At 67.4% G+C, this 41,097-nt stretch carries 39 protein-coding genes and 1 riboswitch; of the genes, 18 read left to right on the forward strand and 21 right to left on the reverse strand.

From position 1 onward, the window contains the following. Positions 1-119 precede the first annotated feature (119 nt). From ABD974_RS09490 to ABD974_RS09500, 3 genes are read left to right on the forward strand one after another with little or no spacing between them, the layout of a single operon-like run. Positions 120-812 (forward strand): YceI family protein, encoded by a 693-nt coding sequence (locus tag ABD974_RS09490; RefSeq protein ID WP_345303074.1) that lies wholly within the window; start codon positions 120-122, stop codon positions 810-812. Then, the gene (locus ABD974_RS09495) at positions 809-1,420 is read left to right on the forward strand and encodes a cytochrome b (protein WP_345303075.1); all 612 of its coding nucleotides are present in this window, start codon (positions 809-811) and stop codon (positions 1,418-1,420) included. Before ABD974_RS09490 ends, ABD974_RS09495 begins: the two co-directional genes overlap by 4 nt. 20 nt (positions 1,421-1,440) lie before the next feature. Next, positions 1,441-2,001, forward strand: coding sequence for a YceI family protein (locus ABD974_RS09500; protein ID WP_345303076.1), 561 nt, complete (start codon positions 1,441-1,443; stop codon positions 1,999-2,001). 11 nt (positions 2,002-2,012) lie between these two features. Here ABD974_RS09500 and ABD974_RS09505 read toward each other — a convergent pair whose 3' ends face one another. After that, positions 2,013-2,582: a hypothetical protein gene (locus ABD974_RS09505; protein WP_345303077.1), complete on the reverse strand. Its 570-nt coding sequence runs from the start codon at positions 2,580-2,582 to the stop codon at positions 2,013-2,015. Then, positions 2,579-2,845 (reverse strand): glutaredoxin family protein, encoded by a 267-nt coding sequence (locus tag ABD974_RS09510; RefSeq protein WP_345303078.1) that lies wholly within the window; start codon positions 2,843-2,845, stop codon positions 2,579-2,581. Before ABD974_RS09510 ends, ABD974_RS09505 begins: the two co-directional genes overlap by 4 nt. Before the next feature lie 105 nt (positions 2,846-2,950). Here ABD974_RS09510 and ABD974_RS09515 point away from each other — a divergent pair, with 105 nt between their 5' ends. Both ABD974_RS09515 and ABD974_RS09520 read left to right on the forward strand, forming a co-directional pair. After that, entirely contained in the window at positions 2,951-4,333 is a 1,383-nt protein-coding gene (locus ABD974_RS09515) for an L-serine ammonia-lyase (RefSeq protein WP_345303079.1), read from the forward strand. Positions 4,334-4,658: 325 nt separating this feature from the next. Continuing rightward, entirely contained in the window at positions 4,659-6,875 is a 2,217-nt protein-coding gene (locus ABD974_RS09520; protein ID WP_345303080.1) for a bifunctional diguanylate cyclase/phosphodiesterase, read from the forward strand. On the opposite strand, the gene ABD974_RS09525 is transcribed toward ABD974_RS09520, so the two are convergent. Genes ABD974_RS09525 through metX form a run of 3 tightly spaced genes read right to left on the reverse strand, consistent with a single transcriptional unit; the run spans position 6,861 to position 10,290 of the window. After that, positions 6,861-7,970 carry a homoserine dehydrogenase family protein gene (locus tag ABD974_RS09525; protein ID WP_345303116.1) on the reverse strand — a complete coding sequence of 370 codons (1,110 nt, stop codon included), beginning with the start codon at positions 7,968-7,970 and terminating at the stop codon, positions 6,861-6,863. The genes ABD974_RS09520 and ABD974_RS09525 overlap by 15 nt on opposite strands. An 11-nt stretch (positions 7,971-7,981) precedes the next feature. Further along, the gene (locus tag ABD974_RS09530) at positions 7,982-9,241 is read right to left on the reverse strand and encodes an O-succinylhomoserine (thiol)-lyase (protein ID WP_345303081.1); all 1,260 of its coding nucleotides are present in this window, start codon (positions 9,239-9,241) and stop codon (positions 7,982-7,984) included. Then, positions 9,238-10,290 (reverse strand): homoserine O-succinyltransferase MetX, encoded by a 1,053-nt coding sequence (metX, locus tag ABD974_RS09535; protein WP_345303082.1) that lies wholly within the window; start codon positions 10,288-10,290, stop codon positions 9,238-9,240. Before metX ends, ABD974_RS09530 begins: the two co-directional genes overlap by 4 nt. 93 nt (positions 10,291-10,383) lie before the next feature. Further along, positions 10,384-10,512, reverse strand: a riboswitch (SAM riboswitch). A 231-nt stretch (positions 10,513-10,743) separates the two neighbouring features. Here metX and ABD974_RS09540 point away from each other — a divergent pair. Further along, on the forward strand, positions 10,744-11,703 hold the full coding sequence (locus tag ABD974_RS09540) for a phytase (protein WP_345303083.1): 960 nt from the start codon (positions 10,744-10,746) through the stop codon (positions 11,701-11,703). 5 nt (positions 11,704-11,708) lie between these two features. Next, on the forward strand, positions 11,709-12,596 hold the full coding sequence (locus ABD974_RS09545; protein WP_345303084.1) for a M23 family metallopeptidase: 888 nt from the start codon (positions 11,709-11,711) through the stop codon (positions 12,594-12,596). Between the two features lie 54 nt (positions 12,597-12,650). Here ABD974_RS09545 and ABD974_RS09550 read toward each other — a convergent pair whose 3' ends face one another. Next, entirely contained in the window at positions 12,651-13,208 is a 558-nt protein-coding gene (locus tag ABD974_RS09550) for a DNA-3-methyladenine glycosylase I (protein WP_345303085.1), read from the reverse strand. 187 nt (positions 13,209-13,395) lie between these two features. Between ABD974_RS09550 and ABD974_RS09555 the strand changes: the two genes are divergently transcribed. Together ABD974_RS09555 and ABD974_RS09560 are read left to right on the forward strand one after the other, a co-directional pair. Beyond that, on the forward strand, positions 13,396-15,000 hold the full coding sequence (locus tag ABD974_RS09555; RefSeq protein ID WP_345303086.1) for a peptide chain release factor 3: 1,605 nt from the start codon (positions 13,396-13,398) through the stop codon (positions 14,998-15,000). 16 nt (positions 15,001-15,016) lie between these two features. Further along, complete coding sequence (locus tag ABD974_RS09560) at positions 15,017-15,508, forward strand: hypothetical protein (RefSeq protein ID WP_345303087.1); 492 nt, start codon at positions 15,017-15,019, stop codon at positions 15,506-15,508. 24 nt (positions 15,509-15,532) lie between these two features. On the opposite strand, the gene ABD974_RS09565 is transcribed toward ABD974_RS09560, so the two are convergent. Together ABD974_RS09565 and ABD974_RS09570 are read right to left on the reverse strand one after the other, a co-directional pair. Then, positions 15,533-16,144: an aspartyl/asparaginyl beta-hydroxylase domain-containing protein gene (locus ABD974_RS09565; protein WP_345303088.1), complete on the reverse strand. Its 612-nt coding sequence runs from the start codon at positions 16,142-16,144 to the stop codon at positions 15,533-15,535. A gap of 23 nt (positions 16,145-16,167) precedes the next feature. Then, the gene (locus tag ABD974_RS09570; RefSeq protein ID WP_345303089.1) at positions 16,168-16,791 is read right to left on the reverse strand and encodes a sulfotransferase family 2 domain-containing protein; all 624 of its coding nucleotides are present in this window, start codon (positions 16,789-16,791) and stop codon (positions 16,168-16,170) included. A 109-nt stretch (positions 16,792-16,900) separates the two neighbouring features. Between ABD974_RS09570 and trhA the strand changes: the two genes are divergently transcribed. After that, positions 16,901-17,545, forward strand: coding sequence for a PAQR family membrane homeostasis protein TrhA (gene trhA, locus ABD974_RS09575; protein ID WP_345303090.1), 645 nt, complete (start codon positions 16,901-16,903; stop codon positions 17,543-17,545). A gap of 54 nt (positions 17,546-17,599) precedes the next feature. Here trhA and ABD974_RS09580 read toward each other — a convergent pair whose 3' ends face one another. The 6 genes from ABD974_RS09580 to mtgA form a co-directional block, all read right to left on the reverse strand. Continuing rightward, positions 17,600-17,986 carry a VOC family protein gene (locus ABD974_RS09580; protein WP_345303091.1) on the reverse strand — a complete coding sequence of 129 codons (387 nt, stop codon included), beginning with the start codon at positions 17,984-17,986 and terminating at the stop codon, positions 17,600-17,602. A 55-nt stretch (positions 17,987-18,041) separates the two neighbouring features. Further along, the gene (locus tag ABD974_RS09585) at positions 18,042-18,506 is read right to left on the reverse strand and encodes a BLUF domain-containing protein (RefSeq protein WP_345303092.1); all 465 of its coding nucleotides are present in this window, start codon (positions 18,504-18,506) and stop codon (positions 18,042-18,044) included. 203 nt (positions 18,507-18,709) lie between these two features. Next, complete coding sequence (locus ABD974_RS09590; protein WP_345303093.1) at positions 18,710-19,441, reverse strand: Crp/Fnr family transcriptional regulator; 732 nt, start codon at positions 19,439-19,441, stop codon at positions 18,710-18,712. A 2-nt stretch (positions 19,442-19,443) separates the two neighbouring features. Then, positions 19,444-19,872, reverse strand: a complete 429-nt coding sequence (locus tag ABD974_RS09595) for a CBS domain-containing protein (protein WP_345303094.1) — start codon at positions 19,870-19,872, stop codon at positions 19,444-19,446. Beyond that, positions 19,811-20,857 (reverse strand): glycosyltransferase family 2 protein, encoded by a 1,047-nt coding sequence (locus tag ABD974_RS09600; RefSeq protein ID WP_345303095.1) that lies wholly within the window; start codon positions 20,855-20,857, stop codon positions 19,811-19,813. The genes ABD974_RS09595 and ABD974_RS09600 overlap by 62 nt, the downstream gene beginning before the upstream one ends. A 43-nt stretch (positions 20,858-20,900) precedes the next feature. Further along, on the reverse strand, positions 20,901-21,665 hold the full coding sequence (gene mtgA / locus ABD974_RS09605; protein WP_345303096.1) for a monofunctional biosynthetic peptidoglycan transglycosylase: 765 nt from the start codon (positions 21,663-21,665) through the stop codon (positions 20,901-20,903). A gap of 119 nt (positions 21,666-21,784) precedes the next feature. Between mtgA and hslO the strand changes: the two genes are divergently transcribed. The 3 genes from hslO to ABD974_RS09620 all read left to right on the forward strand — a co-directional run bounded on the left by hslO (position 21,785) and on the right by ABD974_RS09620 (position 26,801). Then, on the forward strand, positions 21,785-22,690 hold the full coding sequence (gene hslO / locus ABD974_RS09610) for an Hsp33 family molecular chaperone HslO (protein ID WP_345303097.1): 906 nt from the start codon (positions 21,785-21,787) through the stop codon (positions 22,688-22,690). Positions 22,691-22,823: 133 nt separating this feature from the next. Further along, a complete protein-coding gene (locus ABD974_RS09615) occupies positions 22,824-23,663 on the forward strand; it encodes an XOO1806 family protein (RefSeq protein ID WP_345303098.1) in 840 nt (279 codons plus the stop codon). A 168-nt stretch (positions 23,664-23,831) separates the two neighbouring features. Next, entirely contained in the window at positions 23,832-26,801 is a 2,970-nt protein-coding gene (locus tag ABD974_RS09620) for a TonB-dependent receptor plug domain-containing protein (RefSeq protein WP_345303099.1), read from the forward strand. 109 nt (positions 26,802-26,910) lie between these two features. On the opposite strand, the gene ABD974_RS09625 is transcribed toward ABD974_RS09620, so the two are convergent. The 4 genes from ABD974_RS09625 to ABD974_RS09640 form a co-directional block, all read right to left on the reverse strand. Beyond that, positions 26,911-27,567 carry a putative 2OG-Fe(II) oxygenase gene (locus ABD974_RS09625; RefSeq protein ID WP_345303100.1) on the reverse strand — a complete coding sequence of 219 codons (657 nt, stop codon included), beginning with the start codon at positions 27,565-27,567 and terminating at the stop codon, positions 26,911-26,913. 124 nt (positions 27,568-27,691) lie between these two features. Further along, a complete protein-coding gene (locus tag ABD974_RS09630; protein WP_345303101.1) occupies positions 27,692-29,257 on the reverse strand; it encodes a tetratricopeptide repeat-containing sulfotransferase family protein in 1,566 nt (521 codons plus the stop codon). Positions 29,258-29,334: 77 nt separating this feature from the next. Further along, positions 29,335-31,137 carry a phosphoenolpyruvate carboxykinase (GTP) gene (locus tag ABD974_RS09635; protein WP_345303102.1) on the reverse strand — a complete coding sequence of 601 codons (1,803 nt, stop codon included), beginning with the start codon at positions 31,135-31,137 and terminating at the stop codon, positions 29,335-29,337. An 8-nt stretch (positions 31,138-31,145) separates the two neighbouring features. After that, positions 31,146-31,742, reverse strand: a complete 597-nt coding sequence (locus tag ABD974_RS09640) for a TetR/AcrR family transcriptional regulator (RefSeq protein WP_345303103.1) — start codon at positions 31,740-31,742, stop codon at positions 31,146-31,148. A gap of 218 nt (positions 31,743-31,960) precedes the next feature. On the opposite strand from ABD974_RS09640, the gene ABD974_RS09645 reads away from it, so the two are divergent. Both ABD974_RS09645 and ABD974_RS09650 read left to right on the forward strand, forming a co-directional pair. Then, complete coding sequence (locus tag ABD974_RS09645; protein WP_345303104.1) at positions 31,961-34,435, forward strand: acyl-CoA dehydrogenase; 2,475 nt, start codon at positions 31,961-31,963, stop codon at positions 34,433-34,435. Positions 34,436-34,510: 75 nt separating this feature from the next. Continuing rightward, the gene (locus tag ABD974_RS09650) at positions 34,511-34,978 is read left to right on the forward strand and encodes a hotdog fold domain-containing protein (RefSeq protein ID WP_345303105.1); all 468 of its coding nucleotides are present in this window, start codon (positions 34,511-34,513) and stop codon (positions 34,976-34,978) included. Between the two features lie 17 nt (positions 34,979-34,995). On the opposite strand, the gene ABD974_RS09655 is transcribed toward ABD974_RS09650, so the two are convergent. Together ABD974_RS09655 and ABD974_RS09660 are read right to left on the reverse strand one after the other, a co-directional pair. Further along, positions 34,996-35,349, reverse strand: coding sequence for a DUF1304 domain-containing protein (locus ABD974_RS09655; RefSeq protein ID WP_345303106.1), 354 nt, complete (start codon positions 35,347-35,349; stop codon positions 34,996-34,998). Positions 35,350-35,408: 59 nt separating this feature from the next. Continuing rightward, positions 35,409-36,773, reverse strand: a complete 1,365-nt coding sequence (locus ABD974_RS09660; RefSeq protein WP_345303107.1) for an NTP/NDP exchange transporter — start codon at positions 36,771-36,773, stop codon at positions 35,409-35,411. Positions 36,774-36,949: 176 nt separating this feature from the next. Between ABD974_RS09660 and ABD974_RS09665 the strand changes: the two genes are divergently transcribed. The 3 genes from ABD974_RS09665 (at position 36,950) to ABD974_RS09675 (ending at position 40,351) form a co-directional block, all read left to right on the forward strand. After that, entirely contained in the window at positions 36,950-38,536 is a 1,587-nt protein-coding gene (locus tag ABD974_RS09665) for a GMC family oxidoreductase (RefSeq protein WP_345303108.1), read from the forward strand. Between the two features lie 127 nt (positions 38,537-38,663). After that, positions 38,664-39,410 (forward strand): electron transfer flavoprotein subunit beta/FixA family protein, encoded by a 747-nt coding sequence (locus ABD974_RS09670; protein WP_345303109.1) that lies wholly within the window; start codon positions 38,664-38,666, stop codon positions 39,408-39,410. Next, positions 39,410-40,351, forward strand: a complete 942-nt coding sequence (locus ABD974_RS09675; RefSeq protein WP_345303110.1) for an electron transfer flavoprotein subunit alpha/FixB family protein — start codon at positions 39,410-39,412, stop codon at positions 40,349-40,351. Before ABD974_RS09670 ends, ABD974_RS09675 begins: the two co-directional genes overlap by 1 nt. Before the next feature lie 123 nt (positions 40,352-40,474). Here ABD974_RS09675 and ABD974_RS09680 read toward each other — a convergent pair. Continuing rightward, positions 40,475-41,097, reverse strand: a 623-nt coding sequence (locus ABD974_RS09680) for an FG-GAP repeat domain-containing protein (RefSeq protein WP_345303111.1), incomplete at its 5' end; no start/stop codon positions are given.

Consider the following 41,097-nt stretch of genomic DNA (forward strand, 5'->3'; position numbering starts at 1 on the left):
TCCTGAACATCGTCCCTGCGTCGCCCCCGGCCCGTGCCGCAATGCTTCGTTGCATTCCGGTGCGGACGTATCCTGCGGCATCGCCCTAGAATCGGGCAAACCTCCCGCAAGGCCGCCCCATGTCCTTCGCCCGCCACGCCACCCTCGTTCTGCTGGCCTACCTGCCGTTGGCCGCCACGGCCGCGGACGGGCCCGAGCACTACCGACTCGACCCGGTCCACACCCGGGTGATGTTCGCGATCGACCACGCCGGTTTTTCGAAGGCCATCGGCACGGTTTCCGGCAGCACCGGCACGCTCACGTTCGACCCCGACGACTGGCACAGCGCGCAGTTGAAGGCGAGCGTGCCGATGGACCGGATCGACCTGGGCGACGCCGCCTGGAACAAGGCCACCCTCGCCGGCAATCTGCTGGACGCGGAAGACCATCCGACCGCGGAGTTCGTCTCAACCCAGGTCGAACCGCTCGCCCCGGACCGCGCCACCGTCCACGGCACCCTGACCCTGCGCGGCGTGTCGCGCGAGGTCGCGCTCGACGTGACGCTCAACGCCGCCAAGCGCCACCCGCTGCCGCCGTTCCGGCGCACGGTCGGGTTCTCGGCGACGGCCACCCTCAGCCGCAAGGCCTTCGGCATCGACGCCTGGCCGACGGTGATCGGCGACCGCGTTGAATTGCGGATCGAGGCCGAAGCGGTGCGGAGCCGGTCCGACGGCGACGACAAGGACGCAACCGATCCGCCCGATCCCGCCTCTTCCCCTGCGGACAGCCCGCCCGAAACGGCCCCCGACACCACTACGGAACCCGCGCCATGAGCCTCAAGAACACCGCCGACCGCTGGGGCGGCATCAGTCAGCTGCTGCACTGGACTATCGCCATCCTGATCCTGGTCATGGCCTATCTCGGGCTGACGATGGGCGATCTGCCCAACGGCCCGGACAAGATCAAGACCTATGCGCTGCACAAATCGATCGGCATCACCATCCTCGCCCTCGTCGCGTTGCGCCTGCTGTGGCGTCTGTATGCGGGCACGCCCAGGCCGGTGCCGGGTTCGCCGCGCTGGCAGGAACGCATCGCATCGCTGACCCACGCCGCGATCTACCTGCTGCTGTTCGCCATTCCGCTCAGCGGCTGGGTGCTGAATTCGGCCGCGGGCTTTCCGCTGCGGTGGTTCGGCCTGGTGAATCTGCCGCACATCGTCGGCGAAAGCCACGACCTGCACGAGCTGGCCGAGGAAGCGCACGAACTGATGTTCTGGATGCTGGCGCTGCTGGTCGTGGCCCATGCCGGCGCCGCGTTCTATCACCACATCTTCCAGCGCGACGCGACCCTTGCCCGCATGCTGCCGCGCGGCTGGCTGCGCACGGACGACGCAACCGATCCGGCGCCAACGCCCTCTTCTTCCGGCACCCCCGCAGAATGACTTTCCGAGGAACACCACCGATGCCGCACAAGACTCTGCATGCCCTGACCCTGGGGGCCGCGCTCGCGCTGGCCGCCGCACCCGCGTTCGCCGCGAACTACGTCCAGGCCAAGGGCTCCACCCTCACGTTCACCGGCCAGTACCAGGGCGAGGCCTTCAACGGCCGTTTTCCGGGCTTCGCCACCGTGTTCTCGTTCGACCCGGCGAAACCCGCGGGCTCTCGACTGACGGTGGTCATCCCGCTGGCCAGCGCCACCGCCGGCAATCCCGACTACGACGGCGAACTGCGCGGGTCGGCATTCTTCGACAGCAAGAAATTCCCGCAGGCGCGCTACACCGCGACGACGTTCCGCAGCCTGGGCGGCAACAAATACGCCGCCGACGGCACCCTCAGCCTGCGCGGCGTGAGCAAACCCGTGACCCTGACCTTCACGTGGACCGCGGGCGCGCAGCCGGTGCTGGCCGGCACCGCGGTCGTGAAGCGGCTCGATTTCGGCGTGGGCGGCGGCGAGTGGGCCGACACCGGGGTGATCCCGAACGAAATCCGGATCGCGACGAAGGTCGTGTTCCAGCCGAAATAAGCCGGCGGCGCTCACTTCGCCGCGGGCGTCTCCGGCGGCAGCGGACGCAGGGTATAGACCAGCGCGCCGAGCATGTCGCCGGCGCGCTGTTTTTTGTGGCAACCGAGGCATTCGTCCGCGGCGCGGATCGGCCCGGTGACGCGCAGGCCATCCTCTTCCTTGCGCACCACCAGCCGCTCGCCCGCGGACAGCGCGCGCAGCGCCGCCTGTTCTTCCGGACGCAGCGGCCGGCCTTTCGGGCCCGACATCGCAGGCATGCCTGCCTCGACGTGCTGGAAGCCCTGGAACGCCGAGGAGAACACCTGGGGCGGATCGTGTTTCGCGATCCCGATCAACGACACATCGACGACCCACAGCCCGGTTTCGCCGTGCGTCCTGTAGCGCTGCATCGCGCGCATCATCGGCGTGATCCGGGTGCGGCCGAAACCGGCGCTGTCGACGAAGGCCAGCACGAAGTCGTCGTGCATCCGCAGCAGATCGCGCGGCGGCCCCTCGCGCGACATCGCCAGCGACCAGCCCATGGTCGCCACGCCCGCCAGCAGCGCGGCCAGACCGCAACGCATCGCCCATGCACGCATCATCGATCCGCTCCCCGTGTGGACTCCGCGGATCGTACCGCGAACCCCGCTGCGCTCCGCGCGTCGAACGGCCAATCGAGTTCCTGCCCATCGGCGCCGCGCAGCACCGGCACGCGATGGCCGTAAGCCGCTTCCAGCGCCGCGTCGTCGTCGATGAACACGCTCTCGAACGCAGGCAGCCGCGCCTCGGCCAGCACCGCCAGCGCGAGATCGCACAGATGGCAATCGTCGCGTTGATACAGCACGAACGCGGGAGTTCTGGACACCATACGCCACCGTCGCTGCGGCAAGGACAATGGCGCATAGAATACGCACCTCCCGCGCCCGGAGCACCGTCGGCGCGGCAGACACAACGACACCGGAATCCGCGCATGGCCGTCAGCACCTTCGACCTGTTCAAGATCGGCATCGGTCCGAGTTCGTCGCACACCGTCGGCCCGATGCGCGCCGCCTGCCGCTTCGCCCATCGCTGGCTGGCGGAGAGCGGCGATCTCGCCCGCACCGCCCGCGTGCGTGCGGAGGTCTTCGGATCGCTCGCGCTGACCGGCCGCGGACACGGCACCGACAAGGCGGTGCTGATGGGGCTTGAAGGCCACTGGCCGAACGCGATCGATCCGGACGTCATTCCCGAGGCGCTCGCCCGCATCCGCGGCGAAAAAAGGATTCGTCTGCTCGGCAGCCACGAGATCGGCTTCGACGAGAAGCACGACCTGATCATGAACAAACGGCAGAAACTGCCGTTCCACACCAACGGCATGCGCTTCACCGCGTTCGACGCCGACGGCGCGACGATCGCCACCCGCGATTACTATTCGGTCGGCGGCGGTTTCGTCGTCAACCAGGACGAAGCCGCGGAAGACCGCATCGTCGCCGACACCACCGAGCTGCCCTATCCATTTTCCAGCGGCGGCACGCTGCTGGAACAGTGCGAGCGCAACGGCCTGAACATCGCCGACCTGATGTTCGCCAACGAACATGCCTGGCGCTCCGGCACCGAGATCCGCCAGGGTCTGCGCGAGATCTGGGAGGCGATGCAGGCCTGCGTGCTGCGCGGCATCCGCGAGACCGGCACCCTGCCGGGCGGCCTGCACGTGATCCGGCGCGCGCCCAGCCTGCAGGCGGAACTGTCGGCGAAACCCGAAGCGGCGATGCGCGACCCGCTGACCGTGCTCGACTGGGTGAATCTGTACGCGCTCGCGGTCAACGAAGAGAACGCCGCCGGCGGTCGCGTCGTCACCGCGCCCACCAACGGCGCCGCCGGCATCATCCCGGCCGTGCTGCATTACTACGACCGCTTCTGCGCCGGCGCGAACGAACAGGGCGTCTTCGACTTCCTGCTCACCGCCGCGGCCATCGGCATCCTCTACAAGGAAAACGCGTCGATCTCCGGCGCCGAAGTCGGCTGCCAGGGCGAAGTCGGCGTGGCCTGTTCGATGGCCGCCGCCGGCCTCACCGCCGCCCTCGGCGGCACCCCGGGACAGGTGGAGAACGCCGCGGAAATCGGCATGGAACACAACCTCGGCCTCACCTGCGACCCGATCGGCGGCCTGGTGCAGATCCCGTGCATCGAACGCAACGCGATGGGCGCGGTGAAGGCGATCAACGCCTCGCGCATGGCCCTGCGCGGCGACGGCAAACACAAGGTCAGCCTCGACAAGGTGATCAAGACCATGCGCGACACCGGCCGCGACATGCAGGACAAGTACAAGGAAACCAGCCGCGGCGGGCTGGCGGTGAACGTCATCGAGTGCTGAGCGGCAGGTTTCGCCCGTCGTCTCACCGGGCACGGTGACGGCGCGGCCATCGCCATGACGGGCAAGCCGTCGGGGGCGGAATCGGGAATGGCCCTGGCGATGAGGTCGGCATGGCCGCCGGACGGCGGGCCCATCCGCGTCACGCCCGAGCCCCCCTCGCCTCGGGCGACCCGGACATGCGCCCCGCCCGACGTCCGCCCCCATCATCCGCGAAGAAATCGATTTCCATCGCGCGATTTCGACCAATGGCCATGCCCCGACCGCTTGCAGGGCCATTGCCCGGGCGTACACTCGGCAGGTGACCGGGCTGGTAAGGGGCCACCCGATGCGCCGTTTCCTGATCTTCTCCGCAGCCTACTTCGTCGGCGCGTGGTACGCGGCCGCGTTCGTCGGTGTGGGTGCGGACGTCACCCTGCTGTGGCCGCCCGCCGGCATCGCGTTCGCCGTGACCCTGCGCTACGGCCCCCGCTGGTCGCTGATCGCGGTGTTGCCGGTGCTGCTGATGCATTGGCTGCTGGCGCCGGTCCCGCCGATCTTTCTCCCGTTTTCGCTGCTGAGCAATGTGCTGGGCGCGCTCGCCGGCCATTACGCCTGCGCGCGGTGGAAGGACCTCGACAATCCGTTGAGCATGCGCAGCGGCTTCAGCATCCTGCTCGGCGGGATGGTGATGTCGCTGGTGTCGGGACTCATCGGGAGCAGCGGACTGGTCGCGGCACAGATGCTGGATGCCCACGATTTCTGGCCGGCCTGGGCCAAGTGGGGACTGGGCGACCTGCTCGGCATCATGACCCTGGGGCCGGTGGTGCTGTTCTTCACCGACCCGGCGCCGAAGCACCGCGCGCGACACCGACCGATCGCGACCTATGCGTCCAGACGGGAAAAGACCATCTGGCTGGGCTGCCTGCCGGCGTCCTATCTGGCGATCTATCTCGTGGGCATCCAGAGCAGCCCTTATGCCTACGGGTTGGTCGCGCTGCCGCTGGGCGTACTGCTGTGGAGCGCCATCCGCTTCGAGCCGATCTGGTCGATCCTGGGCAACTCGGCGACGGTCTTCGTGCTGATCTCGCTTGCCGGGCTGGGTCTGGCCGGATTTCCGCCGCCGCACGACACGTTGGAAGCCGCGATGCTGCTCGGCTCGATGTGCGTGTTCGCGAATGTCCCGATCACGCTGATGGCGGCGATGGCGCAGCAGCGCGCCGCGAACCTGCGCGCGTTGCGACGCGCGACCACCGACGAGGCCACCGGGTTGCCGAACCGGGCCGCGTTCGAGTCGGCGATGAAGCTCGCCATGATCCGCACGGGTCGGCAGCAGGGGCTGGCCTATCTCGACCTGGATCATCTCAGCGTCATCAACGACACCACCGGCCACGCGGCCGGCGACGCCATGCTGCACGGCATCGGCTCGTTGCTGCGCGCGGAAATCGGCATGGACGGCGAGGTGTTCCGCATCGGCGGCGACGAATTCGCCCTGCTCCTGATCGGCGATGCCATGCAGGTGCGCGAACAGGTCGACCATGTCCGCCAGGCGATCGAGCAATACCGTGTCGGCTGGCATGGCCGGGTGCTCAACGTCACGGCCAGCATCGGCGTGGTGCCGTTTCGCGCGGGCGAAACCGGACGCCGCGACCTGCTGTCCCTGGCCGACACCGCCTGTTTCACCGCCAAGGAGCTGGGCGGCAACCGGGTCTGCAACGTCGACGACGCACACGGCGGCCCGCTGGACCGCACCGAGGCCATGCGCTGGGCGGTGCGCATCCGCGAAGCGCTCGATCGCGGGCTGTTCGAGTTGCACTGCCAGTCGATCTCGCCCTTCGCCGGCGCCGGCACGCACGAACCGCGACACATCGAAATCCTGCTGCGCATGCGCGATCCGGCGAGCGGCCAACTGCTGCCGCCCGGACAGTTCATTCCCGCCGCGGAACGTTTCCAGTTGGGCGTGGCGCTGGATCGCCACGTGATCGAACTCGCGCTGCGCTGGTTCGAATCGCGTCCCGAGGCCGCGGCGCGGATCGGGCTGTGCGCGATCAATCTCACCGCCGCGTCGATGGTCGACGAATCGTTCCGCGAATTCCTCATCGCCCGCGTCCGTCGCAGCACGCTGCCCGCGCGAAAACTCTGCTTCGAGATCACCGAGACCAGCGCGGCCCGGGATTTGTCGCGCGCGCAGGAACTGATCATGGAGCTGCGCGCGCTGGGCTGCGCGTTCGCGCTGGACGACTTCGGCACCGGCTTCTGCTCGTTCGACTACCTGCGTTCGCTCGATGTCGACTATCTGAAGATCGACGGCAGCTTCATCCGCAATCTCGCCGACTCCGAACTGTCCGCGGCGGTCGCGCGCTCGATCGCCGACATCGCGCACGTGCTCGACAAGAAGACCATCGCCGAACAGGTCGAAAACGAAGCCGTGCTGCAGACCCTGCGCACGCTCGGCATCGATTATGCGCAGGGATATTTCCTGCATCGTCCGCAGCCGCTGGACGACTATTTCCGCGAAACGGGCGACGCCTTCGCGCCTGCGACCGCGATCTCAGCGACCGGCTGAAGCGGAGGCGGAAGCGGAGGCAATCTCGAGCGCATCGTCGAGCAGCGCCGCGGCGGTCACCTCCGCGCCCGCGCCCGGCCCCTGGATCACCAGCGGCTGCTCGCGATAGCGATCGGACCAGATCGCGACGCGGTTGTCGGTACCGGCGCCGCCGGCCAACGGATGCGTCGCCGGCAGCGATTCCAGCCCGACCCGGGCGCGACCGCGCTCGAATCGCGCGACGAAGCGCAGCCTTTCGCCGCGCTTGTAGGCGTCGGCGTAACGCGCGCGCAGCGACGCGTCGAGCTGCGGCAGCGCGGCATCCACCTCGGAGGCGCGCAACGCCGCGAGCGCAGGCGAGATCAGCGAGTCGACCTCGACATCGGCGCTGTCGAGCGCGAAGCCCGCGGCGCGGGCAAGGATCAGCAGCTTGCGACGCACGTCTTCGCCGCTGAGATCGTCGCGCGGATCCGGTTCGGTGTAGCCGGCCTCGCGGGCCTGGCGCACGAAGCCGGAAAACGGGCGCAGACCGTCGTACTGGTTGAACAGCCATGCCAGCGAACCCGACAGCACCCCGGCGATGCCGTGGATGCGATCGCCGCCGACCTGCAGCGCACGCAACGAGGTGAGCAACGGCAGACCGGCGCCGACGGTGGCGCGATCGCCATAGCATGCGGCGCCCGCGGCGCAGGCCTCGCGGATGGCGCGCCAGCGCGCGAGCGACGTGCCCTGACCGAGCTTGCAGGCGGTGACGACGTGGATGCCGTCGGCGAGCCATCCGGTTTGCCGCTCGGCGACGGCATCGCTCGCGGTGGCGTCGATCACGATGCGCGTCCCGCGGGCACCGAGCACGCGCGCGACATCGCCCAGCGATGCGGCTTCGGCCGTCGCTTCACGCCAATCGCATCCGTCGGGCGAGGATCGGAACACATGACGCGAATTGGCGACATGCGCCAGTTGCAGGCGTTCGCCGAGCGGCGCGCCCCGCCAGGCCGCGAGCCGCGCCAGCACCGCCGTGCCGACCGTGCCGGTACCCAGCAGCGCGACCCGCGCCGGCGCGCCGCCGGCAGCGGGCCTCGGTGTCCGCCGCGACGCGACGGGCGTGCGGGTCGCGATCGCGGCGGCGGTCATACCGCGACCTGTTTCGACGGCTGTTTTCCCGCTTCGATCACCGCGTACGCGCGATCGAGCGCGGCGGCGATGTCGGCGACCAGATCGTCCGCATGCTCGATGCCCACCGACAGCCGCAGCAGACCGTCGCCGATGCCGGCGGCGGCGCGCGCCTCGGCGGTCATCGCCGCGTGCGTCATCGTCGCCGGATGCGCGATCAGACTTTCGACGCCGCCCAGCGATTCGGCCAGGGTGAAATATTCGAGACCTTCGATGAAGGCGCGCACGGCCTCCGCGTCGCCGTCGAGTTCGAGGCTGAGCATCGCACCGAAGCCCTTCTGCTGACGCGCCGCCACCGCATGACCGGGATGCGAGGCCAGGCCCGGATAGTGCAGCGCGCGCACCGCCGGGTGCGCCTGCAGCAGCGTCACCAGCGCAGCGGTATTTTCCTGGTGCGCGCGCAGGCGCACGTCCAGCGTGCGCAATCCGCGCAGCGTCAGGAAGCTGTCGAACGGCGCGCCGGTGATGCCCAGCGCGTTCGCCCACCACACCAGTTGCGCATGCTGATCGGCGTCTTTCGCCACCGCCGCGCCGCCGACCACATCGCTGTGGCCGTTGATGTACTTGGTGGTCGAATGCACCACGAAATCGGCGCCGAACGCGATCGGCGTCTGCAGCGCGGGCGACAGGAAGGTGTTGTCGACCACGGCCAGCGCGCCCGCGGCATGCGCCGTCTCGATCACGAAGCGCAGATCGGTGATGCGCAGCAGCGGATTCGACGGCGTCTCGATCCACACCACCTTCGGCTTCTGCGCGAGCGCGTCGGCCAGCGCGCGCGGGTCGGTGAAGTCGATCGTCGACAATTCGAAGGCGCCCTTCTTCGCCAGGGCATTGAACAACCGCCAGCTGCCGCCGTAGGCATCGTGCGGCACGACCAGACGGTCGCCCGGCTGCAGCAGCGCGTGCAGCAACAGCGTGATCGCGGACATGCCGGTGGACGTGACCACCGCGCCGGCACCGCCTTCCAGTTCGGCCAGCGCCTCGGCCAGCAGGTCGCGGGTCGGGTTGCCGCTGCGGGTGTAGTCGTACTGCCGCTTCTCGCCGAAGCCGGCGAAGCTGAAATTCGAGGACAGCACCAGCGGCGGCGTGACCGCGCCGAAGGCGGTATCGCGGTCGATGCCCGCACGCACGGCGCGGGTGGCGGCGCGGGCGCCGGACGTGTCGAGCCCGACCGTGTCGAGGCCGGCCGTGTCGAGGCCGATCGCTTCGAGGCTCATGCCGCACCTCCGCACGCGCCCTGCAGCGCGGCATCGAGCGCACCGACGATCACATCGCCGATCGCGCGGGTCTCGATGAGGAAGGCGTCATGGCCGAATTTCGAGCGCAGCACGTGGATCTCGCCACGCGGCAGCGCTTCGCTCAGCGCGAACAGATCCTCCAGCGGCACCAGCCGGTCCTCGGCGATGGCGACCACGGTGGTCGGCACGCCGACTTCGCGCGGTTCGACCCGATGCAGATCGATCGATTCGGACAGCCGCAGGAACGCGGTCGGCGACGTGCGCGCGACCCAGGTCGCAGCGCAGTGTTCGAGATAATCCTCGGCGGCCACGCGCACGCGGTCGTGGGCGACGGTCGGCGCCGCGTCGAAGCGCTCGGCGAATTCGGCCGGCGTGCGGTAACTCAGCATCGCCAACTGCCGCGCCAGCGCCAGCCCCTGCGATTCGTCGCACTGCAGTTGACCCAGGGCCACCGCCTGGCGCTGCAGCGCGCGCCACGCGCTGGCATAGGGATGGGAACGATGCGCACCGCTGATCGCGACCAGCCGGCCGACGCGCCGCGGATGGCGCGCGGCGAACTGCAGGCCGACCATCGCACCGTAGGAACTGCCCACGAACGCGGCGACCGCGGCGATGCCCAGGGCGTCGAGCACGGCGGCGATGGCGTCGGCCTGGTCGGCGCTGTCGATCACCGCATCCAGGCGGCCGTCCGCGCCCAGCCAGTCGATGGCGAGCACCCGCAGGCGCGCGGTATCGAGGCCGACGCCGCTCTGGCTCTGCCACCAGCCGGCTTCGGGAAAGGCATCGCTGGCGATCACATGCCGATGCGCCGAGATCCCGCCGGCCGCCAGCACCACCGGCGCATCGGCCGGCCCGACCAGTTCGTACGCGATCTGCAGATCGTGCTCGCCGCCATGGCGCAGGCGCAGACGCGCGGGCACGCGGCCACGGACCGCCTGCGGCGGTGCGGGGATATCGGAAGAGAAAGGGCGACACTCGAAAGCCCGCACATCGGCGGCGTGCGATTCGGTGTAGGCGGCGAAGGTCATGGCGGTCTCCGGGGCGATGAGGGCCATCGAAGCCGCGGGGAGACCGGAGACATGCTGCTGCGTACGGAAAAAAAGACACGAGCCCGCGACGCGCAACCATCTTTACGGCGGACACAGGGTCCCCGCAGGAGTTGGCACCTTGTGGAAGCCACGCGTGAGCGTCGCCTCCATCAGGTTGCCCCGGCGTCTTCGGGCCTGTCCCTCAGCCGGTCTTGATGGATGGCCGCAGCTTGCCCGAGCTTTTCGTCGATGTCAATCGCTTCATGCGGATAGAGCGATGCCAATCGCAGCGTCTGTCCCGTCTTCGGGGATTCGGCGATACTTGGCACGATGCGTATCGCCTCTTTCGGCCCGCTGGCGGCCCTTCTCATCGCCCTTCCCCTGTCTTCCTGCGCGGCGCCCCGCCATGGCCCCGCGCCACCGATCACGCCGACCGTCATCGCCGAAACCTATGTGTCCGCGCAAAACCCGGGGGAAGAGCTCGATTCGCTCGCCACGTGGCGCCACCCCGACGGCACCATCTGGCTGATCGCGACCGCGAAATCGTCCCATCGTCTGGTGGTCTTCGACGCCGCCAGCGGCACGCGACTGCGCGATGTCGGCGCCAAGGGCAGCGAGCCGGGCCAGTTCCGGCGGCCGAACGGCATCGCCGTGCACGGCGACCTGCTGTTCGTGGCCGAACGCGACAATCACCGCATCCAGGTCCTGTCGCTGCCGACCTTCCGGCCGCTCGGGTCGTTCGGACAGCCCGCGCTGCGCTCGCCCTACGGGCTGTGGCTGAATCCGCTGGCCGACGGCGCCATCGAGGTCTACGTCACCGACAATTTCATGGACGGCGAACGTTTCGATGTGGTGCCGCCGCTGACGCAACTGGACCAGCGCGTGCGCCGGTATCGGGTGCGGATCGCCGAGGACGGCGCCCCGCGCGCGGAGGAGACGGGCCATTTCGGCGATACCGGCGAGAACAACGCGCTGCGGATCGTGGAATCCATCGCCGGCGACGCCGCGCACGACCGCCTGCTGATCGCCGACGAGTACCAGCCGCAATCGACCCTGCGCGAGTACACCCTGACCGGGCGCGCCACCGGCCGGCGACTGCCCGACGACACCTTCGCCTTCGAGGCCGAAGGCGTCGCTTTGTGGGCCTGCCGCAACGACCGTGGCTATTGGGTGTCGGTCGACCAGTTGTCGCCCCTCACCGTCTTCCATTTCTTCGACCGCAGGACGCTCACGCGGGTCGGCAGCTTCACCGGCCGCACCGTCGCCGCCACCGACGGCATCGCCCTGCACGCCGCACCGAGCGCCGCGTTTCCCAAGGGTGCGCTGTTCGCGGTGCACGACGATACTTCCGTGGCCGCGTTCGACCTGGGCCAGGTCGCGGCGGCGCTGAAGCTCGACCGCAATTGTCTCTAGCGTCGATGCGCGCATCGAGCGCCGCCGTTCTGCTGCTGGTCGGCGTCGCGGTCGGCGTCGCCCTGGCCGGCGACCTCTTCCGCTGGCGCGACGGCGGCTTCGTGCGCGAAGCGCCGCGACCGGTCGCCGCGCCCCTGCCCACGGCCACGCGATCGGTGCCGGTCGAGCGTCCACCCATCGCCGGGCTGCGATTCGAGAACCGCGACGACACCATCGAAGCCTGGGTCGACAACCATCTCGCGGGCCCGATCGAAGTCGTGCTCAGCCCCGTGAGCGGCCAGATCCGCGGCGCCGATCCGGCATTGCCGGCGCGCGCGGTGGTCCCGCCGCTCGGACAGCGGGTCGTGGCCCGGCTGCCCATCACCACGACCGCGCGGTTCCATCTCGATGTGACCCAGGGCGACCCGGATGCGCTCGCCGATGACGCGGAATACGCCTATCCGCTGGACTCTCCCGCGTTGCGGATCGAACAGGGCTGGGGCGGGACCTACAGCCATCGCGACGCGGAGAACCGTTACGGCATCGATTTCGCGGCCGATATCGGCACGCCGGTGCTGGCTGCCCGCGCCGGCACGGTGATGGATCTCGAAGTCGGCTACGCACGCGGCGGCGCGAACGATCCGGACGCGCTCGGACAGGCCAACTACATCCGCATCCTCCACGACGACGGCACGATGGGCCTGTACGCGCATCTGGACACCGGCGGCGCCACGGTGCGGGTCGGCCAGCGCGTGCGTCGGGGCGAGGTCATCGGCCTCTCGGGCGACACCGGCTATACCAGCGGCCCGCACCTGCATTTCGCGGTGCAGGTCAATCGCGGCATGGCGCTCGAATCGATCCCGTTCCGGATGTTCGGACCGGACGGCATCCTCCGCTTCGACGACGCCCGGTAGAGCGGCCTTCAGGCCGCTGCGCTCACGACATGAAGCAGCGGCCTGAAGGCCGCTCTACCGGGGCGTGCGCATCCACACCGGCTTTCGCTTCGCGATGCGCGCATGCACCGGGCAACCCTCGCGGTGCGCGCCGGGCAGATAGCCCAGACTCATCAGGAACTCGCCGACGATCTCGCCGCCGGTGAAACGGAACCGCTGCTTGAACAGCTTCACCCACGCGGCCTTGTCGCGCAGCGCGCCATCAAGCCGCGCGTGCGCATCCAGCCACGCGGCGAATCCGCCGTGCGAATCGCGCAAGGCGCGAATGACCTGGGCGTTGTGGATCGCGGCTTCGACCTTCAACCGGTTGCGGATGATGCCGGGATCGGCGAGCAGGCGGGCGCGATCGGCTTCGCCGTAGGCGGCCACCGTATCCACGTCGAATCCGTCGTAGGCGCGGCGAAAGCCCTCGCGCTTCTTCAGGATCGTCTCCCAGCTCAGGCCGGCCTGGTTGATCTCCAGGATCAGCCTTTCGAACAGCTCGCGCTCCTCGCGCTGCGGGAACCCGTATTCGTGATCGTGGTAGGGCCCGTGGACCGGGTGGCCGGGGGCGAAATCGCAATAGGTCGACATGGCGGCAGGATACCGCCCGCTGCTGACGGATGCTGTCGGTAGAGCGGGCTTCAGCCCGCTGGAAGATCGCGGCGGCCCGAAGGCCGCTCTACCGGCCGAGCCGCCGCCGCAGCGGGCCGGCGGCGACCCGCCCCCGTATAATTCGCCCCTCCCTGCCGCTTTCCGGCGCCCTGGCGCCGATGTCCCCATGTCCGATGTCTCCATCGAAGCCGCCCGCCGGCGCACCTTCGCGATCATTTCGCACCCCGACGCCGGCAAGACGACGCTGACCGAAAAGCTGCTGCTGTTCGGCGGCGCGATCCAGATGGCCGGCTCGGTCAAGGGCCGCAAGGCCGCGCGCCACGCGACGTCCGACTGGATGGCGCTGGAAAAGGAACGCGGCATCTCGGTGACCAGTTCGGTGATGCAGTTCCCCTACGAGGGCCGCATCGTCAATCTGCTCGACACTCCCGGCCACGCCGACTTCGGCGAAGACACCTACCGCGTGCTCACCGCGGTGGACTCGGCGCTGATGGTGATCGACGTGGCCAAGGGCGTGGAAGAACGCACGATCAAGCTGATGGAAGTCTGTCGGCTGCGCGACACGCCGATCATGACCTTCATCAACAAGCTCGACCGCGAAGGCAAGCCGCCGATCGACCTGCTCGATGAAGTGGAATCGGTGCTGGGCATCCAGTGCGCGCCGATCACCTGGCCGATCGGCATGGGTCAGCGGCTCAAGGGCGTGGTCCATCTGCTCACCGGCGAAGTGCACGTGTACGAAGCCGGGCGCAATTTCACCCGCCAGGATTCGACCATCTTCGCGTCGATCGACGATCCCGCGCTGGAAGCGAAGATCGGCAGCGCGATGCTGGCCGAACTGCGCGACGAACTGGAACTGGTCGAAGGCGCCTCGCACCCGTTCGACAAGGACGCCTATCTCTCCGGCCAACAGACGCCCGTGTTCTTCGGCTCGGCCGTGAACAATTTCGGCGTGCAGCTGTTGCTGGATTTCTTCGTCGAGCATGCGCCCTCGCCGAAGGCGCGCGCCACGACCGGCCGCGAAGTGCAGCCGAACGAAGAGAAACTCACCGGATTCGTGTTCAAGATCCAGGCGAACATGGATCCGCAGCATCGCGACCGGGTCGCGTTCATGCGCATCTGCTCGGGCCGGTTCAGCGCCGGCATGAAGACCTTCCAGCCGCGCACCGGGAAGGAAGTCAAACTCGCGAACGCCCTGACCTTCATGGCCAGCGATCGCGAGATCGCCGAAACCGCCTATCCGGGCGACGTGATCGGCATCCACAACCACGGCACCATCTCGATCGGCGACAGTTTCACCGAGGGCGAAAACCTGTCGTTCACCGGCATTCCGAACTTCGCGCCCGAACTGTTCCGGCGCGCGCGCCTGCGCGATCCGCTGAAGCTCAAGCAGTTGCAGAAGGGCCTGGCGCAGCTGTCGGAGGAAGGCGCGACCCAGTTCTTCCGTCCGCTGATGAGCAACGACCTGATCCTCGGCGCGGTGGGCATGCTGCAGTTCGATGTGGTCGCCTACCGGCTGAAGGACGAATACGGCGTCGACGCGTCGTTCGAGCAGGTGCAGGTCGCGACCGCGCGCTGGATCCGCTGCGACGACGCGAAGAAGCTGGAGGAATTCCGCGACAAGAACGCGATGAATCTCGCGCTCGACGCCGCCGGCCAGCTGGTCTATCTCGCCCCGACCCGCGTGAACCTGCAGCTCGCGCAGGAACGCGCGCCGGCGGTGACCTTCATGGCGACGCGCGAACACGCACACGCGGTCTCGATCGACTGAAGCCACGGCCGGAACGATGCGCGCAACCCTGTCCCGATGGTGGCACTACCTGCTCGGCAAGCGCAGCGAAGTGGCGCAGATGGACTACAAGGATGCGTACATGGCCAAGGTCGTGCTCGACATCCACCGCAAGCGTCGCGACAAGCGCACGACCCGGGTCCCGCTGGCGCGGCTCGAACCGATCCACCGCATCGATCGCGAGAACGCGCTGCGGGCCACGCGCGAACGCGTCGACGCGCTGCGCCCGCACCGGGAGGCACTGCTGGCGACGAAGCTGCTCGACGGCGAAACGCTGCAGGCGATCCTGCCGTCGGTGTCCGCGATCAAGGTCGTGCAGGACGACGGGCGCTGGCTCGCCTTCGAGGGCAACGGCCGCCTGTACGCCATGCGCGAGGTCTTCAGCGCGGACGACGACATGCAGGTGGAGGTCGAGGAATACGTGTTCGACGATGCGCGCAGCATCCGTCGCCGACTGAACCGCGTGCGCGCCCTCAACCGGTTGGCCTAAGCCGGGCGCACCAAGCCTCGCGAATCAGCCGCCCGCGATCACCCGCGGCAACCAGTCCGGCGTCGGCTGATCGGGGTCGAAGTATTCGAAGATCAGATGGATACGGTCGGTGTCGCCGTCGTTCTTCACCGCATGCACGCCCATGTTGTTGACTTCGGCGGCCTCGCCTTCGGGCAGGTGATATCCCGTGCCGTCGATGAAGAACGTGACCTTGTCGTTGGTCAGCAGCGGCACGTGGATCTTGTGCGGCCATTTCGCCGCGGCGTTGGCGTCGCGGTGCGGCTTGATCTCGCCGCCCGGCGCCATCCGCGCGAACATCACCCGCGGAAACGCGCCGTTCGCATAGCCGTACGGCATCACCGCCGCCTGCAGCACCGGCTCCAGCAGGTCGCGCCACTCCGCCCATGCCGGACGGTCGTGCGAACTGCGCCAGTCGCGCACGCTGTCGACGAAACGGAAGACGATGTGCCGGGTCTTGTCCAGCGCCTCGAAACGATTGGGCTTGCCGGCGTTCTCCGCGTCCCACACCGCTTCGGGAAGCGCCAGCACCGCGGCCTTCAGCGCGGCGATGTCGACCGGACCGAGCCGGCGGAGGGAGGTGGTCTTGCGCGGGTTGGCGTAGGGATCGTGAGCCATGGCGGCGGTCGCTGTCTGTCGTCTCAGAAGGTGTAATCGAAACGCTCGAGGTCGCCGCGATACAGCTCGGCCACCCCGTCGATCAGGGCCTGATCGTAATACTGGCGATAGTCGCCGCGCCTGGAGCTGTTGACCTTGTCGAGCGCGCGACCGGGGATGCCGATCCGCGCGCAGATCGCGTCGTAACTCTCCTGCATGCGTTCGACCCGGCCGATGACGTCCATCTCCAGCGCGCCGGCGTCGTTGGTCAGCAGGGTGTACTGCGGCTGGAAATGCACGTGGTCGTGCGGCTTCAGTTCGAACAGGATCCTGCGCATCGTGCCCTGCGGGTCGCGCTCGAACGCGCCGTGCTGGCGGGTCATGAAGGCGCAGTAGGAGACGAAGCGGTCGAACGGGTTGCGCACGAAGCTGAACTTGAAATACCCGTCGCAGACCTCGTCGCCCAGATACGGCCGGACCTGGCGCACGCTCAGGTGGCCGTGGCGGATCTGCGCCACCTCGTCGAACGGGAAGCGCTTGTTCACGAACAGCCCGACCTGCTCGATGTCGTCGGGGCCGAGGTGCTCGCGCAGGGCCTGCCGCACCGCATGGGTGCCGGTCTTGGGCATGGCGACGAAAATGTAACGGTGCAGATGGGAGACGATCATGGCGGGCGCGCGCGGATGTCGGCGCATGATCGCACAGCCGCCCCCGGCCAACCGACGCGTCGGGCACAATTGGAGTCATCGCTCCAATCGAAAGCCCCATCGTCCCGGGATGACCGACCGCATCGAAACACTTCGCGAAGAGTTCGCCAGCGCCCTGACCCACGGGCTGGGCGCCACGGCTGCGCTCGCGGGCGGCGCGGTGCTGATCACCCTGGCCGCGCTGTTCGGCGACGCCTGGCAGCTGAGCGCCTCGATCGTGTTCGGCATCACCCTGCTGCTGCTCTACGTCGCCTCGACCCTGTATCACGCCATCCAGCACCCGGTGGCCAAGGGCCGGCTCAAGGTCTTCGACCACTGCGCGATCTATCTGCTGATCGCCGGCACCTACACGCCGTTCACCCTGATCGGCCTGCGCGGCCCGGTGGGCTGGTGGCTGTTCGGCGTCATCTGGGCGATGGCCTTCTTCGGGGTGATCTTCAAACTGTTCTACACCGGCCGCTTCCACCGGCTCTCCACGCTGATCTACATCGGCATGGGCTGGCTGATCATCTTCGCGGCCAAACCCACGATGCAGGCGCTGGACGCCTGGACCTTCGGCTGGCTGATGGGCGGCGGGGTGGCCTACACGCTGGGCACCTACTTCTATCACCACCCGCGGCTGCCCTATGCACACGCGATCTGGCATCTGTTCGTGATCGCCGGCAGCGTCTGCCACTACATCGCGGTGATGGCGCAGGTCATTCCCGCGCGCTGAAGCCCGGCGGACGACCGGACCGCGAATACGGCATCGAGAGCCGGCGCGCCACGCTCAGACGGACCGTTCCCGCAACTGGAAAAGATTGCCTTCCGGATCGCAGGCGTTGCAGGCGAGGAATCCGCCGCCCCGCCACGCATCGGCCATCACCACGCCGCCCAATCCCGGCGCCATGGTGCGCGCGACGTCCAGGCTGGGCACGGTGAAGAAGAACTTCAGCGCAGCATCCTCACGCAGTTTCGGCGGCACGTCGATGACGATGTCGTCGGCGATGTGCCGCGGGATCGCATGCAGCACCAACTGGATCTCCGGCGACTGCAACACCACCAGATCGTCGGACGCATGCACCCGCGTCATCGCGAGCAGGGTTTCGTAGAAGGCAGCCATCGTCGCCAGCGACTTGGCGTAGACGAACAGGCCGGCGGACGCGGGACCGCTCATGCGGAGTCCTGGAGACGGAGACGCGACAGCTTACCGCCTGGCGGGCGGAGTCGCCTCAGGCCGTCTCGCCGGCGTCGTCGGGCGATCGCGCGGGCCGGTCGGCGACCCAACGACTCCAGTACGACATCACCAGCGACATGCCCTCCGACCGTTCCATCGTCGTGCGCGTGATCGGCATCGCCTGAACCCATTCCGCATTCGCGATCCTCTGGAATTCGTCGACCGGCGGCTCGCAGAACCCCATGTACCAGGCCGGAAATTGCCTCGAAGCGATCGGGACGTCGAGCAGAAACGCCAGCGAATGGTGGCGGGTGGAGCGGAGAATGCGCCCGTGAACGTCGCGGACTGCATGCTCGGGACCTTCGAAATACTGGAAGAACCGGCCGACGTGGTGGAGCAGCACGCCGGTGACGCCGACCTCCGCATTGAAGCGCCGCGCGCCATCGAGCAGGGCCGCCAACTGCGATTGGGTCATCGGATACGCAATGCTCGTGTAGGCCATCGCATGCAGATCGCTCATGCATGCCCCTCTGCGCGGGTTAGGTCATGGTCACTGTCGCGCGAGAGCGTCGCGCGGCAGGTCGAGCCCGGGGTGTGCGGCATGTCGTCGTGTTCTTTCGATGGCAAGGGGGCGCGGACCATAAACCTGTTCTGAAGATCGTGCATTAATCCGGATTAATGCGACCGTCGATGCACATCGCCCGATCGCGACTCGACAACGGCTCAACTCCCCGGAAACCACGAGGTGTCGATCTTGAAATGCCGATCCTCGAAATCGACGCGCTTCTTCATCTCATCCTCATCCAGGAGATCGATGCCATGGGCATGCTTGCGGATCAGGCCGTCGCCCTGCATCCGCTTCAGGGCGCGGCTGACATAGACATTGGTGAGGCCGATGGCATCGCCGATCATGCCCTGGCTCAACGGAAGCTCGAAATGGCCCTGCAGATCGCGTCGCGTCACCCGCAGCCGCGACACCACTTCCAGCAGGAAATGCGTGACTCTCGCTTCCGCGCCCATCCTGCTGATGATGCGGATCCGGTCGGCCAGCACCGCATGTTCGACCATGCCGATGCTGAACAGCAGCGCCGAAAGCCGTGGCGAACGGATGAATACTTCGTCCAGGGCGGATTTCGGGAACGGGCACAATCGCCCCGGCGTCGCCGCCGCCAGGGCCGCACTGGTCCGGGCGAACGCGACATCGGGAATGCCCACGATGTCGCCGGGGTAATGGATGTGCATGATCTGCCGACCGCCGTTCGGCAGGATCATGTAGGAAAAAAACCAGCCTGCGCGCACCACGAACAGCCGGTCGGCCGGCTGGCCGATGTCGCGCACGGTCGCTCGCGCACGGAATGGCTCTTCCTGCTCTTCCAGGCGCGCCAGCAACGCGGCGTCGGTGGCGCTGAGCGGGATGTGATAGCCGATTTTTTCGATCAGACAGCTGCCTGCCATGGTCAACTCGCGATATAGCGCTGCAGCGAATCCAGCTCCGCGCGCTGGTCCTCGATCACCGCCTTCACCAGATCCCCGATCGACACCACCCCGACGACATCGTCGCCCTCCATCACCGGCAGGTGACGGATGCGGTGCTCCGTCATCAGCTGCATGCAATGGTCGGAGGTGTCCTGCGATGTGGTCGCGATCACTTGCGCGGTCATGATGTCGCGTACCGGCGTCTCCGCTGACGAGCGCCCCTGCAGCACGACCTTGCGCGCGTAATCGCGCTCGGAAACGATGCCGACGAGGCGGGGGCCGTCCATCACCAGCACCGCGCCGACGTGGGCATCGGCCATCAGGCGAATGGCGTCGAGGACGGGAGCCTCAGGATGGATCGCGTGGATCGCGGGACGCTTCGCTTCCAGCAACTGACGGACGGTACGCATGCGGGCGTTCTCCTTCAGGGGCGAGGTCGGCCAAGGATACGCCTGCGGCGGGACGCCAGCGATCCACCAGGTACAGCGGCCGCTGTTTGGATTCCTCGTAGAGCCGACCGAGATATTCGCCGATCATGCCCAGCGCCATCAGCTGCACGCCGCCCAGCAGCAGGATGACCGTCATCATCGTCGGCCAACCGGCGACCGGGTCGCCCCAGAACAGGGCCTTGACCACGATCCACAGGGCGTAGACGAACGCCAGCAGCGCAGTCATCACGCCGAGATAGGTCGCCACGCGCAGCGGCGCGGTGGAGAAGCTGGTCACGCCCTCGAGCGCGAAGTTCCACAGCCGCCAGGCATTGAATTTGCTGCGTCCCGCCAGCCGCGCTTCACGGTGGTAGGGGATGGCCACCTGCTCGAAGCCGACCCAGCCGAAGAGCCCCTTCATGAAGCGGTGACGCTCGCGCAACTGGCGCAGGGCCGCCAGCGCGCGCGGCGACAGCAGGCGGAAGTCGCCGGTATCGGTGGGGATGGGGGTTTTCGACAGCCGCTGCATCACCCGGTAGAACGCGTGCGCGGTCGCGCGCTTGAACCAGCCCTCGCCGTCGCGCGCGGTGCGCGTACCGTGGACGTCGTCGTACCCCTGGCGCCATTTCGCCACGAAGGCCGGGATCAGTTCCGGCGGGTCCTGACCGTCTGCATCGAGGATCAGGGCGGCGCCCGCCTCGACACGGTCCAGCCCGGCGGTGAGCGCCGCCTCCTTGCCGAAGTTGCGGCTGAGCCGCAGCAGCGACACCCGCGGGTCCGCGGCGGCGAGGTCGTCCAGCACCGCCCAGGTGCGATCGCGGCTGCCGTCGTCGACGTAGAGCACATGGCCGTCGACGCCCTCTGCCACCAGCGCGTCGAGCACCGCCGCGATCCGCGGATGCAGCGCAGGCAGGGCGTCGGCCTCGTTGAAGGCGGCGACGACGACGGTCAGGCGTTCGCGGGTCATGGGTATGGAGTGTACGGCCGGGCCGCGTCCGGTCGAGGGCGCGTCACTCGAACGCGACGTAGGCCGTTCCGCCCAGGGCCCGCATCTGACGCTGGATCGACCGGCTTCTGCGCTGCACGTACGGACCGGGCTTCGCGGCGCTGTACTTGCGGGGATTCGGCAGCACCGCGGCGAGGCGCGCGGCCTCGGCGGCGGTGAGCTTCGCTGCGTCCTTGCCGAAGAACCGGCGGGAAGCCGCCTGCGCCCCGTAGACGCCGTCGCCGTATTCGATGACGTTGGCGTAGACCTCCATGATCCGGGACTTCGGCCATATCGCTTCGATCAGCACCGTGTACCAGACCTCCAGGCCCTTGCGCGCCCAGCGCGACCAGCCGCTGCCGCGCCAGAGGAACAGATTTTTGGCGAGTTGCTGGCTGATGGTGCTGGCGCCGCGCACCTTGCGCCCCTTGGCGTTGTGCTTGCGCGCCTTTTCGATGGCCTCGAAGTCGAACCCGTCGTGGACCGGGAACTGCTGATCCTCAGCGGCGACCAGCGCCAGCGGCAGCAGCCTCGAAATCTCGTCCGCATCGCGCCAGTCGTAGGCCAGCGCGAAACCGCGATCGCCATCGCCCCAGGCCTCGACATAGCGACCGACCATGAAGGCGGTCAGCGGCGGATCGACGAAACGCAGCACCGCGACCTGCACCACCGTGGTCAGCACGAACAGCAGCGGCAGCCACAGGAACAACCAGCGCCACCAGCGGACCCGGCCGCGCGGACGAGAGGTCGCATGCGTGCCGGGGTTTGAAACTTCGTCGGCGTGCCCCATCTTCTATGCATCTCCCCTGTTCGTCTGCGCGTACCGGTGTTCCGGCCGTGCGGCATTATCGACGAAGCGCTGCCGGTTCACGACCCGGCGCTGCGACCTCCTCACGAGCCCGTTCCGACATGACCCACGCCGCACATCCAGACCGTCTCACCCGCTTCCTGCTCGAACAGGCCGGCGTCCGCGGCGTCCATGCTCGCCTCGACGACACCTGGGCGCAGATCCGCAGCCGCGCCGACTACCCCGACGACGTGGCGGCACTGCTCGGCGAATCGGTGGCGGCCGCCGCGCTGTTCACCGGTCACGCCAAAGTGGACGGGCGACTGTCGATACAACTGCGCGGCAGCGGCGCCATCCGCACCCTGTTCGCCGAATGCACCGGCGCAGGCACCCTTCGCGGCATCGCGAAGCTGGCCGATGACGAGCGTCCAGCCGCACATGCGCTGAGCGATCTCGGCACCGACGCCGTGCTGGCGATCACGATCGAAAACCCGGCGGCCCACGGCCAGGATCCGGCGCGCTACCAGGGGCTGGTCGGCTTGGATGCGGACAACCTGTCTTCGGCCTTCGAAGGTTATTTCCGCCAATCGGAGCAACTGCCCACCCGGCTGCTGTTGGCCGCGGATGGAACCCGGGTGGCCGGCCTGATGCTGCAGAAGCTGCCCGGCGATACAGGCGACCTGGATGGCTGGGAGCGGGCCAGCGCACTGTTCGACACATTGGGTGCCGCGGAATTGCTGGACACCCCCGCAGAAATCGTCCTGCATCGACTGTTCCATGAGGACGGGGTGCGCCTGCTCGGCGAAAAACCGCTGCGGTTCGCCTGCTCATGCTCGCGGGAACGGGTCTCGGCGATGCTGGAATCGCTCGGCGAAGAGGAAGCCATGGCCGCCGTCGTGGAGAATGCCGGGGTGGCCGAGATCCGCTGCGAGTTCTGCGGCGAGACCTACCGTTACTCCGGCGCCGAAATTGCCGCCCTCTTCGCCCCTCGACCGGCGCATTGGGATGCCCCGGAACGGCTGCAATGATCATGCCCGCGCGCTCTGTCACAGTTCGCAGGTGACCGGTGCGATTGTTAAAGAACCATAAATCTGATAGCCTGAACGTCCTGATCAAACCGTACAGGGAACTCGGCCGCCGTCCGACGGTCTGACCCGCACCATGCGCCCCCACCTTCGTACATTGCCGCTCCTTCTGTTGCTCGCGTTCGGCGCGGCGACGTCGGCGCACGCGCAGTCGAAGGGCAGCGGCGACCGGGTCGAGCTTCCGGTCTGGAACAAGTCCAGCGGGGCGATCGAGGCCATCGTGGTGCTGGAACCTGCTGATGTCGCCAAATCCCGCACCCTGGCCCGTTTCGGCGTCCGTCACCTCGACAGCACGTTCGGCCTGAACGCCGGCGATTCGCTCGGCCTGCTCTGCGATCGCAAACACGGCCTCAGCAGCGCGTTGAACAACCTCGCCGACAACTGCGTGCTGGCCTCGATCCCGGCCCGCCGCACCGGCGCCACCGCGATCTTCCAGCGCAACGGCACCCAGGTCGGCGTCGGCGCCGGCAGCAGCCGCACCCCGATTCCGGCCTGGCTGGCACCGGGTACCGGCGGCAATGGCCGGGTGGATCTCAACGACATCACCATCTTCAGCCAGAAGGCCCTGCCACGCGAAGGCTATGTCTCGATCGCCGGCACCGTGGCCAAGGCCCGCCTGCAGAGCCCTTCCGAAATTCCGGGTTTCAGCGACCGCTGGACCTCACGCCAGCTCAACGTCGGCGGCGGCATCGGCGATTTCGGCGTCAACGTGATCGGCGAAGTCGTCGATACTCCCGGGCGCGACCGCTGGGGCAGCCTCGGCCTCGGCCTGAGCTGGCGCACCCCCTGGAGCGGGCAACTCACCGTCGGTGCCGACAACCTGGTGACCCGCGGCAAGAACCCCTTCGCACCGGCCTCCGACGAAGGCGACGACGAGGGCGCAGTGCCCTACGTCCGCTACGAACAGGACCTCTGAGCCCACGGCCAGCAGGGTTTTTCGGCCTTCAGGGCCGAATGTTAACGACACTTTAATTTTTCTCCGAGTAGGGCTACCATCGGCCCCGGCCTGACCCGTTTTGGCGGCTTTCTTGTCGCCTGCTGGCAGGTTCCCATGGGAAACCCCAAGACTCACTTGGAGAGAGAGATGACTTTGAAGACCAACAAGCTCCGCGATGCGATTTCCTTCGCGCTCGTGGGCACCACCGCCCTCGCGGGCACGGGCGTCGCTTTCGCCCAGGACACCGAATCTGACGAACTCGATACCGTCGTCGTCACCGGTTCGCGCATTCCTCGCAGTTCCGAAGTGGAAGGCACCTCGCCGGTGCTGTCGATCGACCGCGCCGCCATCGAGGCGACGGGTCTGACTTCGGTCGGCGACGTCCTGTTCAACATCACCGCCAGCGATGGCGGCGCGCTGCGCAACGTCACCACCAGCACCAACGGCAGCGACGGCACCCAGAACATCTCGCTGCGCGGCCTCGGTGCGACCCGCACCCTGGTGCTCGTCAACGGCCGTCGCTGGGTCACCTCCGGCATCACCAATGCCTCGCTGGTCGACCTCAACACGATTCCGATCTCGGTCGTCGAACGCATCGAAGTCCTGAAGGACGGCGCTTCGGCGATCTACGGTTCCGACGCCATCGCCGGCGTGATCAACGTGATCACCCGCAAGAACTTCGACGGCGCCGAAGCCAACGCTTACCTCGGCAGCTACACGAAGGGCGACGGCTTCCAGCAGGCCTACGACTTCACCGTCGGTTCGAACAGCGACCGCTGGAACGCCGTGCTCAGCCTGAGCTACACCGAGCAGGATCCGGTCTACGCGGGCGACCGCGAGATCTCGTCGGTGCCGGTCTTCGGCGGCGGCGACATCGCTTCGGGCGGTCTCTTCGGTTCGGGCAGCAACCTGCGCGGCAACTTCGTGCGTTGCGCCACGGCCCTCACCCCGACCACCACCGGCTTCCAGACCTGTACGCCGGTCGCCGGCGGTCCGTTCACCCTGATCCAGGGCGAAGACGGTCGTCAGGCCACCGACTTCCGTCGCTTCATCAGCTACAGCTTCGACGGTTCGGGCAGCTCCGACCGCTACAACTTCGCGCCGGTCAACTACTTGCTGCAGCCGATCGAACGCTTCAATGTGTACGGTCAGGGCAGCCTGCGCCTGACCGATCGCATCAATGCGAACGTGATGGCGACCTACGTGCAGCGCAACTCCAACCAGCAGCTGGCCGAAGTGCCGCTGACGATGGACGTGCGCGGCACCAGCGGTCCGCAGTGGGCGTTCGCCCCGACCGCCGGCAACGTGTTCAACCCGTTCGGCCAAGATCTGCGGAGCATGAACTTCCGCGCCGCCGCCGTCGGCCCGCGCAAGCCGTACTACAACAACGACAACACCGCCGTCACCCTGTGGTTCGATGGTTCGTTCGACCTCGGCGGCCGCGACATGTACTGGGATGCCGGTTACTCGTTCCTGGACTCGCGCTTCACCGTCCGCGGCGAGAACTACATCAACCTGTTCAATCTGCGTCGCGCGGTCGGCAACTCCCGTCGCAACCCGGTCACGGGCGCGCTGGAATGCCTTGACGGCGCCGGTGCGGTGATTCGCGGCTGCGTGCCGTTCAACGTGTTCGGCGGTGCCGACCTCGGCCTGGGCGCCGGCGTGATCAGCCGCGAAGAATACGACGCGATGATCAACTACATCAGCTACACGAAGAACGAATCCCAGCAGATGACGACGAAGGATTACTTCGCCAATCTGTCGGGCTCGATCGTCGACCTGCCGGCCGGTCCGCTGGGCTTCGCCCTCGGCCTGGAACACCGTCGCGTTTCCTTCGTCAACCAGCCCGACGCGCTCATCGCCGGTGGTGGTTCGTCCGACAACTTCAGCGAGCCGACCCGCGGCAACCAGTCGGTCGACGAAATCTACGCCGAAGTCAACGTCCCGCTGTTCGCCGACATCCCGGGCATCAAGCTGCTCGAGCTCAACGTGGCGGCCCGCAAGTCCGACTACTCGACGAACGGCTTCTTTGGCGGCGCGGACATCAGCCCCGATCTCGGCGGCGACACCTCGAAGAAGATCGGCCTCAAGTGGCAGGTGTTCGACGACCTGATGTTCCGCGGCACCTACTCCGAGTCGTTCCGCGCTCCGGACGTGATCGATCTGTACCAGGGTGGCGGCGAAAGCTTCCCCTCGGCGGCCGATCCCTGCAACACCTTCAACATCGGCGCTGCCACCACCGATTCGGCCCGTTGCGTCGCCGACGGCGCTCCGGTGACCGGCGTGGCCCAGCCCAACTCGCAGATCCGTTCGCTGACCGGCGGTAACCCGTCCCTGCAGCCGGAGTTCGGCGAAACCCGCAGCTTCGGCGTCGTGTACAGCCCGAGCTGGGCCGAAGGCCTGAACTTCACCCTCGACTGGTACAAGATCAAGCTGGAAGACGTGATCTCGTTCCGCGGTGCGCAGGCCGTGCTCAACGCGTGCTACCAGCTGCCCGGCGCGCCGGGTGCTGCGGCCGACGCCGCACAGCGCGCGCTGTTCTGCTCGTTCGTCACCCGCGATGCCACTGGCACGATCATCGATCTGCGCCAGTCGAGCTTCAACCTCGCCGAAGGCGAAGTGGAGGGTTACGACTTCCAGGTCACCTACGCCATGCCGGAAACCGCATGGGGCAAGTTCTCGTTCCAGTGGGACAACACCTACACCGAGAACAACACCCTGTTCGGCACCGTGGGCCAGTACAACGGTGCGCCGCAGTGGCGTCTCCGCTCGAACCTGACCACCTCGTGGCAGAAGGGCGACTGGGACGCGACGTGGGCCATGCGCTACTACTCGAGCCTGGAAGATCCGTGCTTCGGCCAGAACTACTTCGAGTACGGCATCACCCCGGTCGAGATCTGCCCGGACAGCGGCGTGAACACGATGGGTCGCACCATCTATCACGACGTCCAGGCCGGTTGGAAGACCCCGTGGAACGGCAAGGTCACCGTCGGTGCCCGCAACCTGTTCGGCAAAGAGCCGCCGATCACCCGCAACTCGTTCGCGCATTCGTTCGACGGCGCCTACGATCTGCCGGGCGGTGGCTTCTTCTACCTGCAGTACAACCAGAAGTTCTGATCCATCCCTTCTGGACAGCGTCAAACGGAACGGCCCCCGCAAGGGGGCCGTTTCTTTTGGAGGATATCGGACGACGCGCGGCGATCGCCGCCAGCGCGAATCGGTCGTCTCACTCGCCGCGACTGAACCAGGCGTTGAACGCCACCGTGATCCGCTGCCCGGCGCCGTGGAAGGGCGTGACGTAGTGGCCCAGCCATGACGGGAAGAAGACCAGTTGCCCGGGCTTGAGCGTCAGCACGAAATTGCCGTGACTGTAGGGCCAGCGCAGCGTGCTGTTGGCCGGGTCGATGAAGGTGTTGACCGCCATCTGCGGATGCGGGAACACCAGGCAACCGTTGTTCGAGTAGGCCGGATCCGGTTCGCCCGGGGACACGCAATAGACCCCCGACCAACTCGCCATCGGATGGTTGTGATAGCCGAAATAACCGCCGTCGCGAGTGACATGGAACCAGGTCTGGCTGGCGATGCGCAGCCCCTGCATGCCGCCCGCGAGGTTCGGATTGATGTTGCGCAGGAATTCGCCGAGCGACGACCAGACGAATGCGCGAAGCTCCTGTACGCAGGCCTCCTCGCGGGAAAAAAAGTCGAAATCGCTCTCGAACAGCCCCTCGGGCTGGTGCACGACCGGATCGGGATTGCGATAGCTGGCGCCCTGCGCTTCCAGCGCCAGCACCAGACGTATCAGCGCCGCGTTGAGGGCGGCGGGTTCCGGATGGTGAGCCTCGGCCATCGGCACGGCGAAGGCGGAAAACACGTTCAGGGTCATGGCGGTGGTTCCGCGATGGTGGCGATGGCGGGCACCATAACGCAGGCCCGCAGCCGACGCGCGATCCGGATCAAATCCCGTGCTGTCGGGATCCGTCCGCGCCGCGACCGTCGCTTCGCCAGCCTCAGGCCAGTCCGTGTCCGGCCAGCCGTTCCATCATCGGCCCGAGATGGCGCTCATAGGCACGCCAGACGCCGCCGCGATTGGTGACGATGCCTTTGCGCACCTGGTGCGAGCTGGCGGTGGCGACCATGCCGGACTCGCGTCCCACCTGCAGCATGTCCTCGCGGAAATCGAAGCCGCAGTGCGCGGCGATCCGGCGCGCCTGGGCCTCGGGCTCACGCACCATCGCGTCGTAATCGATGTCGAAGACCCGTCCGGGCAGTGCCTCGCGCCAGTGCGCCATCAGGTCGTGGTAGGCCTTGCAGTAATCGGCCATTTCGATCTGATCGTAGGAATACGCCGCCTCGTGGGTGAACAGCGTGCGCAGGTTCGAGAAGCAGGTGTCGGCCGGATCGCGGCGCATGTGCAGCAGCCGCGCCTGCGGCAGCGCCTTGGCGATCGGCCCGAGCAGGATGAAATTGGGGTTCTGCTTCTCGGTGACGAAGGCCCGGCCGCGACTGCGGCCGCGCATGGACTCGAGGAAACCGCGCCCGATCGCACCGTAGTCCAGGTCCCGCGCGCGCGCCGCGATCGTTTCATCGGCGATCACATTGCAGACGTGGTCGGCGGCGAGACGCAGTTGCGCGGAGAAGGTGTAGGTTTCGCCGGCATCGGCCACGTCCGGATGGCCCGACAGGATGCGCTCCAGCAGCGTGGTGCCGCTGCGGTGCAGGCCGACGATGAAGATCGGCGTCAGCGGATCGTCGAAGGCATCGCCGCGGGAAAAGGTCGCATCGAAGTGGCGACGCAGGGTATCGAACATCGCCATGGTGCCGGCGTGATCGTAGGGCTGCTCGATGCGGCGCGCGCGGCAGCCCCGCGCCAGCGCGTCCCAGGCGCCCTCGTGATCGCCCAGTTCGTGCAGTTCGTTGTGCAGTGCGTAGGCCAGATGGCCTTCGTCTTTCGTCGACAGGTTGGGCTGGGCGAGCAATCGCCGCAGCGCATCGACGTGATGATGTTCTGGCGTGATCTTCGCCACCCGCGACAGCATCGAATACACCGATGCGAACGTCGGGCGGATCTTCAGCGCGCGCTCGAACGCCGTGGCGGATTCTTCGGAACGCCCGGCGAACATCAGCACCAGCCCGTGCATGTTGTGCGCCTCGGCGAGATCCGGGCGCAGCTTCAGGGCATGTTCGATCCAGCCCAGCGTCTTCTCGTAGGCGCCGGCGCTGGCGAAGAACGAGGCGAGGTCGATCAGCTTTTCCGGCGGCACCCGTCCGGCCAGGCCGGTGCGTTCCACGTAATCCTGAAGGCGCGGCAGATCCTCGAAACGCCGCAGCCGACGCGCGACCACCATCGCCGCCATCGGCGGCACGTCCGCGATGTGCGACGCCTCGACCACCGCGCGATAGGCGTCGCGATAACCGTCGAGCTTCTCTTTCGCCATCGACAATTCGAGCCACGCCGGCAGGAAACCGCGGTCGTGGTCGACGATGGCCTCGTAGGCGGCGGCGGCCTGGCGCCACTGCTGGTGCTGGGTATGGCGCTGGGCCTGCTGCCAGAGCGCCTGCTGCTTGTTCGACATGAGGGAAGTCTAGCAGGCCGTTTTCGACCGACCGCGCGCCCGGACGACGCCATGCGGCGCCGTCCGACCGCGACGCGTCAACCGCCCAGTTCGGCGAGGATGCGCGCTTGCTCGGCCTTCAGCGCGGCGGGCATGCGCGGGCCGTATTCGTCGAGGAACTCGCCGATGCCGGCGAACTCTTCGCGCCAGCCGGCCTCGTCGAAACCGAACAACTTCGCGCGGGCCTCGTCGCCGAGATCGACGCCGTCGAGATTGAGGTCGTGCGCATGCGGCAGCGCGCCGATCGGCGTGTCCTGCGCGCCGGCGTCGCCCTTCACGCGGGCGATCATCCATTCGATCACGCGCAGGTTGTCGCCGAAGCCCGGCCACAGGAATTTGCCGTCGTCGCCCTTGCGGAACCAGTTCACGTGGAAGATCTTCGGCAGCCCGGCGACATCGCCGAACGACAGCCAGTGCGCGAAATAGTCGGCGAAGTTGTAGCCGCAGAACGGCTTCATCGCCATCGGATCGCGGCGCATCACGCCGACCGCGCCGGTGGCGGCGGCGGTGGTTTCCGAACCCATCGCGGCGCCCACCAGTACGCCATGCGTCCAGTCGCGGGCCTCGAACACCAGCGGCACCAGCGAGGCGCGGCGACCACCGAACACGATCGCGCTGATCGGCACGCCCTGCGGATGCTCGGCCATCGGCGAGTACGAAGGGCACTGCTTCGCGCTGACGGTGAAGCGCGCGTTCGGATGGGCGGCGGGGCCGCGGCTCGACGCGGGCGCACTGGAATCGTATTCATGACCGCGCCAATCGTAGGCGGGTACGCCGCCGTCCAGACCCTCCCACCACGGCTGCCCGTCGGCGGTGAGACCAACGTTGGTGAAGATCGTGTTGTTCTGGATCGTCGCCAGCGCGTTCGGGTTGGACTTGCTGGAGGTGCCGGGCGCGACGCCGAAGAAGCCGGCTTCCGGGTTGATCGCGTACAACCGACCGTCGGCGCCCGGGCGCATCCAGCAGATGTCGTCGCCGATGGTGGTGACCTTCCAGCCGTCCCTGCGGTAGCCCTCCGGCGGAATGAGCATGGCCAGGTTGGTCTTGCCGCAGGCCGACGGAAACGCCGCGGCGATGTAATGCGTTTCGCCCTGCGGATTTTCCACGCCGAGGATCAGCATGTGCTCGGCCAGCCAGCCTTCGCTGCGCGCCTGATACGACGCGATGCGCAGCGCGTGGCACTTCTTGCCGAGCAGCGCATTGCCGCCATAGCCGGACCCGTAGGACTTGATCGTCAGCTCTTCCGGGAAATGCATGATGAAGCGGCGGTTGGGATCCAGCTCGCCGATCGAATGCAGCCCTTTCACGAACGCGCCGCCGGCCAGGCCTTCGCGTTCGATCCGCGCCAGCGCCGCGGCGCCCATGCGGGTCATGATCCGCATGTTCGCGACCACGTAGGGCGAATCGGTGATCTCGACGCCGCAGCGCGACAACGGCGAATCGATCGGCCCCATGCAATAGGGAATCACGTACATCGTGCGGCCGCGCATGCAGCCGTCGAACAACGCGTCCATCTGCGCATGGCCTTCGTCGGGCGCCATCCAGTGGTTGTTCGGACCGGCATCGTCGGCATGGCGGGTACAGACGAACGTCAGGTGTTCGACGCGCGCCACGTCATCGGGATGCGAGCGATGCAGCCAGCTGTCCGGGTGGGTCTTCTCGTTGAGTTTGATCAACGTGCCGTCGGCCTGCATGTTCGCGATCAGCGCGGCGTTTTCGGCATCGCTGCCGTCGCACCAGTGGATCGCATCGGGCCGGGTCAGCCGGGCGACGTCTTCCACCCATTGTTTGAGTTCGTCGAGACGGGTGGGCGGGTGTTGCGGCACGGCGATGGCATTCATGCGGAGGCTCAGGCGTTGCGAATGACGGGAGGAATCAGGGTTTCCATCACGTGTTCGACATAGGCTTCGAACTCGTCGTGGGCGAGGCGCGGATGCAGTTGCATGCTCAGCTGCAGGAAGCCGACGTAGGCGGCATAGGCCAAACGCCCGCGATGCTGGGAATCGGTGCGGCCGAGACCGGCCTGGCGGAAAGAGGCGGCGAGATAGTCGAGGCGGCGCTGCGACACGCGGCCGATCACCGGCCCCACCGCGGGATGATCCAGCGCCTTCAGCAGTTCGCTGTAGATCTTGTGCGACTTCACTTCGTGCGCGACCAGTTGGATCAGCGCGCGCAGGCGTTGGCGCGGATCGCTCACCGCTTCGAGCTGACCGAAGACGCTTTCCTGCTCCACCGCTTCCCAGCGCTCCAGCGCAGCCGAGAGCAGCGCATCGCGGGAAGGAAAATGCCAGTAGAAACTGCCTTTGGTGACACCCAGTCGCCGCGCCAGCGGTTCCACCGCCACGGAGGCGACGCCCTGTTCGGCGATCAGGTCGAGGGCGGCCTGCGCCCAGTCTTCCGCGCTGAGGCGGCCATTGCGTTCGGTTTTGGCGGCGACGTTGTTCATGACACTAGTGTAACCATACGGAACGCTTCAGAAAAGTATCGTGTGACTACGATTGCAAACTGGATTGTCGAGAGTTTTCGGCACATTGACATCCGGCGAAAGGCAACTCCATACTTTGGCGTATGGAACAGCCTGGCCGGCGGTTCCTCCGCCGTCACACGCAGGTCGAGCGCCATCGTCCTGCCCCATGTCGAAACGAAGCTCACCGGAGCGCAGTCATGAGCATCGCCATTCCCTTCCTCGCACTGTTTCTCGCCACGGCTTTCTGCGCTTACCACCGCCTGCGCCTGGCGGTCTGGGCCGCCATCGCCGCCACGCTGCTGGTCGCCTGCTGGTTCCTCGGCGCGCACCACACCGCGACGCTGGTTGCGGCCGGCATCCTCGCGCTGATCGCCATCCCGATGCTGATCACGCCGGTGCGCAAAGGCCTGATCACTTCGCCGCTGCTGAAGTTCTACACCCGGCTGCTGCCGCCGCTCTCGGACACCGAGCGCACCGCGCTGGAATCGGGCACCGTGGGGTTCGAGGGCGAACTGTTCTCTGGCAAGCCCGACTGGAACAAGCTGCTGTCGCTGCCGAAGCCCGAGCTGAGCGCCGAGGAGCAGGCCTACCTCGATGGCCCGGTCGAAGAGGCGTGCCGCATGACCGACGATTGGGACATCACCCACGTCCGCGCCGACCTGCCGCCCGAGCTGTGGGAATACCTGAAGCAGCAGAAATTCTTCGGCCTGAACATCCCGAAGGAATACGGCGGCCTCGGCTTCTCGGCGCTGATGAACCACAAGGTCATCCAGAAGCTTGCGCCGATCTCCTCCGTGCTCAGTTCCACCGTCGGCGTGCCGAACTCGCTGGGCCCGGCCGAACTGCTGATGCATTACGGCACCGAAGACCAGAAGCGCTATTACCTGCCGCGCCTCGCCGACGGTCGCGAAATCCCGTGCTTCGCGTTGACCGGCCCGTTCGCCGGCTCCGATGCCACCTCCATTCCCGATTACGGCATCGTCGGCATGGGCGAGTGGAACGGCGCGAACGTCCTCGGTATCCGGCTGACGCTCAACAAGCGCTACATCACCCTGGCGCCGGTCGCGACCCTGATCGGCGTCGCCTTCCGCATGTACGACCCCGACGGCCTGCTCGGCGACAAGCGCGATATCGGAATCTCGCTGGCCTTGGTGCCGCGCGATGCCGCCGGCCTCGAAATCGGTCGTCGCCATTTCCCGCTCAACGCGCCGTTCCAGAACGGCCCGATCCGCGGCAAGGACGTGTTCGTCCCGCTCAGCCAGCTGATCGGCGGCGAGGAGTACGCCGGCCAGGGCTGGCGCATGCTGATGGAATGCCTGTCGATCGGCCGCTCCATCACCCTGCCCTCCACCGCCAGCGGCGGCGCCAAGATGGGCGCGATCGTGACTGGCGCCTACGCCCGCATCCGCAAGCAATTCGGCCTGTCGGTCGGGCGCTTCGAGGGCGTGGAAGAAGCGCTGGCCCGCATCGGCGGCCGCGCCTACGCCTGCAGCGCATTGTCCGAAGCCACCGCGGCCGCGGTGGCCCGCGGCGAGAACCCGGCGGTGCCGTCCACCATCGCGAAGTACCACTGCACCGAAATGGGCCGTGAAGTCGCGCGCGATGTGATGGACATCCACGGCGGCAAGGGCATCATCCTGGGCCCGCGCAACTACGCCGGTCGCAACTGGCAGTCGGTGCCGATCGCGATCACGGTCGAGGGCGCCAACATCATGACCCGCAGCCTGATGATCTTCGGTCAGGGCGCGATCCTCTGCCACCCGTGGGTGATGAAGGAAATGAAGTCGGCGCAGTTGGAGAACCCGAAGGAGCGCATCGACCAGTTCGATCACGCGCTGTTCGGCCACATCAGCTACGCCGTCTCGAACGCGGTCCGCGCCTGGTGGTTCGGCTTCACCGGCAGCCGCATCGGCAGCACCCCGGGCGGCGAGTACACCCGCCGCTGTTATCGCAAGCTCAATCGCTATTCGGCGGCGCTGTCGGTGATGGCCGATACTTCGATGCTGCTGCTCGGCGGCAAACTGAAGTTCAAGGAATCGCTGTCCGGCCGCCTCGGCGACGTGCTCAGCCAGCTGTACATCGCCAGCGCGATGCTGAAGCGTTACGAAGACCAGGGCCGTCCGATCGCGGATCATCCGCTGCTGGCCTGGGCCTTCCACGACGCCATCCACAAGATCGAACTGGCGCTGTCCGGCGCCCTGCGCAACTTCCCGATCCGTCCGGTCGGCTGGCTGCTGTGGGCGGTGATCTTCCCGTGGGGCCGCCGTGCCGAAGCGCCGAGCGATCGCCTGGGCCATCGCGCCGCCAGCCTGCTGATGACGCCGTGCGAAGCCCGCGACCGTCTCGCCAAGGATCTGTTCCTGGAACCCGGCGAGCGCAATCCGGCCGCACGCGTGAACAGCTATCTGGCCAAGGTGATCCTGGCCGAGCCGGTCGAGCGCAAGTTCCTCAAGGCGCTGAAGAACAGCGACATCGAAGCGCTGGACTTCCCCGCCCAGCTCGACGAGGGCATCCGCGAAGGCTGGATCACGGCCGAGGAGCGTCGCCAGCTGGAAGAACTCCGCGAGATCACCCTCGACACGATCATGGTCGACGATTTCGAATCGTGGGAGCTGCGCTCGGCGGGTTATGTCGACGACAAGCAGGCCAAGGCGCACCGCGCCGCGGCGTGAGGCCGGCACGGGATCGCATCATGCAATCGAACGAACGGCGGGCCTCGACCCGCCGTTCTTTTTGGGAACAAGGCCATGGCCAACAAGACCCTCGCCCTCTACGAACGCATGCGCCGCTGGCCCGCCGGGCAGTGGCTGTTCACCCGCGCCATCTGCTTCAAGGCGCCCTACTTCGCCAGCATCCGTCCGTCCATCACGGTGCTCGAACCCGGGCGCTGCGAAGCGACGCTGCGCCACCGCCGCCGGGTCACCAATCACCTCGGCACCGTGCATGCGATCGCGCTGTGCAATCTCGCCGAGCTCGTGGGCGGGATGATGACCGAAGCCAGCCTGCCCGACGGCATGCGCTGGATCCCCAAGGGCATGACCGTCGAATACGTGAAGAAGGCCGTCGGGACGATGCGCGCGGTGGCGACGCCGGCGATCCCGATCGTCGCGTCCGACGCCGGCTACGAACTGCCCACACAGGTGGTGGTCACCGATCCGGCCGGCGACACCGTGTTCCGGGCCACGATCTCGATGTGGATGTCACCGAAGCGCTGAAGGCCTCGGCGGCATCGTCAGCGCAGCAACAGCACCGCGGCGATCGCCGCCAGCGCCGGCATGCCCTGTACGTAGAAGATGCGCCTGCTGACGCTCCAGGCGCCGTACAGCGCGGCGACCACGACGCAGCCGAGGAAGAACAGCGCCACATCCTGTTTGCCGGCGAACGCGGCCCACAGCAGGCCGGCGGCCAGGAAGCCGTTGTACAGCCCCTGATTCGCGGCGAGCACTTTCGTGATCTCGGCCTTTTCCGGCGTATTGCGGAAGGTCTTCATGCCCAGCGGCTTCGTCCACAGGAACATTTCCAGGACGAGAAACCAGACATGCAGCAGCGCCACCAGTGCGATCAGGGCCATCGCGATCGTCGACATCGTTCAATCCTTTTGCAAGATTCGGGCCGCGAAGGCGGCGGTCGGGACCGTCGTGCGGATCACGACGGCAATTTGCGCTGCGCGCGGATCACCTGCCAGGCGCTGAGGGTCATGCCGACGGCGATGGCGATGCCGGCCGCGAACACCACGCGACTGCCGAACAGCGCCAGCCATTTGTGCAGCCAGACATAGGTCAGGTCGCCGCCGCGATACACCGCGGTGTCGATGAAGGCTTTCGCCTTGTAGCGCGATTCGCGGTCGACGCGGGTGTACAGCGTCTCGCGGCCCGGCTTGCCCAGCGAGAATTCGCCCGAACGCGTGGCCACCTGCACCACCGCCACCAGCAACGGCAGCGGCGACATCGTCAGCAGGCAATAACCGAAAGTGATCGCGAACGCGGGAATCAGCAGCACCGGCCCCACACCGTGACGGCGCAGCAGCCAGCGGGTGACGAAGATCTGGACCAGGATGGTGCACAGGTTGATCGCGAGATCGATCCGCGCGTAGAACTTGGCCGCATCCGACGGCGAGGGATAGAACTGCTTCACGATCGCCGCCTGCTCGTTGTACAGCAGCGTCCCGACGCCCACGCCGAAGAACATCAACAGGGCGAGGCCGCGCAGCATCGGATCGTTCGCGACGAGCCGGAAACCGGCCCACATCGAACCGCCCATCGCTTCGCCGGACGCCGGGTAGCCGCTGCGCTGTTCGCGCAGCAGCGCCCAAGGCCGCAACCGCACGATGCACAGCAGGCACACCACCAGAAAACCGGCCGAGATCAGCAGCAGGCTGCCGATGCCGACGCGATCCACCAGCAACTGGGTGATCGCCGGACCGAGCAGCGCACCGAGGGTGCCGCCGGCGCCGATGTAGCCGTAAACGCGTTTGGCATGCGCGTTGTCGAAGACATCGGCCATGTAACTCCAGAACACCGAGACCGCGAACAGATTGAACACCGCGGTCCAGACGAAGAACAGCGCGCCACGACCGGAAATGTTGCGATCGAAGATCCACCAGAAGCCGACGAGGCAGGCGATGAAGATCAGGTAGAGCGCCGGCAGGAAGACCCGCCGCGGATAGCGCGACACCAGCGCGCCGTAGAGCGGCTGCAGCGTCAGCATCGACAGGAAGGTCCCGGTGAACAGCGCCTGCAGCACGAAATCCTTCAGCGCGAATCCATGCGCCAACGCCCATGCGATCCACGCATCGGGGAACACCGCCGCCAGATCGCCGGACGCCGCCATCGCGTCGCGCACCGGCCGCAGCACGTAGTAACCGCACAACAGGCTGAAGAAATACAGCAGTGCCCACCACAGCGGCGGCGACTCGGCCAGCTCCTGGCGCAGGCGGCGGAACGCACCGGCCGGCGGTTCGGCGGATGCGTCTGCGGGTCGCGCGGCGGCCGGTTCGGGCTGGGGCGACATCCGTCACCTACCATGCAATGCGGAGCCGGTACTCTACCCGCGAACCGCCGATCCGGCATCCCTCGCCCTCCGCCGACGCCGCCCGCAGGCACCATACGCTGCGACGCGATTTTCCGGAGTGTTTGCTCTAGGCGGCGGGCATAGTGTCGCCCGCATACGATTTCAGGGGTTCGCGCGTGTTCGACTACATCATCATCGGCGCCGGATCGGCGGGCTGTGTGCTCGCCAATCGACTCAGCGAGGACCCGTCCGTGAAGGTCCTGCTGCTCGAAGCCGGACCGCGCGACTGGCACCCCTTCATCCACATGCCCGCCGGTCTGTCCAAGCTGGTCAACCAGAAGGGTGTGAACTGGGATTACGACACCGTCGCAGAGCCGCACCTCAACCATCGCACGCTGTGGTGGCCGCGCGGCAGGGTGCTCGGCGGCTCCAGTTCGATCAACGCGATGTGCTACATCCGCGGCGTCGCCGGCGATTACGACGACTGGGCCGCGCAGGGCGCGAACGGCTGGGACTGGAACAGCGTGCTGCCCTATTTCAGGAAATCGGAAGGCAACGGCCGTGGTGCCGATGCCTTCCACGGCGCAGACGGCCCGCTGTCGGTCTCCGACCTGCGCTACACCAATCCGCTCTCGCAGGCGTTCATCGACGCCGCACAGCAGATCGGACTCGCGCACAACCCGGATTTCAACGGTGCCGAACAGCAGGGCGTGGGTTTCTATCAGGTCACCCAACGCGACGGCGCGCGCTGCTCCTCGGCGGTGGCCTACCTCAATCCGGCCCGCTCGCGTCCCAACCTGACCGTGCACACCGGCGCGCAGGTCAGCCGCATCACCTTCGAAGGCCTGCGCGCCAACGGCGTGACCTATGCGATGAACGGCCAGGGCCACCACCAACCGGCCGCGCGCGAGGTCCTGCTGTGCGGCGGTGCGATCAACTCGCCGCAGTTGTTGATGCTGTCGGGCATCGGCCCCGCGGACGATCTGCGCAAACAGGGCATCGAGGTGCTGGCCGATGTCGACGGCGTCGGCGGCAATCTGCAGGACCACCTCGACATCTGCACCCTGTTCCATTCGACCCGACGGGTCACCTACGACCGCATCAGCGACCTCAAGACCGCCTTCGACTATTACCTGCGGGGCCGCCGTGGCCCCGGCAGCAGCAACATCGCCGAAGCCGGCGGTTTCGCGCGCTCGCCGCTGGCGCCGGACCACCGCGCCGACATCCAGTTCCATTTCGTGCCGGCGATGCTGGACGATCACGGCCGCCGGCGCCTGCCGGGCGACGGATACACCGTGCATGCCTGCTTCCTGCGCCCGCGCAGCCGCGGCCGGATCTCGCTGGCCAGCAACCGTGCCGGCGACAAGCCGCGGATTTTCGCGAACTATCTCGGCGACGCGGAAGGCTTCGATCTGAAGATGATGGTCGAATGCGCGAAGCTCTCGCGCGACATCCTGGCCCAGAAGGCCTTCGACCCCTATCGCGGCACGCCGATCTTCCCCGACCGCACCGACCTCGACGACAGCGGGCTGGCGGCGTTCGTCCGCGCCAAGGCCGAAAGCGTCTACCACCCGATCGGCACCTGCCGGATGGGCACGGACGCCGGCGCCGTGGTCGATCCGCAACTGCGGGTCCGCGGCGTGGAAGGCCTGCGCGTGATCGACGCCTCGGTGATGCCGAACCTGATCGGTGGCAACACCAACGCGCCCACGATCATGATCGCGGAGCGCGCCGCCGACCTCATCCGGGGGCGCGCCGCCTGATGCCATCCCGGCCCGGCCCGCGCGCGACACGAAGTCGCGGCCGCTGTCCCGAACCGCTAAAATTCCCGGCCTAGGCCCGCAACCGCGGTTCCCGGGCCCTTTTCCCGCTCCCAGGACATTCCGAACGATGAAAATCCTCGTCGGCTACAAGCGCGTGGTGGACTACAACGTCCGCATCCAGGTCAAGCCGGACGGATCCGGCGTGGTCACCGACGGCGTCAAGCTGTCGCCCAATCCCTTCGACGACATCGCGCTGGAAGAAGCGCTGCGCCTGCGCGACAAGGGCATCGCCACCGAAGTGGTGGTCGCCACCATCGCGCCGGCAGACGCCCAGCCGCACCTGCGCAACGGTCTGGCGATGGGCGCGAACCGCGCCATCCACGTCGTCAACGACCAGCCGATCGAATCGCTGACCGCCGCGCGCGCGCTGCTGAAGCTGATCGAGAAGGAGCAGCCCGATCTGGTCATCCTCGGCAAGCAGGCCATCGACGACGACGCCAACCAGACCGGACAGATGCTGGCCACGCTGTGGGGCCGCCCGCAGGCGACCTTCGCCGGCAAGCTCGACATCGCCGACGGCAAGGCCACGGTGGTGCGCGAAGTCGACGCCGGCCTGGAAACCCTCGAGGTCGATCTGCCCGCCGTCGTCACCACCGACCTGCGCCTCAACGAGCCGCGCTTCATCAAGCTGCCGGACATCATGAAGGCCAAGAGCAAGCCGCTGGAGACGATCGCGTTCGCGGATCTCGGCGTCGAATCCGCGGACACGCTCAAGACCACCCACTACGCACCGCCGGCCAAGCGCAGCAAGGGCGTGATGGTGAAGGATGCGGCCGAACTGGTCGCGGCACTCAAGGCGAAGGGGCTCCTCTGATGACCAGCAAGGTTCTGATCGTTGCCGAACACCACGACGGCACACTCAATGCGTCCACCGCCAAGTGCGTGTCGGCCGCCAGGGCGCTGAATGCGGACGCCATCGACATCGTCGTCTTGGCCGCAGATCCGGCCGGCGTCGCCGCCGAAGCCGCGCAGATCGCCGGCGTGTCGAAGGTGATCGCGGTCGCCAACGCCGCGAACGCGAACGCCATCGCACAGGTGCTGGCGCCGCAGGTCGCGAAGGTCGCCGCCGGCTACAGCCACGTCTTCGGCCCCAGCACCACCTTCGGCAAGGATCTGATGCCCTGCGTCGCCGCGCTGCTGGGCGTGTCGCAGGTCTCCGACATCATGGCCGTCGACGGCAGCCACACCTTCAAGCGCCCGATCTACGCCGGCAACGCGATCGTCACGGTCGAAGCCGCTGCCGACCGTGTCGTGGTCGCCACCGTCCGCACCGCGTCGTGGGCCGAAGCCGCGCGCGGCGGCAGCGCCGCCGTCGAAGCGATGCAGGTCGACGCCGCACTGCCGACCCACACCCGTTATGTCGGCCTCGCCGCCGGCAAGTCGGACCGCCCGGATCTGCAGAGCGCCGGCCGCGTGGTCTCCGGCGGCCGCGGCGTGGGTTCGGCCGAGAACTTCAAGATCATCTACGACCTCGCCGACAAGCTCGGTGCCGGCGTCGGCGCTTCGCGCGCGGCCGTGGATGCCGGCTACGTGCCGAACGAAATGCAGGTCGGCCAGACCGGCAAGATCATCGCGCCGGAACTGTACATCGCGGTCGGCATCAGCGGCGCGATCCAGCACCTCACCGGCATCAAGGATGCCGGCACGATCGTCGCGATCAACAAGGACGGCGAAGCGCCGATCTTCGAGATCGCCGACATCGGCCTGGTCGGCGATCTGTTCAAGATCCTGCCGGAGCTGCAGGCGGCGCTCTGATCCTTCACCGGGCGCGACCATGAAAAAAGCCGGCAATGCCGGCTTTTTTCTTGTCTTCGGAACCGCTTCGAAGCGTCCTGCCGCACGGTCTCCGCCCATCGCGGGCGGAGACCGATCGAGCGCTTACCAGGTCAGGACGGTCCAGCCCGCGGCCGGCGTGCCGACCTCGCTCGCCTGCACACCGCCGCCCGGAGGCAACGCCCAGCGCCACATGTTCCGGCTCGGGTTCTCGTAGATCACTTCCGCACGGCCATCGCCGTCGAAGTCGCCCGTCCGCGCTGGCACGTACGTCCCGCCCGCACCGCCCACCACCACACCGCTGGTCACCGTCGAACCGTCCATCAGCCAGTACGCCAGCAGCGTCCCGTTCCGAAGCACGTAGTCCGTACGACCGTCGCCGTTGATGTCGTCCACCGCGAACACCGACCAGCCGCTCGCCGGCGTCCCCACTTCGCTCACCGTCACGCTGCTGCCGTCCGCGCCGATCTGCCAGCGCCACATGTTCCCCGCAGCGTTCTGGTAGATCACTTCCGTCCGGCCATCGCCGTTGAAGTCGCCCGCCCACGTCGGCTGGTAGCCCGCGATCGAACCGCCCACCACCACGCCGTTCGTCACCGTCGCGCCATTCATCAGCCAATACGCCAGCAGCGTCCCGTTCCGCAACAACAGGTCCGTGCGGCCATCCCCGTTCACGTCCGCCGTCGCGAACACCGACCAGCCGCTCGGCGGCGTCCCGATCTCCGACG

It is taken from the genome of Lysobacter hankyongensis (assembly GCF_039543145.1).
In the GTDB taxonomy this organism is placed as follows: Bacteria; Pseudomonadota; Gammaproteobacteria; order Xanthomonadales; family Xanthomonadaceae; genus Lysobacter_I; species Lysobacter_I hankyongensis.

What these genes read in the sequence shown, in the direction of transcription:
- ABD974_RS09490 (WP_345303074.1), top strand. Translation starts at nt 120, where the DNA reads ATGTCCTTCGCCCGCCACGCCACCCTCGTTCTGCTGGCCTACCTGCCG.
- ABD974_RS09495 (WP_345303075.1), top strand. Translation starts at nt 809, where the DNA reads ATGAGCCTCAAGAACACCGCCGACCGCTGGGGCGGCATCAGTCAGCTG.
- ABD974_RS09500 (WP_345303076.1), top strand. Translation starts at nt 1,441, where the DNA reads ATGCCGCACAAGACTCTGCATGCCCTGACCCTGGGGGCCGCGCTCGCG.
- ABD974_RS09505 (WP_345303077.1), bottom strand. Translation starts at nt 2,582, where the DNA reads ATGATGCGTGCATGGGCGATGCGTTGCGGTCTGGCCGCGCTGCTGGCG.
- ABD974_RS09515 (WP_345303079.1), top strand. Translation starts at nt 2,951, where the DNA reads ATGGCCGTCAGCACCTTCGACCTGTTCAAGATCGGCATCGGTCCGAGT.
- ABD974_RS09520 (WP_345303080.1), top strand. Translation starts at nt 4,659, where the DNA reads ATGCGCCGTTTCCTGATCTTCTCCGCAGCCTACTTCGTCGGCGCGTGG.
- ABD974_RS09530 (WP_345303081.1), bottom strand. Translation starts at nt 9,241, where the DNA reads ATGAGCCTCGAAGCGATCGGCCTCGACACGGCCGGCCTCGACACGGTC.
- metX (WP_345303082.1), bottom strand. Translation starts at nt 10,290, where the DNA reads ATGACCTTCGCCGCCTACACCGAATCGCACGCCGCCGATGTGCGGGCT.
- ABD974_RS09545 (WP_345303084.1), top strand. Translation starts at nt 11,709, where the DNA reads ATGCGCGCATCGAGCGCCGCCGTTCTGCTGCTGGTCGGCGTCGCGGTC.
- ABD974_RS09550 (WP_345303085.1), bottom strand. Translation starts at nt 13,208, where the DNA reads ATGTCGACCTATTGCGATTTCGCCCCCGGCCACCCGGTCCACGGGCCC.
- ABD974_RS09555 (WP_345303086.1), top strand. Translation starts at nt 13,396, where the DNA reads ATGTCCGATGTCTCCATCGAAGCCGCCCGCCGGCGCACCTTCGCGATC.
- ABD974_RS09560 (WP_345303087.1), top strand. Translation starts at nt 15,017, where the DNA reads ATGCGCGCAACCCTGTCCCGATGGTGGCACTACCTGCTCGGCAAGCGC.
- ABD974_RS09565 (WP_345303088.1), bottom strand. Translation starts at nt 16,144, where the DNA reads ATGGCTCACGATCCCTACGCCAACCCGCGCAAGACCACCTCCCTCCGC.
- ABD974_RS09570 (WP_345303089.1), bottom strand. Translation starts at nt 16,791, where the DNA reads ATGATCGTCTCCCATCTGCACCGTTACATTTTCGTCGCCATGCCCAAG.
- trhA (WP_345303090.1), top strand. Translation starts at nt 16,901, where the DNA reads ATGACCGACCGCATCGAAACACTTCGCGAAGAGTTCGCCAGCGCCCTG.
- ABD974_RS09580 (WP_345303091.1), bottom strand. Translation starts at nt 17,986, where the DNA reads ATGAGCGGTCCCGCGTCCGCCGGCCTGTTCGTCTACGCCAAGTCGCTG.
- ABD974_RS09585 (WP_345303092.1), bottom strand. Translation starts at nt 18,506, where the DNA reads ATGAGCGATCTGCATGCGATGGCCTACACGAGCATTGCGTATCCGATG.
- ABD974_RS09590 (WP_345303093.1), bottom strand. Translation starts at nt 19,441, where the DNA reads ATGGCAGGCAGCTGTCTGATCGAAAAAATCGGCTATCACATCCCGCTC.
- ABD974_RS09595 (WP_345303094.1), bottom strand. Translation starts at nt 19,872, where the DNA reads ATGCGTACCGTCCGTCAGTTGCTGGAAGCGAAGCGTCCCGCGATCCAC.
- ABD974_RS09600 (WP_345303095.1), bottom strand. Translation starts at nt 20,857, where the DNA reads ATGACCCGCGAACGCCTGACCGTCGTCGTCGCCGCCTTCAACGAGGCC.
- mtgA (WP_345303096.1), bottom strand. Translation starts at nt 21,665, where the DNA reads ATGGGGCACGCCGACGAAGTTTCAAACCCCGGCACGCATGCGACCTCT.
- hslO (WP_345303097.1), top strand. Translation starts at nt 21,785, where the DNA reads ATGACCCACGCCGCACATCCAGACCGTCTCACCCGCTTCCTGCTCGAA.
- ABD974_RS09615 (WP_345303098.1), top strand. Translation starts at nt 22,824, where the DNA reads ATGCGCCCCCACCTTCGTACATTGCCGCTCCTTCTGTTGCTCGCGTTC.
- ABD974_RS09620 (WP_345303099.1), top strand. Translation starts at nt 23,832, where the DNA reads ATGACTTTGAAGACCAACAAGCTCCGCGATGCGATTTCCTTCGCGCTC.
- ABD974_RS09625 (WP_345303100.1), bottom strand. Translation starts at nt 27,567, where the DNA reads ATGACCCTGAACGTGTTTTCCGCCTTCGCCGTGCCGATGGCCGAGGCT.
- ABD974_RS09630 (WP_345303101.1), bottom strand. Translation starts at nt 29,257, where the DNA reads ATGTCGAACAAGCAGCAGGCGCTCTGGCAGCAGGCCCAGCGCCATACC.
- ABD974_RS09635 (WP_345303102.1), bottom strand. Translation starts at nt 31,137, where the DNA reads ATGAATGCCATCGCCGTGCCGCAACACCCGCCCACCCGTCTCGACGAA.
- ABD974_RS09640 (WP_345303103.1), bottom strand. Translation starts at nt 31,742, where the DNA reads ATGAACAACGTCGCCGCCAAAACCGAACGCAATGGCCGCCTCAGCGCG.
- ABD974_RS09645 (WP_345303104.1), top strand. Translation starts at nt 31,961, where the DNA reads ATGAGCATCGCCATTCCCTTCCTCGCACTGTTTCTCGCCACGGCTTTC.
- ABD974_RS09650 (WP_345303105.1), top strand. Translation starts at nt 34,511, where the DNA reads ATGGCCAACAAGACCCTCGCCCTCTACGAACGCATGCGCCGCTGGCCC.
- ABD974_RS09655 (WP_345303106.1), bottom strand. Translation starts at nt 35,349, where the DNA reads ATGTCGACGATCGCGATGGCCCTGATCGCACTGGTGGCGCTGCTGCAT.
- ABD974_RS09660 (WP_345303107.1), bottom strand. Translation starts at nt 36,773, where the DNA reads ATGTCGCCCCAGCCCGAACCGGCCGCCGCGCGACCCGCAGACGCATCC.
- ABD974_RS09670 (WP_345303109.1), top strand. Translation starts at nt 38,664, where the DNA reads ATGAAAATCCTCGTCGGCTACAAGCGCGTGGTGGACTACAACGTCCGC.
- ABD974_RS09675 (WP_345303110.1), top strand. Translation starts at nt 39,410, where the DNA reads ATGACCAGCAAGGTTCTGATCGTTGCCGAACACCACGACGGCACACTC.